Here is a 57,671-nt window from a genome sequence, read left to right as displayed (position 1 = left end):
CGAAGACCTGCGAGTAGAAGTACGGCGTGTGCGTGTAGGGCGTCTCCTCCCCCGCCATCGACCGGCCGACCGCTTCACCCATCTCGTTGGCGTTGTCGACGTGCTCGACGCGCGTGCGTCCGAGGATGGGGTCGGGGTAGGCCGCGATGTCGCCGGCGGCCCAGATCGAACGGTCACTGGTGATGAGGTGCTCGTCGACCAGGACGCCGTCGTCGAGGGCGAGTTCGGCGTCGGCGGCGAGACCGACGACGGGGTCGGCGCCCAGACCGACGACGACCGCGTCTGCGACGCGCTCCTCACCGTCGTCGAGGACCGCGTGCAGGACGTTGCCCTCGGCGCGGATCTCTTCGACCCGACGCCCGGGCACCAGCTGCACGCCCCCGTCGGTGAACATCGCCTGGTAGCGCTCGGCGAGGGCGGGCGGGAACTGCGAAGCACCGAGGGTGGCGTCGGGGAAGATCAGCTCGGTGTCGACGCCGTTCTGCGCGAGCGCTGCGGCGATCTCGGTGCCGATGTAGCCGCCGCCGACGACGAGGATGCGCCCGCCGCGGGCGGCGAGCTCGCGCAGGCGCCGGTAGTCCTCTGCGGAGCGGAAGGCCAGCACCCGGTCGTCCCCGTCCGGTGCGGGGATCGTCCGCGGGGCCGATCCCGTCGCGAGCAGCAGCCGGCGATACCCGACGACGCCGCCGTCGGCGGTCTCGACGGTCCGCCCGAAGCGATCGATGCGGGTGACGAGCGTGTCGACCCGCAGCTCGGCACCGGTGTCGGCGACGGTGTTCAGGGGCACCTGGTCCCACGTGAAGTCCGGGTCGGTCCACAGTTTCTTCGACAGCGCCGGCCGCGTGTAGGGCTCGTCGGAGTCGGCGCTGAGGATGCCGATGGTGCCGGCGGTGTCGCGCTCTCGGATGCCGCGGGCCGCGGCGTCGGCGACCATTCCGCCGCCGACGATGAGGTAATCGAACGTCGCGATGTCTTCACTCATCGAGAACCTCCTCAGATCGTGGCGACCGAGCCGGAGTCGACCCGGTAGTTCGAGCCGTTGACGAACGACGCCTGCGCGGAGCACAGGAAGGCGATGACGGCGGCGACCTCGGCCGGCTCGCCCCGGCGCTTGAGCTCCATGTAGGGCCGCTCCTCGTCGAGGAACGACGTGATGGCCTCGTCGAAGGACGTGCCGAGTTCCGCGGAGCGCTTCTCCATCATCGCGTCGGTCATGGGCGTGTGGATGAAGGCGGGCGAGACCGCGTTCACGAGCAGTCCCTCGCGGGCGTAAGAGCGGGACAGGCCCTTCGCGAGCGCCAGGATCCCCGCCTTGGCGGCGCAGTAGGGAAGCTCGTCGTCGTAGGGCTGCACGGCGTCTTCCGAGGCGAGGAGGATGAGGCGCCCCCACCCGCCGGTGCGCAGGTCGGGCAGGAATTCGCGCACAAGGCGGACAGGACCGTGCAGGTCGACGTCGATGGTCTTCACCCACCCGTCGTCGTCGATCTCGTGGAACAGACCCTGCGCGCCGGTGATGCCGGCGGACTGCACGAGGATGTCGATGGCGCCGACGGCCGCGGCGGTCTTGCGGTGCAGCTCGGCGAGGTCGGCGGTGTCGGTGACGTCGGCGGCGAACGCGAACAGGCGGCCGTCCGGGGCGTCGAGCTTCGCGGCGGCTTCGTCGAGGGCGTCCTGGTCCTTGTCGCTCAGGACGACGGTCACCCCTTCGTCGAGGAGGAGTCGTGCGGTCTCCCAGCCGATGCCGGAGTCCCCGCCGGTGATGAGGGCCTTCTTGCCGGTGATTCCGAGGTCCATGTCAGTTCCCTTCGTCAGTGGTGTGCGGTGGATGAGGGGTCGTGTCGGCGCCCGAAGGTGTGGACGGGGCGCCCCGCGGCGGTGGTGCGGATGCGCAGGATCGAGCCGCTCCGGGGCGAGTCGACGAGGTCTGCTTCGGTGAGGTTCTCGCGCGCGGTGCCGACCAGAAGGTCCTTGCGCTCGGGACCGGCGAAGGCGACGGAGGTGACATTCGGTGCCGGCATCGGCACGCGAGCGATCACGTCGCCCTCCGGAGACCAGCAGAGCACTTCGCCCCCGCCGTACACCCCGTTCCAGAACCGGCCGTCGGTGTCGCGGACGAGACCGTCGGAGGCGTGGCCGACCAGGAACGGCCGCAGCTCCCCGAGAGGCTGGGCCCCGTCACGATAGGGCGCACGGTAGACCGTCGACGTCGAGGTGTCGGTGACGAACATCTCCGAGCCGTCATCGGCCCACTCGAACCCGTTGGCGACGCCGAACCCGCCGCGGAGGATGTCGATCCGCCCCTGCTCGTCGACGAGGTACAGGCCGGCGTCGGGATCGCCGACGGTGACGTCCATCGCTCCGACGACGAACCGTCCGTACGGGTCGACCTTTCCCTCGTTGAACCGTATTCCGTCGTGCGCATGTTCCACGCGGGCGAGCTCGTCTCGAAGCTCGCCGTCGGCCCCGAGGAGCACGACGCGGTCCTTCAACGCGGCGACGTACCCGCCGTCGGCGGCGGGTTGGACGGCGCTGACGGGGGCGGGAAGCGCGACGACGCGGTCGTCGGATCCGTCGACCGCCCCGGCCAGGCGACCGCGGTGCAGCGTGCCGGCGGTGATGTCCACCCACACGACCTCGCCGGTGCGGTCATCCCAGAAGATGCTCTCCACCAGCACCGATCGCAGGTCGCGGAACACCTCCACATCGCTTTCGATCTCAGCGGTCACCGAGCACCTCCGCGGGGACCAGCTGCTCCATCGTGAGCGCGGCGTTGATGAGTGCGAGGTGGCTGAGGGCTTGCGGAAGGTTCCCCCAGAACGCTCCGTCGTGCTCGGAGATCATCTCGGCGTAGATGCCGACGTCGCTGCCGCGTGTGACGAGGTCGTCCATCGCGGCGAGCGCCTCCTCGTGACGACCGACGCACGCGAGCGCGCCGGCGCGCCAGAAGGCGCACGCGACGAAGGTGTGCTCCTCATGGTCCATGCCGGTGTAGCGATACAGCAGCGGTCCGGCACCGAGTTCTTCGGTGAGCCGATCGATGGTGCGCGACATGCGCTCGCCCCGGTCGAACCCGCTTTCGGCGTGCAGCAGCACGGAGGCGTCGAGGTCGGTGGTGCCCGGATGCATCACGTAGGCGCCTGCTTCGTCCGACCAGCCGTGCTGGTGCACCCACTCCTCGATGCGGGCCATCTCTCCCCGCCACCGCTCGGGGGTGCCGGGGATCACGCCGAGCTCGGCCAGGTGGACAGCGTCTCGGAGCGCCTGCCAGCATCCCATCTTCGAGGACGTGTAGTGCTGCAGGTCCCCCAGTTCCCACATGCCCGAGTCGGGGTTGCGCCACAGGTCGCACGTGCGGTCGGCCATGTTCGCCAGCAGGCGTCCGGTGTCGGTGTCGAGCACGTTCCCGGTGTCGACGTAGGTGCGGCAGATCGAGAAGAGGTCGCCGTAGACGCCGAGCTGCAGCTGGTCGTTCGCCGGGTTGCCGGCCACGACGGGTCCGATCCCGCGCCAGCCGTCGACGTCGAACTCCCGCGTGCCGTCGATGAGTCCGCCCCGCAGGTCGTACATGACGTGCAGATCGGGACCGTGTTCGCGGATGGTGCGCACCAGCCACGAGATCGACGCGTGGGTCTCCTCCCGAAGCCCGAACCGCACGAGCGCTCGAGCGGTGTAGGCGAGATCGCGCACCCAGGCCAGCCGATACTCCCAGTTCTTTCCGCCGCGCGGGTTCTCGGGCAGCGAGGTGGTGGCCGCTGCCGCGATCGCGCCGGTGGGGGCGTAGACGAGCAGCTTCAGGGCGAGGGCGCTGCGCTGCACGTGCGGTGCCCACGGACCGTCGTACCCGAACTCCCGCGACCACAGCCGCCACTGGTCGATGGTGCGGTCGATGCCGCGCTGGACGTTGGCGGGGACCGGGAAGTGCAGGGGCTCGGCGTCGGTGGCCGAGATCACCAGCAGGTGGCGCGAGTCCTCCGAGGTGGTGAAGCGTCCCGAGACCGACGGTCGACCGTCGATCTCGTCGGCATCGGACTCGCCGTGCTCCTCACCGTCGACGGCGAGCGAGGTGGCTCCGACGCGCAGGATGCGCCGATCGCCGACGTGCTCGATCCAGGGTCCCGCGGTCTGCAGTCGCGTGCCGGGGGTCACGGCCCACGCGAACTCGACCGTGCCGGAGACCCCCTCGATGCGTCGCGCCAGCTCCGCCCAGGGCAACCGCCCTGCGACGCCGGTGACCATCGTGTCGGTCACACGGGCCCGACCCGCCGCCGTCGTGAAGGTGGTGACGAGCACGTTGGTGTCGGCGACGTAGCGGCGGGTGACGGTGTACTCGTCGACGGGCTCGAGATCGATGCATCCGCCGGTCTCGTCATCGAGCAGTCGCGCGAAGACGGGTGTCGAGTCGAGGTTGGGCAACGGCATCCAGTCGACTCGCCCGTTGCGGCCGACCAGCGCGACGGTGCGTCCGTCGCCGATCGGCGCGTACGTGCGCAGGTCGGCGCCGGGGGCGGAGGCGTCGCGGGTCGTGGCGGGCATGGCCCCACGGTAGGAACCGTCCCTCGCCGGCGGCGGAGGGTTGCGTCCTCGTCGTCTTCGGGGTACACGCCGGCCGGCGGGCCGGACCTGACGCGACCGCGAAAAGTAGCAATGAATGGCCGTTCCGGCAACCCCGGTCACGGCGTCGGATTCGCGTCCTAGCGTCTCATCCGTCCATTCCTCACGAAAGGGAGGCTCCCATGGCCGATTCCACCCAGACGAAGAACAAGCGCCGTCCTGCCCGCGGCGGCTCGGGCGCCGGACTGACCGACGAGCAGAACGCCGAGAGCGGCTTCACCGCGTCGAAGCAGCTCAGCGAGAGCATGCAGAAGGTGATGGTCGACCTCATCGAGCTGTCGCTGCAGGGCAAGCAGGCGCACTGGAACGTCGTGGGCAAGAACTTCCGCGACACCCACCTGCAGCTGGACGAGATCATCGATGCCGCGCGGGAGTTCACCGACACGATCGCCGAGCGGATGCGGGCCCTTCACGCATTGCCCGACGGCCGCAGCGACGTGATCGCCGAGACCACCACGCTGCCGGAGTTCCCGCAGGGCGAGATCGACACCGCCGAGGTCGTCGACCTCATGACCGAGCGTCTCGAGGCCGTGACCGGCACCGTGCGCGAGGTGCACGACGGCATCGACGACGAGGACCCCACGAGCGCGGACCTGCTCCACGAGGTCCTCGAACGGCTCGAGCAGCTGGCCTGGATGGTCAGCGCCGAGAACCGCGTTCCCAAGAAGCGCTGACCGCGCCCTGCTGCTCCCCTCATCCGCACACCCACGAGGAGGACTTGCGATGACGAACATGTACACGATGCAGGACCCGACCACCCAGTTCCCCCGCCCGCCGTTCCCGCCGCAGCAGCAGAGCGCGCCGGGCACGATCCACGACATGGACCCGGCACCGGACCATGGCGAGACCAGCTACGTCGGCACGGGGCGCCTGCCCGGCCGCAAGGCGCTGGTCACCGGCGCCGACTCCGGCATCGGGCGCGCGATCGCCATCGCCTACGCCCGGGAGGGCGCGGATGTGGCGCTGAGCTATCTCCCCGAAGAGCAGACGCAGGCCGAGGAGGTCGCCGCGCTCATCGAGAAGGAGGGGCGCAAGGCCGTCCTCCTCCCCGGCGACCTCCAGGACGAGCAGACGAACGTCGACGTGGTCGCGAAAACGGTCGACGAGCTCGGCGGCATCGACATCCTCGTGATCAACGCCGGCGCGATGCCGACCGTGGACAGCATCGACGACTTCGAGACGCACACGCTCGATCACGTCATGAAGGCGAACATCTATCCGCTGTTCTGGCTGACCAAGGCCGCCAGCCCGCACCTCCCGCCCGGGGCCGCGGTGATCACGACCTCGAGCGAGCAGGGCTTCCAGCCTTCGCCGTCGCTGGCCGAGTACGCCGTGTCGAAGGCCGGGATCGCGAACTGGACCCGAGCCCTGGCCGCACAGCTGATCGAGCGGGGAATCCGTGTGAACGGCGTGGCCCCCGGTCCGATCTGGACCCCGTTGCAGCCGGCGTACGTGCCGAACGAGAAGATCGAGCACTTCGGCGAGCAGACCCCGATGGGTCGCGCCGGACAGCCGGTGGAGCTCGCCCCGGCGTTCGTCTTCCTCGCCTCGCAGGAGTCGAGTTATGTGGTGGGCGAGACGATCGCCGTCACGGGCGGCGTCCCCATCCACTGAGCCCACCCCTCAGAACGAAGGCCCCGCTGCGGCGGGGCCTTCGTCGTGCGATGCGGCCGGATCTCGGGCGGTCAGTCGATGGCGGCGAAGAACTGACGCATCGTCTCGTCGGGCCGATCGCGCTGCGGTGAGTGCCCGGCACCGGCGACCACCGACATCGACACGAGGGGGTTGGCGCACACCTCGTCGGCGAGCGCTCCGGTGAAGATCGACCACACGGCGGGATCGGCTCCGATGATGTGCGTGGGGACGTCGAGCGTGCGCGCGGGGCCCGAGACGTCCCAGCCGGGGTTCTGCGCGGCGGTCTGCTCGACCGCCCACCGGCTCACCTGTGCCGTGGACAGCGCCTTCAGCTCGACGTCGTTCTCGTGCCAGTGCGGATTGCGCGCGCGGACGGCATCCACGGTTCCGTCGGCGAATGCCTCTTCCTGGCTGGCGCGGACGGTGTCGCGCTGCTCGTCGGTCAGGCGGAGGCCGGGGTCGATCAGGACGAGGCGGCGCGCCCAGCCCGGATGCTGCGCAGCCGCCAGCGTCACGGCCGCGCCACCCAGCGAGTGCCCGACGGCCAGGTCCCACGGCGCCCCGCCCCGGCGCGATCGGGTTGCGGCGACATCGGCGGCGTACGCCTCGAGCGTGTAATCAAGAGCACGCGGCGCCGTGCCGTGTCCGCGCAGGTCGACGGCCGTCGCGCACCATCCGGCCTCGGCGAGCGCGACGCCGAAGCGCCACATGAGGGCGCCGTTGGATCCGAGCCCATGCACCAGAAGGGCGTGGCGGGGCGCGTCGGGGTCGCCCCACTCGAGTCGGGGCAGTCGGACGATCGAGGTCATGGGAGCCATCGTAGGACGCGGTCACGATCGCCCCGGCTGTCAAGCCCGGACGCTGCGAGGACCGGGTCTGGTGTCCTGGATGTCCGACACCCTCGCCGAACCGACACGAGAGGAGAACATGATGTCATCGATCGAGAAGATGTGGTCCTCCCACCCGCAGGTGGACGCGGGCGAGGCGAGCGAGCTGGTGCGCCGGTGCGCCGAAGCGGCGGCCGAGTGCGCCCAGGTGTGCACGGCGTGCGCCGATGCGTGCCTCGGTGAGGACATGGTCGCCGACCTCGTCGGGTGCATCCGCATGAACAGCGACTGCGCCGACGTCTGCGCGACGACCGCGCGGATCCTCACCCGCCAGACACAGCCCGACCTCGCGACGGTCCGCGCCGTCCTCGAGGCCTGCCGAGCAGCGTGCGGCGCCTGCGCGACGGAGTGCGAGAGCCACGCCGACATGCACGACCACTGCCGCGTGTGCGCCGAGACGTGCCGCCGCTGCGAGCAGGCCTGCGCCGAGCTCCTCGCGTCGCTGTGAGAGAACCCGCGTAACGAATCCCCCTCCCCTGCATCTCTTGAATGTCCGCCTGCGGAACACACCTTCGGCACCGACGCGTGCCGCCCGTCCGAGAAAGGATCACCATGCCCGGGACCATCGAGTTCCTGACGTTCACCACCACCGCGTCGACGGCTCTGGCCGACACCGCACTGCTCCTGGCCGCCCCCGCCCTCGTGGCCGTCGTCGCCGTTCTCGCGATCGACCGTGCCGACCTGCTGCTGCTCCCGCTGGGCGTGGTGATCGTGAGCCTGCTGATGGCGGCGGTGGGCATCGCCGCGGGCCACTGGTATCCGCTGGCGATCATCGGCGCCGGCACCGGCATCGCCGTTTTCGGCGGGCAGCTGCTCGCCGCCGCGCGCAGCGTCGTCATCGAGCGACGCGCCGGCTGACGCCGGCGGCGCCGATCCACAGACCCCGGAGGCCTCGCGGGCTCGCATGGGATAGCGTGTGTCCGCACCCGCCCGCTCGGCGATCGGGGATCCCGCAGCGAACCTGGGAGTTCGCCGCACTCGCGTAACGGTTGTGGGCACCGGTGCATCACTTCATCGTCCGCACCCGGCGGACGATGATGAATCTGGGGGCAGCATGCGGGAGGACGCCGCGAGGGTTTCGGACCTCGATCTGGTGGCGGCGACGCGGGACGGGGATCGCCGTGCGTTCGGCGAGCTCTGGCAACGCCACCGGGAGGCGGCCCTGACGGTCGCGACATCGCTGTCGTCGGGATTCGACGCCGACGACCTGGTATCGGAGTCGTTCGCGCTGGTCTACCGCAGCATCATGCGCGGCGGCGGCCCGACGACCGGCTTCCGCGCCTACCTGTTCACGACCGTCCGCAACACCGCTGCGGCGTGGGGGCGCGGGCAGCGGGAGTTCGCGGACGATCAGCTCGACGCGGTCGTCGACCCGCGCACCGAGTGGGACGAGGCCGATGCCGCGCTGGATCGCTCCACGACGATGCAGGCCTTCCGGAGCCTCCCCACCCGCTGGCAGGAGGTGCTCTGGTACACCGAGATCGAGAAGCTGAAGCCCGCCGCGGTGGCGACGCTGGTGGGCATGAAGGCCAACGCGGTCTCGCAGCTGGCTTTCCGGGCTCGGGAGGGACTGCGTGACGCCTGGATCCAGGCCCACCTGCGGACCCTGTCCGCCGATTCGGAGTGCCGCTGGACCGTCGAGCGTCTCGGCTCCTACACGCGGGCCACAGCCGGCCGGCGGGACACGATGCGCATTGATGCGCACCTCGCCACGTGCGCGCAATGCATCATCGTGGCCGAGGAGGCCCGCCACGTCGGCTCGCGTCTGGCCATCGTCGTCCTCCCGCTCGTCCTCGGCTCGACGGCGGCGGGCGGATACCTGGCCACACTGCAGGGTCTGCCCGCATCGGCGCCCCTCGCCATGTCGGCGACCGGGCTGGAGGGGATGCCCGTGATGCCCGATCCCGGCTCCGCCTCGAGCGCCGCGGCGAGCCTGGCAGGCTCGGCGGGCGGAGCGGGCGGGGGCGCGGCCGCCGCGGGCGCTGCGGGGGCGGGAGGACTTCTCGCGTCGGCGAATGTCGCCATCGTCGCCGCGGTCACCGCCGCGGTGGTCGGCGTCGGCGGGATCGCCGCGGCGACGGCATCGTCCTGGATGCCGCGGACAGCCGCATCCGAGGAGGTCGTCATCGCGGCCACCGACGAGGACCGGACCGATGCGGCAGCCCACGCCGACGACGCGGCGACCGCCCCGACCCCCCTCGACACCGCGACCCCTCTTCCGACCCCCGCCGCCACCGATCCCGCAGCGGATACCGCCGCACCGACGGCGTCCGCGGTGGGGCCGACGGACACCGCGCCGGGCGGCGCGGCCGAACCCGCGGCCCCGAACCCGGGCCCGTCGACCGAGCCGCGCACCGCGAGTCCTCGACCTTCGACCCCCGCCACCCCGTCTCCGACACCGGCCCCGACGCAGACCCCGGACCCGACGGAGCCGCCGGTTCCAGAACCCGAGCCGACATCCGCCCCGACTCCCGAGCCGGAACCGACCCCCGAACCCACGCCGTCACCGGAGCCCGAGCCGACGCCGGAACCGGAGCCCGATCCGACGCCGGAACCGACCCCCGAACCGACACCGGATCCCCCGACCTTCTCGCCCGTGCACATCGCGTCGTCGAAGGCGTACTTCCCGGCGGGGTCCACGGCCCTGCACATCGACGTCGCGGTCCACGGCACGCCCGGCGCGGAGGTCGAGCTCGTCGTCGACGGCGTCGCGCGTCGCAGCGCCACCCTCGACGACCAGGGCTCGGCGATCCTCGTGTTCCGTCCGACCGTCTTGGACTTCCTCCGCAATGCGACGGTCGTGATCGACTACCCGGGCGACGGCGGGGCGAACGCCGCGTCCACGCGGGTGCGCGCCCTCCTGTCCGGCTGAGCCGGGGATCACCTTCCACATCGGGACCCTTCCGCGCAAGGGCCCGCCGATCCGGCCCGGAGAGGGCAGGGTGGGAACGTGCTTTCCGACGTCACCCCTGCCCCTCCCCCCGCCGCCGCTCGCCCGAGTCGTGGGACGGTCGCCGCTCGGCGCGGCGCCGGCATCGTCTGGGCGCGCGTCGAAGACGGCTTCCACGTCGCCAACCGCGACGGCGTCTTCCTCGGCTACCTCGATCGCGAGGCCGACGGTACGTGGCTGGTCTTCAACGGCCGCTCGACGTGCGTCGGGCGCGAGTCGGGGCTGCGCGAGGCGATGCACGCCCTGATCGCCCACTACGAGCCCGAGCCGCAGGCGGTCGCATGAGCGCCGACCTGGTCTCGCTCGTCTACGTCAGCAACGCCCGTGCAGCCCTCGGCGACCCCGAGCTGCAGCGCATCCTGACCGGAAGCCGGGAGAACAACGACCGGCTGGGGGTGACCGGGATGCTGCTGCACCGCAACGGTCGCTTCGTGCAGATCCTCGAGGGTCCCGCCGACACGGTGCACGCGCTCGTCGAGAGGATCGCGGCCGACCCGCGCCACGCCGACCTGCGGGTGCTGCTGGACGAGCCGATCGACGAGCGCCAGTTCACCGCGTGGAGCATGGGCTTCCAGCCGATCTCGACGCCGCAGTCGGAGCTGCCCGAAGGGTTCCGAGACACGTTCGACGACCTGGATGCCGCGGCCGACCGCACCCACATCATGCGCGCGATCCGCGAGATCAGCCTGTGGTTCCGTGTGCGTTCGGCCCGCCCGACACCACCGCCGGCGGCCGCGTAGCACTCAGAAGTCGAAGACGGCGGCCGGATCGCGCCACGGCAGGAGCGCATCGAAGACCACGTCGTCGCCGGACTGTGTGACGCGCACATCCATCCCGCTCGTGCCCAGCCCCGCACGGCGGGTCGCTTCCTCCGACAGGGTCCCGCGGGAGATGGCACGCACCCGCAGTCGCCCGTCGCCGGCGACGGTGAGCCGGATGAGCGCGGCGCGGGCCCCGGAGTGTTTGACCGCGTTCACGAGCGCCTCGTTGACGATGTCGACGACCCGGTCGGCGACATCGGGATCGGCCAGGGCGACCGCGGCCTTGTCGGAGGTGCGGACGGCCACCTCCATGACGGCACCCCACGCCCCGAGGATGCGTTCGATCGGTCCCGCAGCGGGCTCGGCGTCGTGGACGTATCCCGGCATGTCGGAGAACGGGTCGACGATCGGGCCTGCCTCGCCCACGACCATCGGGTCGTCCCCGTCGGCGAGCGCCACCAGCGCATCGAAGGCCTCGTCGGTGCGGCGACGGAAGTCGGCGACGTGCTGCGTTCCGGCGTCGCCCTCGGCGACCTGCGCGGCCAGCACGACGCAGCGCCCCTGAACCCGACCGTGCAGCAGGTCGACGGCCTGCCGGAGCGGGTCGATGGCACGGGCGGTCTCTTGCGCGACCTGTCGGGCCACATCGGGGATGAGGGCCTCGGACCGTCGCGCGGCCGCGCGCGCCTCATGGACCGCGTCGACGCAGAGCGCCACCACGACGGCGATGCCGGGGACGGCGACGATCGCAACGAACCCGAGGGCTCCAAGCCCCGGCAGGAGGGCGTACGCGAGCGCGCACACGGCGCCGCCGCCGAGGACCCACACGGCGAGATACAGCGGCGCCCGCAGGCGATGGCCGCGGGGCGGGATCGCCCAGCGGACGAGCGCACCGGCGGCCAGGTCGACGGCGACCACCCCGACCGCGCCGATCACGGCCACGCGCACTCCCCCGGCGGCGAGGCAGAAGGGCAGGGTGCCGGTCATGTAGAAGACCGCGACCAGCAGCCACGGCGTTGCGACGAGGCGTTCGGACAACGACCGGCGCACGTGGGGCGACGCCTCGCGGACCTCGAGGTCGGCGACGTCCGCGGCGACGTCGTGGGCGCGAGCCTTCAGGTGATGGCTCTCGGCGCGCACCTGGTCGGAGTACGACCGGACCGCGTCGAAGTCGACCGTGCCGGCGAGCATGCGTTCGCGGGCGTCGAGCAGCCCGTGAACGGTGTCGGTCAGGAGGCGTCGGGTCTCGGCGGACTGTTGGCGCGCCCGGCCCAGGCGGGACTGCAGGGTGGCCAGCGCATCGCTCAGACGTTCGGTGATCACATGGCGCGCGGCGTACTGGTCGCGCGCGACGGCGACGACCGAGAAGAGCAGCAGGGCCGAGATCAGGTTGGTCGCCACACGCGGGCCGAACGCCCCCTCGCTCGACAGGCCCCACATCTGCACGCCGAGCCAGTCGTTCAGCGGTGTGCGGATGCCGACCACGACGACGAGCGCTCCGAGCACGGTCGCCGCCCGCGCCCCCCGGTGCGACATGCGCCGTTCGGCGATGGCCGCCGGAAGGAGCAGTATCGCGAGCACGAGCCACCCGACGGCGGCCACCGCGACGGCCTTCAGGTACCCCTCGAAGCTGCCGTCGTCGAGGGTCGGGACACTGATGAAAACGGCCAGCAGCGCCGACAGTCCGGTGCTCCACCGGTTGTAGAACCCACCCGCCGAGATTGCGAGCCACCACAGCCCCAGCGCCTGCGTCACCCGGTTGCGGGCACGACGGACACCGCGCGCGGCGGCGCGCGACGAGGACAGCTCGGGGAGAGGCATTCGGGAAGGACCTTCCAAGCGATTGGTCCTACGCTAGCGAACCCACGCCGCACCGCGGCGCGAAACCGCTGCGGCACACCGTCACGCGCCCCTACGCTGGTCTGATGACCTCTGTTCGTGCCGCGGTGATCTGGAACCCCGCGAAGACCACGCGGGAAGACCTCGAGGATCCCCTGCTGCGGGTCTTCACCGCCGACGAGATCGCCTGGTTCGACACGACGGTCGAAGACCCCGGGCAGGGCGTGGCGGCGCGGGCGCTGGAGACCTCTCCGGAGGTCGTGATCGTCGCCGGCGGCGACGGGACGGTGCGGGCCGTCGCCGAGCACCTCGCGGACGTGCGCGCGGACGTCGACCTGGGGATCGTGCCGTTCGGGACGGGCAACCTGCTCGCCCGCAACCTCGACGTGCCGCTGCGACGGACCGTGGACGCCGTGGAACGCGCGGCCTCCGGCCAGGCGCGCCCCATCGACGTGGGCTGGGTCGACGTCGAGTTCACGACCGGGACCGAGCGCCATGCCTTCGTCGTGATGATCGGCTTCGGTATCGACGCGAACATGATCGCCGAGACCGACGAGTCGCTGAAGAGCAAAGCGGGCTGGCTGGCGTACGTCGAGTCGCTCGGGCGCGCCCTGCAGGCCAGCGACCTGGTGTCGTTCACCCTCACCGTCGACGACGGGCCCGGTCGTGACGAATCCGGTCACACGTTGCTGATCGGCAACTGCGGCAGTCTGCAGGGCGGTTTCTCCCTGCTGCCGGATGCCGATCCCGGCGACGGCGACCTGGACTACCTGCTGCTGAGCGCCGAGGGCCTGACGCCGTGGCTCGGGACGCTCAAGACGATGCTGTGGGACAGCGGCCTGGGCCGCATGATCCGACGGAGTGATGCGAGCGAGTCGGCGGACACCGACGATGTGACCCACGGTCGCGCGCGCCGCATCCGCGTTTCCCTCCCCTCCCCTCGGGTGTTCGAGATCGACGGTGAAGAGGTCGGTGAGGCGACCGGATTCACCGTCTCGATCCAGCCGGCCGCGTTGCGAGTTCGCTGACCCCACCTCCCGCCGGTGTCGCTACCAGATGTCGGGGCGTTTGACGAGGCCCCCGGCGCCGTCGGGATGCGGGGGTAGCGTCGCCGACACATTCCGTCGAAAGGAGCCGTCATGGGACTTGACGACAAAATCAGGAACGCCGCGGAAGACCTCCAGGGCAAGGGCAAGGAGTCGGCCGGCAAGGCCACCGACGACGAGAGCCTCGAGCACGAGGGTCAGGCTGATCAGACCAAGGCCAACCTCAAGCAGGCCGGCGAGAACGTCAAGGACGCCTTCAAGTAATCGGCGCCCACTCTCACGCTGATGCCCCCGTCCTGGCGACGGGGGCATCAGCGTGTCGGGGCGGGTGTCGGGGATGTCAGCGGCGAGCGCGCATGTCGTGACGCACACGGGCGATGACGGTGGCGAGCACGATGAGCACCACGGCGACGATCGCGGCGATGCCGGTCTCGGGCGAGTACGGCTCGGCGGTGAAGCGCGCGATGGCGACCCACGCGATCCCCCAGCTGAGGGATGCGGCGGGGGCCAGACGCCCGCCGCCCCAGAACGCGAGGGCGATGCCGATCACGGCGGCTGCGCCGAGCACGATCGCCGACCAGATCTCGGGGGCGATCCCGAAGCCCTCGAACCCGCTGGCGTAGAGGATCGCGGTGGCGTTGGCGACGGTGGCGATGATCACCCACCCGAGGTACAGCCCGATGGCTCCGTCGGCGACGATCGTCTCGACGATGTTCTTCGGCTGCGTGCGTCGCAGGATCACGAAGATCCGGCACAGGACGATCAGCAGCAGGGCGATGACGGGAAGGCTGAGGAACAGCAGGTCGGCTTGCACGACGCCGATCCAGACGGCGTTGAGGATCAGCGACGCGGCGACCCACCAGCCGATGCGCTCCTGCCGGGCGTCGTGGCGCTGACCGGGAAGGACCTGCCAGATCGCATACGCGAGCATGCCGGTGTAGATGACGCTCCAGATGCGGAAAGCGCCGGTGCCGGGTGCGATGAGCGTCGAGTCGGAGTTGAGGAACCCGCCGGCGGCCTCCTGGATCGGGGTGCCGAAGAAGGCGCCGGATCCGATGAACGCGGCGACGATGGCCAGCACGGAGCTGACCAGGATGATCACCTGCCGCGTGATCGCCTGCGTGCGGGTGCTGTGGTCGTTGCGGGTCGTCGTCGGCGAGGACACGATTACCTCCAAGGCGTTGAACGCGGTCGATTCATGAGTGCATTCCGACGGTATGCCCCGGGTGGATGCACCCGCGCGGGGGTTGCGTGCACGGCGCACCTGGACTACATCGCCCGGGCGCGGTGGACGGGATAGCGTAGGGGCCATCCTCCGTACCCGACCGAAGGAGCTCCCCCCGTGTCCGCGTCCCGACGCCGCCGCATCACCCCCGCCCGGTTCACCGCCCCGATCGCCGTCGTCACCGCCGTGCTCCTCGTGACCGGGGTGGGCGCCTCGGTCGCCGCGGCCGACGACGTACCGACGCCGGGGCCGATCTCCACCGCGGCGCCGTCGCCCGCGCCCACGCCGGCGACCCCCTCACCCGATCCGGTGGCGGACGAACCCGACGCGAGTGTCATCACCGGCACGGTCACGACAGCCGGTGCAACGCCGCTGCCGGGCGCCCTGGTCCAGGTCGTGCCCGCCGGGCCCGGGACGGTGCGCGACGTGGTCACGAACGAGGCGGGGCACTTCCGCGTCGATCGGCTGACACCGGGCACGTACACGGTCACCGCGAGCCTTCCCGGGTTCGAGCCGGCGACCCAGCGGGTGGAGGTGCTGCTCGGGATGACCGCATCGGTCCCGCTGGAGCTGACCGCTGCGTCGGTCGATGTGACGCTCGATCGCGTGCGGTTCGTCGCCGGCGAGAGCGTGCAGCTCGACGCGCGCGGCTTCTTGGCGGGTGAGAGCGTCGCGGTGGAGCTCCACTCGACGCCGCTCACGCTGGCGACGTTCGTGGCGGATGCGGACGGCGCGCTCTCCGAGCGCGTCACCGTGCCGGCCGACGCGGAGCCCGGCACGCACGACGTCGTCGTCATCGGCGAGAGCGGGCGCTCGGCCTCGATCACCGTCACGGTCACCGCGGTCGCACCCCTCGTCGCGACCGGCTGATCCGGTCGACGGCCGCGTCGGAGGTGGCGCGCACCCGTCCGAGGCACCAGAGTGGGAGCGGGCATGTCGCGCCCATCTTTCTGGGGGAGGAACCGATCCGCATGCGCACACCGTCGCTCGCACTGACCGCCGTCGCCACCGTCGCGGTGGCGGCCCTCGCTCTCACCGGTTGCACGGCCGGCACCGACGATGCGTCGCGTGAGACGCCGGTGGCCGAGCCGACGGCGACGCCCGACGTCGAACAGACTCCGGAGGCGGAGGTCGCCTCCCTCGCGGACTGCGCGGTGGGGACGTGGCTCATCCCCGAGGCGGAGATGGTGCGCTTCTACGGCACCCTGTCCGAGCAGGTCGATCAGGTCGAGATCGCCCCGTACGGCACCGTCGAACTCACCCTCGGCGCGGACGGGGCCTCGTCGTACGACTCGGACTTCGGGTTCGACCTCACCGTCGAAGCCGGCCCGACGTCCATGGAGCCGCGTGTGAGCGTGACCGGGTCGGTCAGCGGAACGTGGGCCACCACCGACGATGACCGGATCACCCTCGACACCGACGACAGCTCGCTGGTCGTCGACGCCACCGTCGACGGCCAGCCGATGGACCTCGGCGACCTCACGAACCAGTTCCTCGAGCACACTCCGCTCGACGGTTCCGCCGGCCCGGTCACCTGTACCGACGACACCATGGTCGTCCCCTACGAAACGGCCGGTGACCCGATCGACCTGACCTGGCAGCGCATCGCGGGATAGGTCGCGCTCGATTCCCCATTGACGCCGGTCCCCGAGGGGTGCCACTCTGTTCACGTTCACAGAGTCTCCTCGCACTGCTCTGTGAACGTGCACACACCATCGTCGGTGCGTGCCGCATCGCGGCGACGTCGCCGACGCGCCGTGTCACACCGTGAATCCCACAGAGAAGTAGGAGCAAAGTGCAGAAGTCACTCCATCGACGAGCCCGCACGCTCGTCGCCGCGGGAATCGGCGTCGTCCTCGTCGCGGCGGGATTGATCCCGTCCGCTGCGAGCGCCGCAGAGAGCCCGTCCACCGTGTCCATCGATCTCGAGGGCACATGGAAGTTCGCAACGGGGGACGATCCCGCCTACGCGGATCCGTCGTTCGACGACTCGTCGTGGGCCGACCAGACCGTGCCGGAGGACGGGGCGAACTTCGCCTCGTACGACGGTTTCGGCTGGTACCGCCTGACTTTCGACCTGCCGTCCGAGGCGAGCGGCCAGAACCTCGTCGCGTCTCTGGGCTTCCTGGACGACGTCGACGAGGCGTTCTTGAACGGCGTGCGCATCGGCGGGTCGGGGACCATGCCGCCCAACGCGAGCAGCCAGTGGTTCGAGAAGCGGCTGTATCCGGTGCCCTCCACCGCGCCGGTGTTCGGCGGAGAGAACGTGCTCGCGGTGCGGGTCTACGACATGAACGGCGGCGGCGGCTGGTACCAGGGCCCGGTCGGGATCTACTCGAGGGATGCGGTGCGGGCGACCGTCTACGGCATCGACGGGGAGTATGCGTCGTCGTCCCAGACGGCAGCCGTCACGGCCGTGCTCGCGGCTCAGAAAGCGGCGCTTGCGACCGGTGACGTCGACGGGTTCCTCGCCACGCTGGACGAGGACTACTTCCACGACGGACGCACCAAGGAGCGTCGCGAACGCGAATTGCGCGCGTGGATGGCGGAGTCCGGTTCTCTGACGCTGACCGACGGCGAGGTGGAGGTGGTCGTCGGCGACGGGGGCGATCTGATCGTCGACACGAACCGCACGATCACCGGTACGCGCGAGGGCGCCGCCTTCACCTTCCAGCCGGCCGCGCAGGAGTTCCTGCACATCGACGCGGAGTCGCTCCTCGAGACCGGGAACGCGTCGCGGTTCTTCCGCGAGACGGTCGATTCCGAGCTCGAAGGCCAGCCGCGTGAGTTCGTGACATACCTTCCGCCGTCGTACCTCGACGACCCCGACCGCGACTACCCGGTCGTGTACCTGTTCCACGGGATCAACGGCGGCAGTCGCGAATGGGAGCCGCGCAACATCGACGATGTGCTCGATGGACTGTGGGCGGGCGGCCTGGCCGAGTCCATCGTGATCATGCCCGACGGCGAGTCGCTGTGGTACATCGACAACCCCGGCGGCGTGCCGTGGCGGAGCATGTTCCTCACCGAGCTGATGCCGCTCGTCGACGGCGAGTACCGCACGCTCGAGTCCGCGGACTTCCGCGGCACGACGGGCATTTCGATGGGTGGGTTCGGCGCATATTCGATCGGACTGTCGCACCCGGAGCTGTTCTCGTCGGTGGCTTCGCACATCGGCGCGTTGAGTGTCGCCCGGGGGGCCGTCCCCAGCCCGCTGACCCAGGTGGCCTCGATGAGCACCGACGAGCTGAACCACTTCAGCTTCTTCTACGACTCGTGCGAGTACGACGAGTACCGCTTCGACGAGGCGGTGCGCACACTGGACACGACCCTGACGGAGAAGGGCGTCGCATACACCTCGGCGGTGTACCCCGAGGGGCGTCACAACGACGATTGCTGGATGCCGCACCTGGTCGATTCGTTCACGGTGCACTCCGACTCGTTCCGCTCGCACGGACTGGAGGAGGACTCGACGAACCCGCCGACCGACCCCGTCGACCCGGATCCGGGGACCCCGGTGACGACGCTGACCGTCGACGATGCCGCACCGACCGCAGGCGCGTCGCTCACGGTGTCCGGCTCCGGCTTCGTCTCCGGCGAGTCGGTGACGATCGAGCTGCGCTCGGATCCGGTCGTGCTGGCCGAGGTGTCGGCCGACGACGCCGGAGCCTTCACGAGGTCGGTGACGATCCCCGCCGACACCACCCCGGGTGCGCATACCGTCGTCGCCACCGGCGAGAGCGGCCGGTCGGCGTCGATCGCGATCACCGTCGCGGCGGCGGACGACTCCGGAACGGACACCGGAAGCACCCCCGGCACGACCGATGACGGTGACAACGGCGGTGACAGCGGCGGTGACAGCGGCGGTGGCAGCAGCGCGGACGGTTCGACCGCGAGCGCGGGTTCGCTCCCGCTCACCGGAGTGGATCCGGTGCCGGCGATCCTCGCGGCGCTGATCCTGCTCAGCCTCGGCACCGCGATCGTCGTGGTTCGGGCGCGGCGCTCGTCGTGAGTCGTGCTCGGCGAGGGGGCGCCCCGGCTCCTCCTCGCCGACCATGCCGGCGTACACGGACGCGACCACCGCACACGCGCGCTGAGCTCCACCCCAGACGCGCCCGCGATCGGTCAGAACGGCGCGCGCACGTCGTCGACACCCGTCCGGCCCCGATCGGGCGGTGGGTCGGGGATGAACATCACCCGTGGTGGTGGGTCGTCGGTGTACTCCAGCCCGGAGGGTGCGGTGAAGTGCAGTCTCCCGCCCGGGTGTTGGACGACGGTCCACCCGGCGGCGTGTTTCAGGGTGTGGTGTCTCTTGCAGAACGCCCCGAGGTTGTCGACATCGGTTTTGCCGCCGAGGGCATAGTCCTCCCGGTGATCCCAGTCACAATCTCGCGCAGGTCTCCGGCATCCGGGGAACCGACACCGGACGTCCCGGGCCATCAAGTACCGTTTCTGCGCCGCCGTCGCGTGCCGCCGGTCGACCGCGAGAACAGCGCCGCCGATGGGGTCGAGGAACACCCGGTCGAACCCGGGGGCGTTTCCGGCGAGGATCTTCGCCGTCTCCGGATCGACCGCGCACGTCCCGTCCAGTTCCGCACCCCCGGCGGTTGTTCCCGCGAGGCTGGTGGCGGGAACGGTGACCTGCACGTGCGCCCGGATCGCCCCGAGCCCACCCTCGACCACCCCGCCGGTCGCATCGATCGACGGGGTAGAGGTGAGCATCATGTCCAGCAGCAGGTCGGTGCGAATCTGATCGAGGGTCCGCTGGTCGAACCACACCTCACCGGCCACCACGCTGCCGCAGCCGCCGAGGTCGCCGACCCCGGAATCCCCCGCACCGTCCGCGAGACCGTCCCTAGAAAGGCCGAAGCTCGCACCCAACCGCACCGGGTAACGCTCCACCGCCTCGCGCTCACCACGCGTCGCCGCCTCACGTTCGATCTCCCGTTCCGCGGCTTCGCGCCGCGCGACCCGATCGGCGGCCTTGATCGCCTTCCCTTGCCGGGTGATCCGGTCGTAGACCCCGTGGATCTCGACGGAAGGCCCGATCGCGCCGAGCATCGACATGCCATCGCGCAGGTCTTCGACCCACACCCGCCTGTCGAGCACGGCCGCGTCGTGGCGTTCCTGCATACTCCGCGGATTCACCGACTCGGCGACCTGCTCGGCATATGACCGCAACCGGTTCGGCGACGTCGTTTCCGCGTAATCGAGCACGTCTTGCTCGAACGCCACCCGCGCGTGCTCGTCATCGAGATCAGCCCCAGCCTCGACGACCACCCGGACGTGTGCCCGTGACACCCGCCCCTCGTGCCATGCCGCCCACGTGGTCGGGAACTGCGTCACCGTCCGGTGCGCCTCGAACAGGTGTGTCTGCATCGTCCGGTCGCTCGTCCGCGCGTCGACGGCGAACTCCGCCGCCATCGACCGCAACGGCATCTCGCGCTCTCGTGTAGAGGCCTCGCGCAAGCGGCCCGTCTGCTCTTCGGCGAGCGCGAACGCGTCCGCGTGGGTCCGTGCGAGATCGGCTTCTGCCGCCGCGATCACCTGACGAAGCCGGCGGGCCTCAGCGACGAGTTCGCGCGTGCGGAGGGCATCCGCCTCACGCTGCTCTTGGTCACCCATCGCGCCCCGATTCGTTCGTTCGATCTCCTTCGAGACTAGGGAGGGCCACCGACATTCCCGCCTCGAAAACCGCCGATCGCAGGAGAAATCACCAAGTTTCTCTCGAGCCTGCCCTTTGCCGTCGAGACACCCCTTTCCTGCACCGTCGAGGCGCCCCGCAGCACCACTGCCTGCGCCTTTCTTCCATCTCGGGCACTTTTCTTCCTTGGGAGATAGAATGTCGCAATGGCGCTCAACATCAAGGACCCCGAGGCCGACCGCCTCGCCCGGGCTCTCGCCGCCGCCACCGGTGAGAGCATCACCGTCGCCGCGCGCGCGGCGTTCGCTGAACGCCTGGCACGAGTGCAGGCGCAGGATGCCGCTCCCGGCGTCCTCGCCGAACTCGAGAGCATCATCGCGCGAGCGCGCCAACGCGAAACTCTCGACGGCCGTCCCGCAGATGAGATTCTGGGATACGACGATGCCGGATTGCCCACGTGACCATCGCGGTCGACACCTCGGCGCTCATGGCGATCGTGCTCGGCGAAGACGATGCGCCGCTGTTCGCTCGCGCGATCGCCGCGAACAGCGGTGACGTGTGCGTCAGCGCTGCCACGGTGGTCGAGGCGACGATCGTCGCCGAAGCTCGCCAGGGCGCTGCCGCCGCGCAAGACCTTGCTGCCGTCATCCGAGAGGCGGATATTCGCATCGTTGCTCTCGACGCCACGCAGGCCACGATCGCCTCGGCCGCGTGGCGCCGCTTCGGCATGGGACGACACACGGCCGCCCTGAACCTGGGCGACTGCTACGCGTACGCACTCGCCCGCCATCTGGGAGCCCCGCTGCTGTTCAAGGGCAACGACTTCGCGCAGACCGACATCGCGTCTGCGTTCTGACCGTCGGGCCCTTCACCTGCGCCTCGTACCGCGTTACGGTGGTGCTCGGTCGACGACCGCCAGCCACATCATGACATCGACCAAGCGCATCTTCCCCCTCGCCCATGCCCAGACACGTCCGGGCGCGATCGGCGCGCTGATCGGCGCCCTTCTCTGCACCATCAGCGCCGTGCACTTCTCGATGACGGGCTTCGCCCTTACGGCCGGGCGGAGCGCGGATGAGCCCACGGCCGCCACCGCGGTCGCCTTTCTCGTTGCGGGCGCCTCCCTCACTCTCGTCAGCGCCGTCGTCATTGAGAAGAAGACGAAGGAGATCCGACGCGCCCGGTCCGATCGATCAGACGCCCCGACCCTATGACGCGCACGGCCTCGACCACGACCATGTGCGTTCTGGGCGTCGGGTGGCTGCTGCTCGGCGCATGGAGCTTGTCCACCGGAGACAGGCTCGTCGGAGTCGGATTCTGCGCCCTCGGAATCACATGCTTCGGCGTCGGCTTCACACGTCGGCGACGTCGCGACGAGCGCTGACGATCCGCCGGCGCGGCACGCCGAGACATCCGGGCCAGGAGGCCCGGCCGACGCCACGCCTCCGCGTCAGAGCGACCCGAAGACGTCGTTCGCGATAGCGAGGGCGGCGTCGCCTGCGAGCTCGCTGCTCGTGAACGCCTGTGACCGACCCGCTACACCCATACCCCGTCGGCGAGGAACCGTTCCATCCGCTCGAGCCATGGCGCGAGGTCCATCCCCTGCGCCTGCACCCATGCGTCGTCGTAGTACGTGTGGGCGTAGCGCATGCCCCCGTCGCAGATGAGGGTGACGACCGACCCGGTCTCGCCCGCCTCGAGCATGCGCGCGATCAGCTGGAATGCCCCGACGAGGTTCGTTCCGGTGGATCCGCCCGCCCAGTGCTGGGTCTTCTGTCGCAGCAGCCGGATCGCGGCGATCGAGGCGGCGTCGGGCACCTGCAGCATCTCGTCGATGACGGTCGGCACGAAGGAGGGCTCCACTCGCGGCCTGCCGATCCCCTCGATGCGCGAACGCTCCGCCGTCACCACCGACCGGTCGCCGAGCCGCCACGCGTCGTAGAACACCGACCCCTCCGGGTCGACCACGGCCACGCGGGTGTCGTGGCACCGATAGCGCACGTATCGCCCGAAGGTCGCCGAGGTCCCCCCGGTTCCGGCGCTGACGACGATCCACGACGGGATCGGATGCCGCTCGAGCGACATCTGGCTGAACACACTCTCGGCGATGTTGTTGTTGCCCCGCCAGTCGGTGGCGCGCTCGGCGTACGCGAACTGGTTGAGGTAGTGCCCGCAGCAGCCTTGGGCGATGCGCTCGGCTTCGGCGTAGACCTCCATGGGTTCGTCGACGTAGTGGCATTCACCGCCGTAGAACTCGATGAGCTCGATCTTCTCCCGACTGGTCGATCGCGGCACCACGGTGACGAACCGCAAGCCCAGCATGCGCGCGAAGTACGCCTCGGACACGGCGGTCGATCCGCTGGATGCTTCCACGAGCACCGTGTCGGGTCCGACTTCTCCGTTGACCAGTCCGTAGAGGATCAGCGACCGCGCGAGCCGGTGCTTGAGCGACCCGGTCGGGTGGACCGATTCGTCTTTGAGATAGAGGTCGATCCCCCACTCGGCCGGCAGCGGGAAGACATGCAGGTGGGTGTCGGAGGTGCGATTCGCGTCGGCCTCCAGCAGATGGATGGCGTCGACGACCCACTCGCTCCGCTCGCTCACCCCTCGACGGTATCGCGAGCCCCGGACGCGCACGAGGCGAAGGGCTGACCTGCCCTCAGCCCTTGTGGTGTTCGCGGTAGGCGCGGGGGCTCACGCCGTGCATGCGGCGGAACTGCCGGGAGAAGTAGAACGCGTCGTCGAACCCTGTCGCACGACCGACGTCGGCGACGGTCATGTCCGTGGTGTCGAGCAGCACGCGTGCCCGCGCCATCTTCAGCGCGTTGTGGTGGGCGAGCACTCCCCCGCCGGTGGCGTCGCGGAACAGGGCGGCCAGGTGTGAGGGCGACAGCCCCACCATCGCGGCGAGCTCCGGGACCGACACGCGCCCGTCGATCCGCTCTTCGAGGTAGCGCATCGCGCGTTCGAGCGGCGTGCCGTCGACGGCCAGGCGTCGGTCGACGGCGAGCTGCGTGAACAGGCGCCAGGCCATGCCGGATGTCGCCACGAGTCGCGCAGGTGTGGTGTCGCGCGCAAGAGCCCGCGAGATCTCATCCAGCAGGGCGGTCGCCTTCTCCACGCTCCGCAGCGACAGGGTGACGTGCCCGCCGTCGACGCCGCACGCCTCGACGAGCTCGGCGACATCGGTTCCCCGCACGTGGCACCACCAGATGGTCCAGGGATCCTCGGGCGCCGCGCCGTAGGCGTGCGCCGTGCCCGCGGGGATGACGATCGCCGTCGAGCTGCCCACCCGCGTGCGGGCGCCCGCGACGTCGACCCATCCCGCGCCGGCGACACACACGATGACGATCGTCTCGGGTACACCGCTCGGGCGATGCCGACCGTGATGCTCCGCGCGGGGAAAGTACCCGGCGTCGGTGACCGTCATGCGGCGGGTGACTCCGCGCGCGAGCGCCGTCTCGACCTGCGGGCGGGGCACGACGCTGAGGAGCTGGTGCTCGAACCCGTCGGGCCGTTCGAGGTGTGCACCGTCCATCGCGCCATTGTCGCACCACCCCCACGAGCTCGGGACGGGTCACTGTCGAACCAGGTCCTTCGCCAGCGGATCGTCCAGGTCGGGGCGCCCTTCGACCATGGTGAGTCCGTCCGCGTGCCGGTTAGCGTTCACGGGTGACACGCAACGACGACGCCCCGAGCCGCATCCTGCTGCCCGACGCCCCCGCCGACCAGACCGAGATCCTCGCCGACGGCGGCGTCGCCTGCTGGAGCGAGCCGGTGTGGATCGACACGTACGACCCGGGTGACCCCGACCCCTACCCACTTTTCTTGGACAGGAGGGTCTACCAGGGATCGAGCGGGCGCGTGTATCCGCTGCCGATGATCGACGCGGTCTCGGCGGAGAAGAAGCCGCGACAGTGGCACGCCATACACCTCGAGAACGCCTTCGTGCGGCTGATGCTCCTCCCCGAGATCGGCGGGCGCATACACATCGGGTTCGACAAGGTCGCCGGCTACGACTTCTTCTACCGCAACAACGTCATCAAACCGGCCCTGGTGGGGCTCGCCGGCCCGTGGATTTCGGGCGGTGTGGAGTTCAACTGGCCGCAGCATCACCGCCCGGGTACGTTCCTGCCGGTGGACGCACGCGTTGAGCGAGAAGATGACGGCGCGGTCGTGGTCTGGCACAGCGACATCGACCCCCTGCAGCGGATGCGCGGAACGCACGGCATCCGCCTGCGGCCGGGCTCGTCCCTCATCGAAGCCGACGTGCACCTGCACAACCGCACCGATGCGACGCAAACCTTCCTGTGGTGGGCGAATGTCGCCGCCGCCTCGCACGAGCGCTACCAGTCCTTCTTCCCCGACGACGTGGCCTACGTCGCCGATCATGCGCGACGCGCGATCTCGGCGTTCCCGCGCGCGGATCGGCCGTACTACGGCGTCGACTATCCCGCCCTGGCCGCAGAGCGAGCCGACGCCGACCGGATCGACGTGTACAGCAACATCCCCGTGCCCACGTCGTACATGATCACCGACACCGACGACGCGTTCTTCGGCGGATACGATCACGCCGCCGACGCCGGATTCGTGCACTGGGCCGACCCGGCGATCTCTCCCGGCAAGAAGCAATGGACGTGGGGGGACGGTGAGATCGGCCGCGCCTGGGACGCGCAGCTGACCGACGGCGACGGCCCGTACGTCGAGCTGATGGCGGGCGTGTACACCGACAATCAGCCCGACTTCGCGTGGCTGCTGCCCGGGGAGACCAGGCGCTTCCGTCAGTATTGGTACCCGATCCACCGAACGGGTCCGGTGCGACAGGCGACGACGGATGCGGCGATCGCGGTGGATGCGACTCCGGGCGGCACGCGGATCGGGGTCGCGGTCACCCGGGCTTCCGACGGACTCACGGTGTCGGCTGCCGTCGGCGCAGACGATGTCTGGCAATGGACCGGTGCGCTCTCCCCCGCCGCGCCGCTGGTGCAGGTGATCGATGCCGGGTCGGGTGACGCCGCCGACGTCGATCGTGTGACGCTGCGCCACGGCGACGTCGTGCTCGTCGAGTGGCGGGCGCGTGATTCGACCAGCGGGGAGCCGTGGGTGGCGACCGAGCCCGCGGCGCCTGCTGAGATCGCCTCGACCGATGAGCTCCTGGTCACCGCGACGCACCTGCAGCAGTACCGGCACCCGACGCGCGATGCCCTCCCCTACCTGCGCGAGGCGCTGCGGCGTGATCCGGGTGACACCCGCGCCGCCACCGCTCTCGGCGCATGGCACCTCCGCCGTGGCGAGGACGCGCGTGCACGCGAGGCACTCCAGACCGCCGTCAGCCGGGCGACCGCACGCAACCTCAACCCGCGCGACGGCGAGCCGCTGTACCTCCTCGGCCTCGTGCAGGAGCGCCTCGGCGATGACGCGGCCGCCGACCGCGCGTTCGCCCGTGCCGGATGGAACGCGGCGTGGGCCGTTCCCTCTGCTCTCGCGCGGGCTCGCATCGCGCTGCGCGCCGGACGCTCCGCCGACGCGCGCACCCTCGCGGAGACGGCCGGCACGGTGCCCGAGGCGCGGCGCCTCGTCGCCCTGGCAGATCCGGATGCCGTGGGCGCCCTCGACCTCGCGACGCACCTGCACCGGGACGACCCGCTCGACGCTGCTTCTGCTGCGCTGGTGCGCGCACTCTCCGCGCCGGCGCCCGGCACCGCCGACGAGGCGCCGGAGGCCGATTCCCTCACCCCGCTCGATGAGCGCACCGCGCTCGACATCGGGGCGGAGTTCGCACGCGCGGGACGCTTCGACGTCGCCCTGGCCGCGACGGAAGCACCCGCGCCGGGTGCACCATCGGCCGGGCGGGCGGGCCCGCTGCGCCACTACCTGCGCGCGCTGTGGCTCGAACGCGCGGGGCAGCCCGAGGCCGCGCGCGCCGAGCGACGCGCGGCGGCCGTGGCCGATGCGTCGCTGGCGTTCCCCGCGGGGCTCGATCAGTACGACGCGCTGCGCGCCGCGGTGCGTGCCGATGCGGCCGATGCGACCGCCGCGGGCTTGCTCGGGATGTGGCTGCTCGATGCCGGTCGACACACCGACGCGCTCAGGGTGCTGCAGGCCGCCGCCGATGCCGGTTCCACCGACCCCGTCACCTGGCGCAACCTCGCTCTGGCGCGGGTCGCGGCAGCCGGGCATGACGAGGGCGCCGACGCGGCACTGCGTCACGCCCTGGGCCTGCGCGCCGATGCCCGTCTCGTGCTCGAGCGCGACCTGCTGGCGGAGCGGCGCGGCCTCGATGCGGGCGCCCGCCTGGCCCTGCTGGACGAGCACGCCCCTCTCATCGGCACTCGGGATGACCTCGCGCTGCGGCACGTGACGCTGCTGCTCGACCGCGACCGCATCTCCGAGGCGTGGGTGGTGCTCACCTCCCGCCCCTTCCGCCCGTTCGAGGGAGGTGAGGGACGCGTGATCGCCGCCTTCGACCGCGCGATCTGCGCCCAGGCGCGCGCGCTCCTCACCGACGGCTCCCCCGACGCGCTCGCCGAAGCGGCACGGCTGCTCGCGCTCCCGGTGCCGGCGCACCTCGGCGAGGGCCGCCATCCCGCAGAGCCCGCGCTCGAGCGCATCGTTCTTCTCGGCGATGTGCGTGCGGCCCAAGGCGACGCGGATGCGGCGCGGGAGGCGTGGGCGAGCGCGGTTGCGCCGACACCGCTCGCGGTCGCCGAGCGGCCGGCCGATGCGCTCACCTTCTGGCGAGGGGTCGCACACCTTCGCCTGCGCGAGACGGACGCGGCCGAGACTGCCTGGCGTGTGCTCGGCGAGCGCGCCGAGGCGTTGCGTGCCGCGCCAGACGCGGTGGACTACTTCGCGACCTCGTTGCCCGAGCTGACGGTGTTCGATACCGGCACCGCCGCCGCGCGTCAGCGCACCGCCGACGAGCTCGACGAGCTCGCCGCCCGTGGCCGCGCCCTCGCGCGGGCCGCCGCACACGAGTCGATCCGCCAGGAGGCAACCGCATGACCGAGCGCTATCTCGGAGCCGGAACCGTCGCCCGAGACGAGACGGCGCTGACCGGCCCCGTTCCCTCCCATCTCCCCCAACGATTGACGATCACGCTGTGGGATTTCTCCTGGTACACCCGCGCCGGTGAGGGGGAACCCTACGCCGACGTCGACGCGGCAATGGCCGACGCTGCGTCGCTGGGATACAACGCCGTGCGCATCTGTGCCGCGCCGCTGCTCCTCGCCGGCGGGCTGGGCCTCGACAGCACGGTCGCCATCGAGGGAATGGGCTCCTCACCCGCCGGCGGCTTCTTCGGACAGCGCACCCGGTGGTACGACGCGCCGGGTGGCTACGAGATCGATGTGCGCGCTCGCCTGCACGAGCTGTTCGATGCGGCCGAGCGCCACGGCCTGGTGGTGATCCTCGCGAGCTGGGAGTACCAGCAGTCCCCGGCGTTCGCGGCGTCGTCGGCGTGGTTCGACGCGATCGATGCCGTGCCCCTCGCCGACCGCTACCGCGTGCTCGCCGACGCATGGGATCGCCTGCTGCGGGAGCTCACCGACGCCGGACACCGCGACCGCATCGCGCTGGTCGAGCTGCACAACGAGGTGGATTTCTCGATCCTCCCGGCGCTCGAAGACGGTGGCGCCGCCGAGGTCGCGCGTCTGCGCGCGGCGCATCCCGAACTGCTTGTGACGGCCAGCTACGGCAAGCCTCCTCACCTGGCGATGCACCGCGTGCCCGACGGGCTCGCTGCGGCGCAGTTCCACGTGTACAGCTACGGTGTGCTCGACGAGCTGCAGAAGCTCGTCGACATCCGGTCCGAGGGCAGTGCGGTCTTCCCGAACGAGGCGTTCGAGCGGATGCTGCGCTCCGACGCCCCCTCGGTCGCCGCGTACGGCCGGGCGGCGGAGTGGAAGTACCGGGCGACGGTCGTGACCGACCAGATGTTCTACGGCTACGACCACCTCGATCCCGCGCTCTGGGACGCGTGGCTCGTGGAGCACTACCCGCCCTTCGAGCAGGTGATGCGACGCGAGATCGAATCCCGCACGATCGCGATCGCGGCCTGGGCCCGCTGGAAGGGCGTGCCCGCGGTCGTGGGCGAAGGGTGGGTGGGCTACACCCCGCTCCACGGCACGTTCGAAGAGGGTCCGATCGGTCGCGCTCTCGCCGAGCACGGCATCGACACGGCCCTCGAGCACGGAGTGTGGGGCGTGGTGCTCTGCTCGAACGCGGCGCCGCACCATCCGATGTGGCAGCTGCGGGATTGGCAGCGCGAGGTGAACGAGCGCATTCTCGCGGCCTGAAACCGGGGACCTCCCCCGAGCCGCCCGCTGGCCGTCGATGACCCCTCGATACCGGGCGACCTCATCGCGAACCTCCCCTTGACCGCGCACTCCGAAACTGCCAGAGGCCGTTACCGCGAGGCGGACGCAGCCCCCACGTGCTCGCCGAGCTCGCCGCGCGACAGCGCGCCGACCTTGCTGCGCGCCTGGTAGATATGCGACTCGACGGTCCGGACCGAAAGAAACAGCTTCTCCGCGATGTCCCGATTCGACAGCCCTGCCGCGATCAGGCCGGCGATCTCGATCTCACGACGTGTCAGGGACGCCTCGCTCCCGCGCACGGCGGCGCGAGTGGATTCGGGCGGCACGTGCCGTGGCGCCGCGACGAGAGTGCGCGTGACCACTGCACGGATGTCTGCGGCACGAGGTACCCGGGGCAACCGAGGAGGCGGATCGGTAAGCGATGCGTGTAGCGGAATGTTCGTGTCTGCGAGAAGTCCCTCGATGTCGACGACCGCGTCGTCGTCGACGACACCCAGCGCGAGTCCGCGGTACAGATCGCGCACCCTCTTCATCGGCGACGTCCGCGTCGCCGTCAGCGCCAGCGCCTCGCCGAGGGCGCGTGCGGCGTCGTCGAGCCGCTGATCCATCAGCTCGACCACGGCACGCGCGGAGGCACAGGCGTGGAGAAGAAGCGGCGGCGCCTCGGGCCACACCGTCTCGACACGTTCGACGATGTGCGGGCCGCCCGTGTGGCGCCGTCTCGCGCGAGGAACTGGGAGATCCAGAGTTCGACGGTCGCCGCTGTCATATCCTTCCGCAAAGGCGAGAACCGGGTTCGCGCGTGGTCCAGGCCGGCCACGGCCCCTGCGACGTCTCCAGACACCGCCGCCGACAACGCCACCGCCAAACCTGCCGTCCCGAGTGCGCGATCATCGCCCTCGCGCACCGCCCGACGACACTCGCGCGCGATGTGGTCGCGAACCCCCGGGGCGTCTTCGCCCATGACCAGATGGGTCACCAGGCCGGTCATCAGGAAGCGGAGTCGGTCGGCCGTGCTGAGACCGGGCACCCCCACCTCGTACACCAACGATTCGATGCGTGCGAGCGCCCTCTTCGCCCCGCGCGGATCTCCCAGCTGGGCGCGCGCGTGCGCCTCCACCAACCACGCGGCGGCGCGCCACCGCCCCGAGGCCCGCGCCGCAAGATCCTGCGCCACCTCCTGCGCCCGCGGCCAGTCGAGGGACGCGAAGTACGACACCGCATCTGCAAGCAGCAGGTGGGGTTCCTCCGCCCCGGGCCTGCAACGCTCCAGCTCGGCGCGCAGCTCACGAGCGTTTGCGGAATCACCCCGGTTCGACCACAGGGTGAGCATCTGCGCAGCGCGAGCCCGATCGAGGCCACCCTCGATGCCGACCGGGTACGGCACCGCATCGGTTTCTCCCGCGCCGACTCGCGCATGCGCGAGTTCGAGCCCGAGGCCGATGTCGTCGGGCGCGCTGTTGAGCCCCGTGGTCGCATACGCCTCGGCCAGCGCGAAATCCCCGTGATCGTTGTTCTGCGCCGCGGCGTCGCGCAGAGCTCTCCGGCCGATCGTTTCCGGCACGGCGACAGCAAGCGGCTCACCGCGCAGCATCTTGTCGGCCAAGACAGCGGCGATCGGGGGGCTCCACCACCCGCCGTCCTCCGCAAGCATGCGGACGACAGCGTCCATGAGCATCCGCTCGACGTGCTCTGTTCCGAGCATCCGCTCCGCTTCCCGCCCGAGGAGGGGGTTCGCCCAGAGGGCATGTGCCACTGCCTCGTCGCGGTGGAGGTAGCCGGCGGCGCACAGAGCATCGAGCTCGGCGACGGGGCGGATGCGGGAGGCATGGGCGGATGCGATTCCGGGAAGATGGTGGATGAGAGCGAGAGTGCCCAGATGACCGGCGTCGAGCGCGGCGAGGTGCGCGCCTGCGGCATCGGCCAATCGCGTCAGCCCTGGCAGCTCCGAGACCTCGGCGATCGGGTCTCGCCCCTCCCTGGAGGCGTCGCACGCGAGGGCCGCGAACTCGTCGAGCAGCGCACGCGAACCGTTGGACCACCAGATGATCGCGTCGCGTGTCACCTCGTCGGCCACGGCGTTCCCGCACGGCCGCAGAAAATCCCACGCCTGCCGTTCGCTGAGGGGTTCGATGTCCACGCGATGAGCGATCCCGCGCGCGACGAGCCCGGTGAGGGCGGCGCCCGAGTCGGACGGGGGACGAACGGTGTCGGCCGCTCGTACGACGAACAACGCAACCAGGTGTTGACGGCAGACCGCGTCCATCAGCAGCGACGTGCTCGCGGTGTCGAGGTCGTCCGCGTCGTCGACGAGGGCGACCGACGCGTGAGCGCCGTCGTGCGCCGACAGGTGCGGGACGAGCTGTCCTACCCCATCGAGCGCAGACAGTGTCCCGCCCGCCATCGAGGCGGTTCCACGCACCACGACCGTGGCGATCTCGCGCCGCGCGAGCTCTTCCACCACCCGGTTCACGGTCACGGTCTTGCCTGCACCCACGGGACCGACAAGGACGACCGGCGTCCCCGCCGCCAACCGATCTGCGATGTCGCTTGGGTCTGCTGCGCGACGAACATCGCGCCTGTATTCGCCCCCCACGAGGGAGTCCTCTGCCGTCCGCATGATCCCCCCGCGACGTCATCGACTCGGTGTGGATGTCACGATAGCGAGCACTACCGCCTTTGTCTGCCCCCACACCCCGGTAGGTAGTGGTCGGCATCCACCCGTGGTGCGAGGAGCACTACGGATTCCGGTGCCCCTTTCACGGCGCGCCGCTACCGGGATTCACGGTTCTTCCCGCTGGTTCTCCGCCGTGCACCTGTCTCGCCCTCGGGGTGGTTCGCCAGGCTCCCACACACGGGGCATCGCGCCCGGCCGCTCGACCTCGGTCACGGCGGCTCGCAGATGATTGGGGTTTTCATGGAGCAGCAGCAGCGCCGGACCGTCCGGCGCCGGATCTTTGCCATCACCGCCGGTGGGGCGGCCCTCGGGCTGGGGGTCGCGGCCACTCTCGCGGCGTGGACCGACACCGAATGGGTCTTCGGTGGTGACGGCAGCGGCGGTCCCGGTATCGGGACATCGACGTTCGCCATCGAGCAGAACACCGACGCTCCCGGCTATGACGCGGGCAGCTGGGTAGACGAACCCGACAACCCCGGCGGCGAGATGGTCTTCGAGGCCACCAGCCTCCTCGGCACCGAGCTCGCGCCGGGTGACAGTGTCTACGCCGCCGTCGCGTTGCGCACGAAGTCGACGTCGATCGCGGGCGATGTGCAGCTCGAGGCCGCTGTTCCGGCGACGGGGATCACGACGAACGACACCGGAGGCCTGCTGTTCGCCGCGCTCGATGTGCGGGTGGCCACCAGCGCCACGACGTTCGATTGCGACGCCACGGCCTTCTCCGGCGACCCGGGTAGCCCCACGGTCATCGCCAACGGAGACCTCGCCTCCACGGGCGGGTCCGCGACGCAGTCGCTGTCGGCGGCGGCCGGCTCGGTGCAGTACTACTGCTTCGAGGTGACCCTCCCCGCATCCATCAACAGCGACCCGGACCCCGCGTCGTACATGGGTCGCACGGTCGCTCCGGCGTGGGAGTTCGTGGCCACCTCGTGAGCGACTCGGTCACGGCATCTCGCCCGCTCGCCGCGCATGCGGCGCCGTCGTCCCCCCGATCGACCCGCCGGTCGGCGGGCGATGCGACGGTGCCGCCGATCGAGCGTGTGCGGGATGCCGTGACCACCGTGTTCGGGTGCATCGGCATCCTCACCGTCACCTGGCTCGCGGCGAGCGCGATATGGGGTCTGGGGATCATCGTCTTCGTCACCGGGTCGATGGCCCCCGCTCTTCCCACCGGCGCGGCCGCGGTCACCCAGACGGTGGCGGCCGGGGACCTGAGCGTAGGCGATATCGTCACCGTCCGCCGGCCCGACGCGAACATGCAGGTGACGCACCGCATCGTCGAGATCGCGCCGGTCGCGGCCAACCCGGACGCCCGCAGTCTGACGCTCCGCGGCGATGCGAACGCGAACGCCGATCTGGAACCGTATGTGGTCACCGAGGCGGCGCGGGTGCTGGCCGGTGCCCCCGGCGTGGGTTGGGTCGTCATCTGGGCGAAGTCGCCCGCGGTGATGCTCGGCGGCGCCATCCTTCTCGCCTTCGTCGTGGCGTGGGCGTTGTGGCCCTCGCCCGTGCGTGCGACATCCGATGACGACTCGGACGCTGCGCCGGAGACCACCGGCTGACCCGGATCAGGAGAACCATGTTCCACTCCCGCCGTTCGCGCGGCCGGCGCGGCAGCGCCCTTGTGGTCGCGACGCTCTCCGTCGCGGCGCTCGGTGTCGGAAGCGTCCTGGTCGCCGACGCCGCCGGCGCCGCCTTCATCGACGTCCCCGAGACGTGTGCCCCGGGGCATCTGGTGCTGTCGTCAGACCCGTACCCGGCGCAGTTCCTCGACCTGAGCCCGGGTGATCCCGCCTTCTGGCAGATCCGTGCGCGGCTGGAGGATGCGTCGCGCGCGACCCTCTCGCTCGAGTTGCGCAAGGACGGCGCCCTCGCGTCGTACCCCCGGGGCCTGGTCATGCAGGTCGACGTGTGCGACGCCCCCTGGTCCGGCAGCCCGACCGCGCCGGAGTGTTCTCGTGGAGCCCGCGCGGTGACGGTGGCCACCCCAGCCGATGACTACACGACCTCGTCGCCGACGTTCGAGTTGCGCCCTCTCTCACCCTCGGCGCCGCAGTATCTGCTGGTCACACTCTCGATTGAAGACTCCGCCACGGCACGGTCGGACGAGTCGCTCATGGGGCTTCGCGGTCAGATGGGGATCGGCCTCACGGCGACAGCCATCGACGATGTCCCCGTCACACCGCCCGGGCCGTTGCCGTCCACCGGGGTCGACGTCGGAACGCTCGTCGGGGTCGGCGCGCTCGCGCTCGGATTGGTGGGGCTCGGCGCATCGATGCGCCTCGCACGGCAGGGAGGACGCCCATGACGCGTGGGACGCGCGCGGCTCTCGCGGCTGCCCTGGGCGCGGTGCTCGTGGTTCCGCTGAGCGTGACGGCGACCACGGCGAGCTGGAACGATCGTGAGTGGGCTCACGGCGCACCCCTGGGTACCGGGTCGATCGCCTGCGACGGCACGACCGCGTTCGACACCGTCTCCCGCGGGACGTTCCTCGCCGGTGAGCTGCTGGGGGTCGACCTCGACGCGATCGCCGCGCTGGAGGAGATGCGGCTGACCGTGGACGCCGACGGCACGGCGACGCCGTCACCGGGCGGCGCGATCGACCTCGGCTCGACACCCCCGACGTACACGTATGCGAATCCGTTCGATGTCACCGCGCTGGGGATCGTCGGTGTCGACCTCACAGGTCTTGCGGTTCCCATCGGAGCGGCGACCCTCGGCGGCGTGAGCCAGTGGACGCAGGGTTCGACCAGCGGCGACACGGCCGGTGCGGCGGGTTTGATCAACGACTCCGGTGCCGTGCTGGTGTCGGATTCCACGCCGTCCGATGAGCTGCCTGCTCCGGGGACGATCGACATCACCGCCCTCCTCCCCCCGGTGGCCGGCCTTGACGATGCCACGCTCGAGGTCGGTGCGGTGGCGGCGAGCTCGCAGCTCGACGGGTGCGCCGCGCTTCGGGAGCAGATCTGGGGCATCGCTCCGGCGACACCGGCCGTGACACGTGACTACGGCATCGCCAGCCTGGGTCTTGTGATCGATGCGCCGGTCATCGGTGCGCTCACCGGGGGTGTGACCACCGGCGTGGGCGAGCTGGAAGCGGCGGTGGCGGCGCTCGTCGGCCAGGACGGTCTGATCTCCCAGACCCTTCGGACCAATCTCGACCTGGTCGTGCCGGGGGTCACCGCCGCGAGCCTCACGGGCACGGTGGAGATCACGGGGCTCGATCTCAACGCGGTCGTCGCGCCGTTCCTCGGCATCACCCTCGACGGCAACGGGTTCACGATCGATCTCGCGAACGGCCGCATCCTCGTCGACGTCGAGCATCTCACCGGCTCTTTGAACAATGCCGGCCCGAATACCGAGCTCGTGCTCAACGCCGCGGTGATCAACGACATCATCGCCGAAGCCGGCGTCCTTCTCGACGCGTGGGTTCAGGACGTCACCGACGCGCTGCGGGATGCCATCCGCGACGCACAGCTGACGATCGATCTGAGTACGACCGTGTCAGCGATCGGCCTCGAACTGGCGAGCGTGACGCTCGTCCTCGATGCGACGATCGGCGAGGTGCTGGACGGCACCGCGACGATCGCGGTCACGGCGACCGCGCTGGGCGGGTTGCCTGCGACCATCGACATCCTGCTCGGCGCGGCGGGGCTCCCCACGCTGAGCGACATCCTCTCGGCCCTGACCGGGTCGGGGGGTGCGCTCACGTCCGCGTTGGCGAACCTGCTGACGTCGGAGCTGCTGGACCGGGTCACGACGCTCGGCGCGACCCTGTCAACATTGTCGACGCCGGTGGTGAACGTTGTCGCGGGGGTTCTGAATGCCCTCCCGACGGTCGTGTCGGTGATGGTGAACGTGCAGCCGGATCAGGCGGGTGCTCCTCCGGGGTCGTCGTTCATCGCGGCGGGGCCGCAGTCGACGGCGGAGTACGCCGTGACCGCCCTCCGACTGGGTCTGGCGGACTTCGCGGTTCCCGGCGATGTCGCCCATGTCCGCTTCGGCACGGGTTCAGCGGGTCCGGTGACGTTGCCGTAGCTGTCGCCGCTGTGCTCGCAGGCCGGGTGGCCTTCTCCGCGATGATCGACGCCGTGGTGCTGGGCTCTGCGATCGATGCCGCTTCCCCGGCCCCGCTGTGGCGACCGACCCCCGCTCCCGATTCGTCCGAGGCCCTCACGGCGTATCCCCTGTCCGAACTCGTGGGCGTCGCCGCACCGGGCGACGATCGGTCGCGGGTGCAGAAGGGGCTCGATCTTGCCGTCGAGACGGTCGTCGCGGCCATCGCGTCCGCGGGCCGCGCGGAGGATCGCTGAGACGGTCCTCCGGCTCAGAACGGCGCGTCGAGTTCAGCGAATCGATCGAGATCCGGTGGTGACGGGTCGGGGATGAACATCACCCGGGGTGGCGGGTCGTCGGTGTACTCCAGCCCGGAGGGTGCGGTGAACTGCAACCTCCCGCCGGGGTGTTGCACCACGGTCCACCCGGCGGCGTGTTTCAGGGTGTGGTGTCTCTTGCAGAAGGCCCCGAGGTTCTCGACATCGGTTTTGCCGCCGAGGGCATAGTCCTCCCGGTGATCCCACTCACAATCTCGCGTCGGTCTCCGGCATCCGGGGAACCGACACCGCACATCCCGCGCCATCAAGTACCGTTTCTGCGCCGCCGTCGCATGCCGCCGATCCACCGCGAGAACAGACCCACCGATGGGGTCGAGGAACACCCGGTCGAACCCGGGAGCGTTGCCGGCGAGGATTCTCGCCGTCTCCGGATCGACCGCGCACTTCCCGTCCAGTTCCGCACCCCCGGCGGTCGTCCCGGCGAGGCTGGTGGCCGGCACGGTGACCTGCACGTGCGCCCGGATCGCCCCCAACCCACCCTCGACCACCCCGCGGGCCCCATCGACCGAGGGCGTGGAGGTGAGCATCATGTCCAGCAGAAGGTCGGTGCGAATCTGGTCGAGGGTCCGCTGGTCGAACCACACCGCCGCCTCGGCCACGTCGTCGGCGAACCCATCGGCGACTTCGGGATCCCCCGCACCGTCCGCGGTGCCGTACTCAGGAAGGCCGAAACCCGCGCCCGATCCCGTGGAGTGACTCTCCACCACCTCGCGCTCACCACGCCTAGCCGCCTCGCGTTCGATCTCCCGTTCCGCGGCCTCGCGCCGCGCGACCCGGTCGGCGGCCTTGATCGCCTTCCCCTGCCGAGTCAACCGGTCGTAGACCCCGTGCACCTCGACCGAGGGCCCGATCGCGCCGAGCATCGACATGCCGTCGCTGAGGTCTTCCAGCCACACCCGCCGGCTCTGCACCGCCTGATCGTGGCGCTCCTGCATCGTCACCGGATTGTGCTTCTCGGCCACCTGCTCGGCGTAAGACCGAAGACGCGCCGCAGACGTCGCCTCCGCATACGCCAGCACGTCGTGCTCGTACGCGGCACGCGCGTCACCGTCGGGCAGCCCGGCACCACCGTCGACGATCACCCGCACATGCGCACGAGACAACCGCCCGTCGCGCCACGCCTCCCACGTCGCCGAGTACTGCGTCACCGTCCGGTGCGCCTCGAACAGTCGCGACTGCACCGTGCGATCGCTCACCCGTGCGTCGACCGCGAGCTCGGCCGCCATCGACCGCAACGGCATCTCCCGCTCCCGCGTCGACGCATCACGCAACCGGTCGGTCTGCTCCTGCACCAGCTCGTACGCATCGGCATGGGTGCGCTCGAGCTCGGCTTCAGCGGCCGCGATCACCTCTCGGAGTCGGCGAGCCTCAGCGACGATGTCGCGCGTGCGAAGGGCATCCGCCTCGCGCTGTTCGTCGCCTGTCATGACGCCTCCGGTTCGATCTCTGATCTCCCTCGACACTACGACGAACCACCGACATTACGCCCCCGAAAATCCCCGATCCAACGAAGAAACTCAGCCCCATATCCTCCCGACCCCCCGGAGGTTGAGTAGCCGCCGACAGGCGGCGTACCGAAACCCCGCAACCCGCCCCACCCAAGCCCCCACCCCGGAACCGACGCGCCCCACCAACCCGACGCAACCCGCCCCAGAACGCCTCGTATCCCCCAAAGAGGGGACAGACAGCAACGAAACGATCGCGTTACAGTCAGGTTCCGCAACCCTCCCTGGTCGTGGATGCACCCGTGTATCCCCCTATGATGATCGAGTTGCCGCTTGATGAGGGGGATCTCATCTGGGGGGCACTTCTTTCTGTTGGGGAGATCAGAAGTGAAAGGCAATCGTGTCGACCATTGAATCCGACACGACAACGACGTCGAATAATGCAGCACCAATGAGCGCGCCCGCGAGCGCGCAACCTGTCGTACCCACGCCGAAGCAGTCCAACTGGCGCCGACGCTACGCGCGACGACTCCTGCTTACGGACCTCCTGGTTCTCGTGTGGGTGGTCTTTGGGGCACAGATCGTCTGGTTCGGAACCGGCAACGTCGATCTGGCCATCCATGACGATGCGCGCATCAGCGCGGTCTCGTACTGGATCTTCTCCGCCGCGCTGATCCTGCTATGGATGTGGGCGCTCAGCCTCATCGACTCCCGCAGCGACCGGGTGATCGGCACGGGCACCACCGAGTACGTGCGTGTCGCGAGCGCAAGCATCACCCTCTTCGGCTTCATCGCCATCGGCGCCTTCCTCCTCAAGGTGGAAGTCGCTCGCGGATACCTCTTGATAAGTCTCCCCGCCGGGATCCTCGTCCTGGTCTTCGCCAGATGGATGTGGCGGCAGTGGCTCATCGCCCACCGCTCGATGAGCGAGTACTCTGCCCGAGTCCTTCTCGTGGGTTCGCCCGACTCCGTCGCGCAGATCGCTCGCGAACTGGATCGCACCCCCTCTGCCGGGTACCGCGTTGTTGGCGCGTGCACCACCTCGAACGGGCGCTCACTATCGGTCCGTGGATCCGAACTGCCAATCCTCGGCGGCATCGACGACGTGGATGCCGCGATCGCCGCAACCGGCGCCGACACCGTCGCCGTCACCAGCACGGACGAGCTCCCGCCGGATAAGGTGAAGCAGATTTCGTGGCGGCTGGAAGCCGGCAAGCAGCACCTCGTTCTGGCACCAAGCATCGTCGACATCGCGGGCCCCCGGCTTCACACTCGGCCGGTCGCAGGTCTCCCCCTTATACACGTCGAGACTCCGCGCTTCAGCAAAGGACAGCTGTTCCTCAAGCGAATGGTCGACCTGTTGGCCAGTGTGCTCGGCGTGATCGTCCTGAGTCCACTTCTTGCGTTCCTCGCCATCTCGGTTCGCCTGTCGAGCGAGGGCCCGGTGTTCTTCCGCCAGACCAGGATCGGTCTCCGCGGCAAGGAGTTCACGATGATCAAATTCCGGTCGATGGTCGTTAACGCCGAAGAACTCCTTGAGAAACTGGCCAAGCAGGAGCGCGATGCCGGCAACGAGGTGCTCTTCAAGATGTTGCACGACCCTCGCGTCACCCCGATCGGGCGGATCATGCGCAAGTTCAGTCTCGATGAGCTTCCGCAGTTGTTCAACGTCATCGGCGGGTCTATGTCCCTGGTCGGCCCGCGTCCGCCTCTCCCGTCAGAGGTCGCGCAGTATGCCGACCACGTGCATCGCCGCTTCATCGTGAAGCCGGGAATCACGGGGCTGTGGCAAGTCAGTGGGCGCTCAAGCCTGTCGTGGGAGGACACAGTTCGGCTTGACCTCTCATACGTTGAGAATTGGACCCTTCTTGGAGACGTCGTGATCCTTGGTCGAACCGCCAAGGCCGCGGTGGCGCCTGGCGGGACCGCCGCGTGACGTGGTCGACACGGCCCACTGAGTCGAAACTTGAGATCAGGAGCAGTTCTCTGTGAAAAAGTCTGTTGCGATCATTGGCACTCGCGGATATCCCAGCTACTACGGTGGCTTCGAGACCGCAGTCCGAAAAATCGCCCCCTATCTGGCAGACGCTGGTTGGGACGTCACTGTGTATGGTCGCCCAGAGTCGATACGAATGGATGATCCCGAACGTGACCCGAGAGTCCACAGCCGCAGTACTCGCGGGATAGAGTCTAAGTCGCTCAGCACCCTCTCCTACGGCTTGACCGCGTCGTGGGATGCGATGCGCCGGAAGCCGGACGTAGTGATCGTCATGAATGTTGCGAATGGTTATTTTTTGCCTCTCCTGAAACTGCGCGGGATCCGAACGCTCGTGAATGTGGACGGCATTGAGTGGCATCGCGAAAAGTGGGGGCGCGCGGCGAAGAAGGTTTTCCGCATAGGAGCACGTATGACCAAATGGTTTGCGGATGCTCTCGTCATGGATTCCCACGAGATTGGGCAAAGGTGGAAGCAGACCTTCAGCCGGTCAGGCGCGTTCATCCCATACGGTGGCGATTCGGTCGATCGCCTTCCGGTTGAGCCGGGACTCGAGCACCGCGGGTACGTGTTGGTGGTTGCCAGATTTGTTCCTGAGAACACGATTCCACAATTCCTGGAAGCCGCCCGGACTATCTCACAAGCGATTCCGGTGGTCATCGTCGGCACTACCGGCTACGGAGGAGAGCTCGATTCTAGAGCCGCACAGCTCACCAAAGAGATAGACGAAGTACATTGGCTCGGACACATCAGCGACGACGCTCGACTACTCGCGCTATGGCAGCACGCGGCGGTTTACTTTCATGGGCACAGTGTCGGGGGAACTAACCCCACTCTCGTACAGGCGATGGCCGCCGGGTCCCCGGTCGTCGCGCGCGACACCCCCTACAACCGCGAGGTCCTTGGAGAAGGTGGCTTCTTCTGCGACCCGAACCCGACCGCGATCGCGACGACAATCCTCACGCTTGCAGGAGACGCGAACGCGCAGCGGGAGGCATCAACATCGAATCTCGAGCGGGCAAAAAGCAAGTACACCTGGGATGCTGTGTGCGAAGCGTATGAGGCCGCGATTACCGATCTTCTTACGAAGGGAGAGCTGACGTGAATGCCGCTCTCCTTGCGTTTCCTATGCACGGCCAACACAAGCTCAGCAACGAAGGATACAGAACGCGCGATGGCCACCTGATTGAGTGGTTCGGTAAGAAGTTGTCGGGGGTTGGTCCGGTCTCTGTTGTGTCGAGACCGGAGCCGCGAATCTTGGCACCTCTCCGACGCTATCCCCTTCACTCCATCGCATATAACACCCGACCTGTCAGGAACGACTCGTGGCGCATACCGGTGCTGCGTGATCGGCAGAGATGGTGGATTGAATCGTTGGGCGCCTACGCCCGGGCGGTGCCGGCGGTTTCACAACCCATCGTGACATGGAACCCATTTGTCTCTATCTCGGATGCGTGGCGCCGTATCGTCGAATCTCGCGAGCTGATTGCGTTCGATCTTCTTGATGACTGGACCATTCATTACGCGTTTCAAGGCGTGCAGAAGGAAGTACGTACCGCATACGCGAAGCTATTCGACCGCGCAGACATCATCACAGCGAACGCAGAAGGTACCGTCGATCTTGCGAAGCGTTTCGGCCGGGACGATGTGGTCTTGTTGCCGAACGGATGCGACCCGGACCGTTTCCTCACCGAATCGCGTGCGACGGGGCCACTCACGGTCGGGTATGTCGGAAAGATCGGGCGACGGCTGAACCTGGAGCTTATTCTTCACTGCGCGAACGCGCTCCCTCGGGCGAAGTTTGTTTTCGCGGGGCCCATACTCGACTCCGAGTACAAGGCTCCACTCGAGAGCACGCCCAACATCGACCTTCTGGGCGATGTCCACTACACGGACGTGCCCCAACTACTCACGCACTTCGACGTCGGGTGGGTGCCCCATCGCGTGGGTAGCGGCGAAGTTGGCGGAGACGTCATCAAGACTTACGAATACCGCGCCGCTGGCCTCCCGGTTCTGAGCACCCCAGTGGGCGGTGTGAAGGAGCGGGGACTGGACGCCGTGTACGCGCTCGATCCGAGCGAACACGCAGATTGGCTTACGGGGGCCCAGGCAAAGAGCGGCCGCGTCAATCGCATAGTCACGCCATTGCCGACATCGGTCAAATGGAGTGCTAAAGCTGACCTGATCCTTAACAAGCTCGGCCTTGCCGGCGCGCTTTAGCCTACATAGTAGGCACCTCACAGCTTTCGTCTAAGGCGGCGAACAGCACTAGCGAAGCCAACGACCTGGATTGACAGAACGACAACTTCCGCGACTATCTCTCCTACAAGGGCCCCCACTGCCCCACCTACGGAGGCGAAGGCCGCGACTGCTGGCACGCCAACTGCTGCACCTCCGATAGCAGAGGCGCTTACGTCCCTTGTGCGGCGCAGCGAGATCAATCCAACCCCTCCAACTGCTCGAGAGATACAGGTCAGGAGGACAACCACGGCTGACCCCACGCACAATTCAATGGGAAGCGTGATCTCTCCCGCGAAGACCAACGAAGATAGAACTGGGGCAGCAGCAATCCACACCCCGGCGGCGACTGCCCCGATAAGTGCGTTGGCTGCAATGACCCGAGTCGCGCGTCGCGTCCTGTCGTAATCCGTTGGGGCACCAGCTACCCACTTCATAGAGAAGTTAGGGATGGGCTGGAGCATCATGAGGAACATCCTCTGGAGCCGCTCAACCGACGCGAAGACCGGCACGGCGAGGGGTGCGGTCGCTCCCACTATCGCCACCGGTAAAGAGATGTAGAGAGCGCTTGCCGTCCGACCGGAAAGCGCTGTTCTTTGCGCAACCAGGGCAACGCGCACGCGCCTCCAAGTGAGGCCGACAAAATCGGCGCGACTACCGCCAACCAAAGCAAGAGCGATCAGAGGGCCCGCGACAGCTGCGATCGCGAAACAGACCGGGTAGAGGCCAAGCGGGGCACCGAGACGTATACCGATAGCTGCCGCGGACGCACAAACGACCTTCGGCAACGTATCGGATAACAAGATCGCAAGAGGGTCGCCTCGACCGATGAAGAACCATGTCATGGTCAAGCCCAGCATCGAAGTCGCCCCCGCCATGAGAGCAGAGTCCAGGCGGTACTCGACGGCAAGGGCCGAAGCGGCGAGGACTGCCGCAACTAGCGTGATGGGCAGAACAACCACTTTCGTGGTCAGCGCCAGGGCGAAGATACGTCTACCAGAGCGGTCCGCGGAGACCGCTGCCCTCCGCGGACCGTCAAGTGCCCAGCCTAGCTCTCCCAGCACGGAGGCGCCCGTCCCAACAGAAAGACCGATGGCGATTGCGGCCCAGCCGTCTGGGCCGAATCGCGACGTGATGGCGGGCAACGCCACGAGGGACGACAACGCCCCCACGATCGGGATAGCCAAGAAAAGGGCGAGCTGGCGTACGTTGCTCATTTCACGGGCCGAGCGAAGAGATCGGCAATAGCGGTCTCAAGCGATGCACGCACTCGGTCGAGCGCCAGCTCATTCGCCCAGGACTTCCGCGAAGCCGAGCCGAGTCGGTTCAATTCACCGCTCAAGAACGCAGCTTCAAGTCGCGCACCGAGGCGATTCCAATTAGCAACCTGGAGCATCCCGCCACTGAAGTACTCGTCAAGCACCGGCGTCGATGCAGCCGCAATCGGGATCCCCATCACGGCCGCATCGACCGCCTTCGCGGGAAGCTGCCTCTGTGCCCCGTCGCTGGCGGCATTCATCGGCAGCACCGCGACATCGACCTCTCTGTAGGCATCAGCCAGCGGCGTGTCTGGTGGCAACTCGTGCCAACGACCCGCGAAAGTATACGGCCGCACGACCTGCGACTGGCCAAAAGTAATGAACTCGAGCCGGGCGTCACCGGTAAGGGCCTGACAAATCTCATTAAGGCCCTTATGGGGACGGACGGTGCCGAGGAAGCCGATCCGCCGAAAGCCGGTCACCGGCTTTGCTCCCCCGCCGAAATCTTCTCGAGCGTGCGGCACTCGCACCCACTTGCCGTGCGGGTCGATCGACGACCCAAGCGCGAAACTGCTCGACGTGAGCATTTGAGCTCGCTCCCGTACCCACAGTTGGGATCGGGCTAGGCGCCCCGGCGAGCCGGAACGCAATGGGTTGAGCTTTATGCGATTCGGAATCGAGGCCGACACAAACTCGCGCGCCAACGCAATGTCGTCATCATCGAAGTCGGCAACCACTGGGATGTCCCGTCGAAGCAGCCGAAGCAGCGACACTGCGCTTGGGTAGCCCTTCGAGATCCAGACCACCGCTGACCTGCCATCCGCCGCGCGCACGTTCAAGTCGTCAGCGAGGCGATGCAAGCGATGTCGTGTCAGTTCCAGAACCGGCTCCCCGACGGCGCCCACCCAGAGGCGATCGGACGGCGGCGCGTAGACCTCGACATCTTCGAACAGACCAGTCCCGATGTCCCGCATCACGAGCGCCCTGCCGAGCGCATTGGTCTTAAGGGACGCCGATAGAACTACAAGCTTGCGCGGGAACGATGCACTCAACTGAACTCCTAATTCACCGCGTCGAACTAACGAGTTGGACACTATCCGGCACCCGGGAGGTCGACGAGACTGACAACGCCACCGCGTAAGCGAAACTCACTGCGTCTGCCGCGGCGCGTTGCGTCGCCGCGCGCCGCCCGCGGTCCTTCTACCGGGCGGGCCAACCACAAGAGCACCACCCGGCATACTCTGGATCACCACGGTGATCGCGGCGGCGACCACAACGGCGCAGCACATCAACACCGCTGCATACAAGAGTGGCCCGAGGGCTCCGAGCAAGGGCTCCGCGAAACTATCCATCACTGCGATGGCGAAGAAGTGAAGTAGGTATATCCCAAAGGAATACTCGGCTACCCGCTCAACCAACCAACCTGGCGAATTGCCTCGCCGCCCGAGGGCGAAAAAGCACAGAAAAACGAGCGGAGCAAGAACCAGCATGTCAAGCCGCTTCGAGCTATCCAAGGGGGCGACACGGGTGTAGTGAAGCAAGACGATTCCTGCCGCAACTCCCAAGGTCGACGCGTACAGGAATACTTGATGCTTCGACAACTGTTCTCGAACTTTGGGATAATTCATGCCGAAATATACCGCAATCAAGAAGTATAGGATCCACCCAGGAAACGGCAGCCACGAAATTCGCTCCCACAGCGCTTCCCAACCACTTTGCGCCGGAACTAAGTTGAAGAAACCAAGCCAAGCAACATTTGCTAGGGCGCCGCAAACGAACACCACCGGCCAGCCAAAACGGCGCACAAGGCGCATGCAGAATGGGAAGATGGCGACGAATTGCAGCACGATCAGGATGAAGTACCCGTGATAGGACGCGAGGAACACATTGGCCAGCACTTGGCCTACGAAACCGGCCCAACTTAGTTCGTCGATGTACCAAGAGAGAAGACCGTAGAACACTGCCATCGCAACGAACGGTGGCAAGAGCACTGCGCACCGTCGACGGAAGGTTCCCGTGGGAAGAGGCCGCGACACGCCGTACGCGTAGCCTAGGAGGAACGCGGTGACCATCACGAACACCGGCGTGCCGACCGAAAAGATGATAGCGACGCTGTCCCACAGTTCACCTGTCATGTCCGGGTGAAGCCGCGCCACAGCCTGCATCGAGTGGAGCCACACTATAGAAAGGCACGCGAGCGCTCGCACGGTGTACATCTCGCGGACTTCGGCGCGAGGTTTCGCACCCACTTCGCTCTGCGACAAATTTCCCCCCTGAGTCCAGCGGCTAAGTCGTGGGCCCAGCGCAGATTAGCACCTTCATGTTTCACACCTATGTCTCACCGAGGATGCCCGCCCCACGGGCCCCGTGGCGCACCGAAGACTGGCATGACCTGGCGGGGCGCCTCTCGTCTTCGTGGGTCAGCTCCCCTGGCTCACGGCCGCGAAACACGCCGTTCACACACCAGGCGACCTTCACTGCTAGCTTGAAGTATCGCAGCACGGGCACCGGCAGATGTCGTTGGCGGCACTCGCACGACCTGCACGGCCGGGGAGAAGACGCAGCCCCATCACCAGCACCCAGGGGCCAGGTGACGGCGGCTAGAAGAGAGGGCGCTCGCAGCTCGCAATGAGTAGCAAGACAGCAGTCAACAGATTCAGGCGGGTTGCAGCACCGCTAGCGGTAGCGATCGTCATCGGTGTGCCGAATGTGACGGTCATCGCTCTTGGTATCGAGGACTACCCGTTCACTGCCGCCCCGATGTTTGCACACTACGTCGATCTCGACAGTGAGCTTTATTCGTTTCGACTTGAAAGCCACTTCGAGGGCGTTTCCGAGGAATTTCCGCTAGCTGAAACAAACAGAGGGAATCGTGAGGTAATGCGCCAGCTAGTCGCGAAGTTCTATCGGCCCCTCTCGCCCACCTCACCTCTCCGAGACCCCAGAGGCACCATGGACGCTGAGATGCTCGAGAACGCAATGGTGCAATTCTTCAAACCCCTGGTTGATCACCTGGCGGAGCGCGGAATCCATTATGACAGCATCGACCTGCTGGTTGACAAAAGAACAGCTTCTGGCGAGGTGGAAGAAACTCGACGCGTCGGATATTATCTCCCGTGCAAAGAGATCTACGTTCACACCTATGGTGAGGCGCAATAGCCGTGCGCAAGATCTCTGACGAGATGATTCCTTCGACGTCTGCAGAGTGGCTCGCTCGCTGGCCTATCCCGTTGATTTGGCAAGGTCGCTTGAGCTGGATGCGAATCACCCTCGGGGTCGTGTACGGGTATGGCGTCTATAAATCGATTACTCCGTGGAAGAATGACACCCCCGAGAGGGTATTCAGCGGGTGGCTATTGGCTCAGCTTCCCCGCGATCTCATCGTCACTGCAATCGCGAACGCCGACCTGGTCGCCCTCGCCTTACTCATCTTGGTCGGACTTGTGGTGGTCGGGCTGGCCACGCGATTCGCATTATTCTCCTTGGCCACTCTCGGACTGTTTGTGGAAGCGGTCGGAGCCAGCCAGGGGATATTCGACCATGAATCTTCTCTTACGACACAGGTATTGTTCGTCCTGGCATTTTGCCCAGGCGTCAAAGCAATCTCGCTTGACAACACAATCTCTTGGCTTCGCGCCGGTAGACCGCCGCTCTGGCAGTACTTTATGCGTCCGTATCGATCCTGGGGGATATACATCATCCTCGGGATCCTCGCCATCACGTACACCACATCCGGAATCTCAAAACTTCGGTTCGGTGGGCTGCAATGGCTGAACGGCGAAACGCTCGGCTACTACCTGAGCAACACGAACACCGACGACACCGTGCTACTTGTCGGAGGCGGGCCCGACAGCTGGCGAGACGACCTCGGTATCGAGATGTATGTGTACGGCAACTTTCGAGAGGCGAGCGGCACGCCGCTAGATGGCGTGATCGAATGGGTCGCGGGCTCGCCCGTTCTCCTCGCAGGCATCGCAGTTGCGACGGTCGTGCTGGAACTCGCTGGCTTGCTTCTCTTCGTCCCGAAAGTCCGAAGTTTGCTATTGATCAGCTACATCGCGATGCACACGACCATTGGGATAATGATGGGATTGTGGTTCACCGAGTATCGACTGATCTGCTTCTTCCTTATCGAGTGGGAGCTCGTCGGGTTACTGCTTCTTCGAGCATCGAGGCGGAGCGCGCGCGAAGTGATGCACACCGAGATTCGTGCGCGCGACGGTCAAGCCAAACCATCCTCAGGAGACTCACTTGGATGACGCAGTCATTATCGGGAGCGGACCAAACGGGCTGGCAGCCGCAGTTACTCTTGCTCGAGCGGGTCTACGCGTTCGAGTGCTCGAAGCGGCCCCATCAATCGGCGGCGCCGCAAGAACGCTCCCTCTGACAATCGACGGGTACCGGCACGATGTCGGGGCAGCAGTGCACCCGCTCGCGCTCGCCTCCTCATTCTTCAGGGCTTTCCAGCTGGACCGCAGAGTAAGTTTCGCCATTCCCGAAGTTTCTTACGCTCACCCTCTTGCTGGTTCTCGCGGGGGCTTGGCGTACCGTTCATTACAACGGACCGCAGCGCAACTGGGGAAAGACGGAACAGCGTGGCGACATCTCCTTGGCCCGTTAGCAGCACATATCGACGAGATCTCCGACTTCACGGCTAAGCAGATGCTCCGGGTTCCTCGCTACCCCGTCTCTGCCATTAGATTCGCGCTGCGCGCACTTGAGCAAGGTGGCCCGGCTTGGGACCTTAGGTTTCGCGAAGATACTGCGCCAGCACTTCTAACCGGCGTGATGGCTCACAATATTGGTCGGCTTCCCTCCCTGCCGTCAGCCGCGGTCGGATTGGTTCTTGCAGGGCACGCCCATGCACGTGGGTGGCCTGTCCCAATCGGTGGGACCCAATCAATCATTGACGCGATGGCAGACGACGTTCGCGCTCACGGCGGAATCATTGAGGCCGGTGTCGAAGTCCAGAGCCTAAGAGAACTCGCAGGCGCAAGCGTGGTCATCGCGAACACTTCGGCGAAAGGCTTAGCAAGAATCGGTGCTGGCCTGTTGCCCGATCAATATGTGCGCCGGCTCGGCCGTTTCCGATATGGCAACGGGGTCGCGAAAGTTGACTATGCACTATCGGAGCAAGTCCCTTGGTCGTTCCCGGGGGCCCGCTTAAGTCCAACGGTTCATCTGGGCGGGACGAGGCGCAACATGCAATTGGCCGAACGGGCCGTAGCAAGTAGCGACCGATCCAAGACTCCCTACATCCTCGTTAGCCAGCCGACCATAGTTGACCCGACTCGAGCTCCTAGGGGACGTCACACGCTGTGGGCATATATGCACGTCCCCGCCTCCTCACCGCATGACCCGACGGATATCATCACGAGGGCGATAGAGAGTCACGCCCCTGGGTTTAGGGACACCATCCTGGCGTCGCGGTCACACTCAGCGACGCAGCTCGAAACCATCGACGCGAACCTGGTCGGTGGCGACATTTCCTCCGGTGAGATATCGATGACGCAACTCTTGTCCCGCCCGGTTCTCTCTCCTCGACCTTGGGCAACTCCCGTCCGCGGCGTCTACCTCGCCTCATCATCAACCCCCCCCGCGAGCGGAGTACACGGCCTTGCCGGCTACTACGCAGCCGTACTCGCTCTAAAGCAGGTACATGGCCTCGACAGTCCGCCGCTCGGCCTAGGTACCGAGCGCTAAGTCTCGCCGGCTAGCTGTGATGTCCAGGCAGGTTGTTGAGTCTGGTGGGGGGCGGGGCTCCGATTGCGGAGTGGCGCCTGTGGTGATTGTAGAAGTGGACCCAGCCTGGTAGCGCTTCGCGTCGCTCAGAGTCGGATCGGTAGAACCGGGCGTATGCCCAGCCATCGGCGAGGGTGCGGTGGAACCGCTCGATCTTGCCGTTCGTCTTCGGTCGCCGCTTGTGCGTGATGCCCAGCCCAGCGCAGGCGTCTCGCCAGGCGAACGACTTGTAGGCCGACCCGTTGTCCGAGAGCACCCGTTCAACGGTCACGCCGCGGTCGGCGAACCACGCGACGGCGCGCTCGAGCACTCCGATCGCGGTGACTGCCTTCTCGTCGGTGCAGATCTCAACGTAGGCAACACGCGAGTGGTCATCAACGACGGCGTGGAGGAACGCGGTCCCCACGTTGGGCTCGTAGCCCCTCCGTTTTCCGGTGCGCTTCGCCGTGGTCTCCCGGTTCCGGTCGCCCTGCTGCTTGCCGACGTATCGCCATCCGCCGCGGTCCGGAATGTTGCCGAACTTCGTGACGTCCACGTGAAGCAGCGAACCGGGATGGTCGTGCTCGTAGCGGCGGATCGGCTCGCCCGTGACCCGGTCGATATGGCTGAGCCGACTGATCCGGCACCGGACCAGCACCGCGTGGACCGTCGAGGCCGGGACCCCGAGCTCCTCCGAGATCTGCGCTGAACCCAGACGACGCCGCCACCGCAACCGCACGATCTGCTTGACCGTCCGCGCTGGTGTCTTGCTCGGCATCGACCGGGGCCGGCCGGGCCGATCGGTCATCCCGGCGGCCCCCTCGGCACGAAACCGGGCCGCCCACTTACGGGCGGTGATCGGCGACACCATGAACATCTCCGCCGCGACCGTCGCCGGCCACCGATCCTCGACGATCAATCGCGCGAGCCTGAGCCGTGCGCGGGGCGTGAGAGCAGCATTAGCGTGGGACCCGAGGGCCTCCTGTTGCATGAAGCGGTTCCTAGACAGCTCCACTTCACAAGGGGAGGCCCTCGCCCGTCAGCAAATCACTCGCGATTCACGTAGCAACGTCCCTGGACATCACACCAGAGCGAAGAACGGACACCTCGTGGGAGGATGCTCGCTATGTTGATCGCCCGTTGGGTACTGCCGGTCGTAGCTGCCGCTGCGCTATTGATCGTGGCGGTTGTCACAGTGCTTTACCTCGGACAGACGGACCCCACGCTCGGCATCATGGGACTGGGGGCGATACTCGTCATCCTATGGCTGATACTGCCAGCTCGTGCCGGCGCGGCACCTCGCTTGCTCACGCTTCTGATTCTCGCGTTTGCATTCTCAAGCGTCCTACCATCATCGATCAGTGCCATCGTCCAGCTAATCACCCTCGCCGTTGGATACCTGCTATGGCTTACGCAGCCCGCCAGCACGCGAAGAGGAGTGGGGGCGGTGGCTCTATCATTCACGATCGTGCTTGTCTGGGTCGCCCTGATCCTCCACCCGAACGTACCTTCGCTCGAAGTCGGCATCCTCGGTTTTCGTAAGTCCGCACTCGCAGTAGCTGGTGTTGCACTCGGTGCTGGTATCCCCGTGCACATGGTTCCGGCTGTGGAGCGGATGATCGTCAAAGTGGTACTGCTCGCAGTTTCCGTCAGCGTCGTCCTCCACCTGCTCTTTCCTGGGCTTGAGCAATCCGTCAGCCGACAGGCTGATCAGTACACGGCGCTATACGAGGGTCAGACTCGTCTACAGGGCGTCTTCGCAGGGCCGTTCCACGTGGCCCTCGCTGCTCTGATCCTCTTGGGGTGGGGCCTCGTCAGGTTCACCACCTCGCGCGCGCTTGCGTTCACTGCCATCGCTGTCGGCGGCGTTGCTCTGGCGCTCGCTCTCGTACGCACAGCCTTCGTCGCGCTTGCACTCGTGGCGCTCGTCGCCGCACTGGTTGCACCTTCGCTAGGTAAGGCATTGCGTCGGACGATCATGGTCCTGAGCCTGGGAGTGATAGCCGTCACGATCTGGGTAACAGTGAACCCGGGCGCGTCCGAGATACTCGGGAGCATCCTCAACGTCTCCGAAGACACGCGATACCAGGGGCGGCTACCCGGATACTCCCGAGGGATCGGCTATTTCCTGGATTCGCCGATCATCGGGTGGGGGTCTGGCGCTGCCGGTGACGCGCTCGGGGACTCTTTCGGGACGGGGATCCACATCACCTCCCACAATGTCGCCCTCAAGATCGCAGTTGAGGCGGGGCTGATCGGAATCGGCCTTTGGGTAGCTCTGATCGTGGTGATCGTTCGAAGTACCGCGTCGCGTACTGCTGGTCGCACGCTGGCGGCAACTATGCTTGCCGCCCTCTTCGGGCTCGGACTCACTGTCGCATCGACTGAGACTCTTCCGATCAGCTACCTCGTCTTCGTGATCATTGGACTTCAGCTGCAGACGCCCGCTGCCACGCTGTCGAGCGAACGACAGGACCTTCGGTCCCGACGTACCTATACTGTTTCCTCATGACCAAGGCGACGCCTCTCACCCGGCGAACTGATTGGGTCTACGCCCGCCAGAACACGCTGGACGGAGCCGGATGCACCGGTCGACGAGTTGTCCGAATGTGAGCCCGCGGAGGTCCTCCCGGAGATCGACGGGTGCGGTGACGATGAGTGCCTTGAGCACGTTGATCGGGGCGACGCGGGCGAGTTTCGCGGAATCCCGGGCCACGATGAGCGTTCGCAAACCCTCGCGAAGTCCTCGAGATCGTGGCGTTGCCCAGGTTTTGCGGCCGAGTGTCTCGCGTGCCGCGCGCACCGTGTCAAGCGAGTCAGACTTCGCTCCGTCCTTCGATGCGTGGGTGCTCGGGTGGTCGAACTCGATCACGAACTCGCCCTTCTCTGTCAAGGTCGCGGCGAGGCCGGCGCCGTAGCTGCCGGTCGACTCGATCGCCCAGGCGCGGCGCTCGTCGACGGTGAGGGTCCTCGCCCATCGGAGCGCCTGGCCGTACCCTCGTCGCGTCGCAGGGAATGTCGCTGCTGCCAGTTCTCCTTGCGTGGTGACGCTCACGACGGCTGCGGTGACGCGATCACGGTCAGGGTCGACCCCGATCACGTGGTCTACCAGTTCTGCGAGATCAGTCATGTCCGTTTCCTCCTTCTTCTTCGATGGAATCCACCGACGGAAGGGATCGAGGCAGGACCGTGATGAGTCACCCGAAGGGACAGGCTCCTAATCAAGCCATCTAGAGTCGGCGGTGCGGCTGGCGGACATATCTCCAAATGAGGACACCGGAGGGTCGGTCATTCTGCGGGTCACGTCAGCCGACACCACCTTGCCGCGCAGCATGGTCCGAGTGTCACAATCGTTCTTCAGCCTGCTGCAGAAGAACGTCCTCAACCGGCGCACCTGGGCCACCCGCGACGAGCTCCGCATCGCCATCGTGACCTGGATCGAACGCACCTACTACCGACGCCGCCGGCAGAAACGGCTCCACGGTTTGACCCCCGTCGAGTACGAAGCAATCATGAACACCGACGTCGCCCTCGCGGCGTGACTAAGAGCCGTCACCTATCCGTACGGCAGACCCGAGTTCTGATAGTGATAGGTACAGCGAGGGACCGCGTCGGCCGACGCGCGAAGAGAGGTGCGTAGATCGTGAAGGGCATTGTGCTTGCTGGTGGTTCGGGGACGCGGTTGCATCCGATCACGTTAGGCGTGTCGAAGCAGCTGGTGCCGGTGTATGACAAGCCGATGGTGTACTACCCGTTGTCGACGCTGATGCTGGCGGGGATCGATGAGATTCTCGTAATCACGACGCCGCATGATGCGGAGGCGTTTGAGCGGTTGTTGGGTGATGGGTCGCAGTTCGGGGTGTCGATTTCGTTTGCGGTGCAGCCGTCGCCGGATGGGTTGGCTCAGGCGTTCACGATCGGTGCGGACTTCATCGGCGATGACTCAGTCGCGTTGGTGTTGGGTGACAACCTGTTGTATGGGCCGGGGTTGGGGTCGCAGTTGTCCCGGTTCGCGGACATTGATGGTGGGGCGGTGTTCGCGTACTGGGTCGCGGAGCCGTCGGCGTATGGGGTGGTGGAGTTCGATGACTCCGGGCGTGCGGTGAGTCTTGAGGAGAAGCCCGCGCAGCCACGGTCGAATTATGCGATCCCGGGCCTGTATTTCTATGACAACGATGTGGTGGAGATCGCGCGGAACCTGACGCCGTCGGCGCGGGGTGAGTTGGAGATCACGGATGTGAACCGTGCGTACCTGGAGCGGGGGAAGCTGCAGGTGCAGGTCCTCCCCCGGGGGACGGCGTGGTTGGACACCGGGACGGTCAACGACATGCTCGACGCGGCAGAGTATGTGCGGACGATCGAGCGGCGCACGGGGTTGAAGATCGGGTGTCCGGAGGAGATCGCGTGGCGGCAGGGGTTCCTCACTGACGATCAGCTCGCTGAGCGTGGAGTGGCGTTGAAGAAGTCCGGGTACGGGGCGTACTTGTTGGGGTTGTTGGAGCGGGGAGAACGCTGATGCGGTTGCTGGTCACCGGGGGTGCCGGGTTCATCGGGTCGAATTTCGTCCACCACGTCCTTTCGCACACCGACCATGAGGTGACGGTGCTGGACAAGCTCACCTACGCCGGGAACCTCGCCTCCCTGGAGGGGTTGCCGGCGGACCGGTTCCGGTTCGTGAAGGGTGACATCGCCGACGCCGGCCTGGTGGATGAGTTGTTCGCCGGGGTGGATGCGGTGGTGCATTACGCGGCGGAGTCCCACAACGACAACAGTCTGGATGATCCGCGCCCGTTCCTGGACACCAACATCATCGGCACCTACACGCTGCTGGAAGCGGCCCGGAAGCACGAGGTGCGGTTCCACCACATCTCCACCGACGAGGTCTACGGAGACCTGGAACTGGACGACCCGGAACGGTTCACCGAAACCACGCCCTACAACCCCTCCTCCCCCTACAGCAGCACCAAAGCCGGCAGCGACCTGCTCGTGCGGGCATGGGTGCGGTCCTTCGGGGTGCAGGCGACCATCAGCAACTGTTCGAACAACTACGGCCCGTACCAGCATGTGGAGAAGTTCATCCCCCGACAGATCACGAACGTGATCCGCGGGATCCGCCCCAAACTGTATGGGAAGGGCGAGAACGTGCGGGACTGGATCCACGCCGACGACCACTCCTCCGCCGTCCTCACCATCCTCGACAAAGGCCAGATCGGGCAGACGTATTTGATCGGTGCCGACGGGGAGAAAGACAACAAGACCGTCGTCGAACTCATCCTCACCCTCATGGGCCAGGCACCTGACGCGTACGATCACGTCACCGACCGGACCGGCCACGACCTCCGCTACGCGATCGACTCCACCCGCCTCCGCGAAGAACTCGGCTGGACCCCGCAGTACGCCGACTTCGAAGCAGGACTTGCCGCGACCATCGACTGGTACCGGAACAACGAGCCCTGGTGGGCCCCCACCAAAGACGGCGTCGAAGCCTTCTACGCCACCAAAGGCCACTAGGCCGACAACGGTCGCCAGACTTCCGCACGCCTCCCGACGACCACTCTCGCTTCGAAGGATCACCCGGTTTCCATGACGCAGTTCGGTAAACCCCTCACCCGTACCGAGACCCCCATCCCGGGGCTGGTCGTGTTCGACCTTCCCGTCCACGGCGATTCCCGCGGCTGGTTCAAGGAGAACTGGCAGCGGGAGAAGATGACCGAAGCCGGCCTGCCCGACTTCGGTCCGGTGCAGAACAACGTCTCCTTCAACGACAAAGAAGGCACCACCCGAGGTATCCACGCGGAGCCCTGGGACAAGTTCGTCTCCGTCGCGACCGGCCGCATCTTCGGCGCCTGGGTCGACCTGCGCGAAGGCCCCACCTACGGCGCCGTCTTCACCGCCGAACTCGACCCCTCGAAAGCGATCTTCGTCCCCAGGGGCGTCGGGAACTCCTACCAAACCCTCGAACCGAACACCGCCTACACATATCTCGTCAACGACCACTGGTCCCCCGAAGCCGAGTACGCGTTCCTCAACCTCGCCGACCCGACCATCGCCATCGCCTGGCCGATCCCCCTCGAACAGGCGGAGCTGTCCGAGAAGGACAAGAAGCACCCCCCGCTTTCTGAGGTCACCCCCATCCCGCCGAAGAAGACCCTCGTGCTCGGCGCCAACGGGCAGGTCGGCCGCGCACTGCGCGAGATCTGGCGCGACCGACCCGACGTCGAATTCGCCACCCGCGCCGACATCGACCTCAGCAACCCCGGCTCTCTCACCGAAGCTCGGCGGTGGCGGGACTACGACACCATCGTCAACGCCGCTGCCTACACCGCCGTCGACAAAGCCGAAACCCCCGAAGGCCGCACCCTCGCGTGGACCATCAACGCCACCGCCGTCGCCACCCTCGCCCGCATCGCCACCGACAACAACATCACCCTCGTCCACATCTCCAGCGACTACGTCTACGACGGCACCAAAGAAGGCGAATACACGGAGGACGAACTCCTCGCCCCCCTAGGTGTGTATGCGCAGAGTAAGGCGGCAGGCGACGTCGCGGCAGCAACCGCACACAAGCACTACGTTCTGCGAACGAGCTGGGTGATCGGCGATGGCAACAACTTCGTTCGCACCATGGCGTCCTTGGCGGGGCGAGGGGTCGATCCGTCAGTCGTCGAGGATCAAACGGGCCGGCTGACGTTCACGTCGACCATCGCCGAAGCCATTCAGCACGTCCTTGAGGTTCGACCGGAGTACGGCGTCTACCACGTCACCAATACAGGCGAACCGACTACCTGGTTCGACATTGCACGCCACGTCTTCGAGCTGACGGGCCACGACGCCGACCGCGTTACGTCGACGACAACGAGCGCCTACTTCGCGAACGCCACCTCGCCGGTGGCGCCACGTCCGGCGAACAGCGCGCTGTCACTGGATCGGCTTACGGCGACGGGCTTCGAACCCGAAGACGCTGCGGAGGCGCTTGCCCGCTATCTGAGTGCCTGACAACCCTCACTTCACACTCCCGCGCATCAGCTCGCCGATGAGCCACTTCTGCAGGAACGGCGCCGATGACGGCGATCGTGGCCACCCCACGTGGTCAGGTGAAGAGCCTGTACGGGGGCCTGGCACCACACAAGACGAGCCCGCGGACATCGAGACGACGTCCGCGGGCCGTGTCGATACAGCTCAGAGACTGAAGGTCCGAACCGGCTGCAGATCGATCGCGTGGCCTGTGCCGCTCTCGATCACGATCTTGAGCGTCGGGTTGGTCTCGAGGTAATAGAACTCGATCGATTCACCGATCTTGCCGCCCATCAGGCGGGGCGCGTCGACGTCGGCGATAAGCGCGTCGGAGTCTTCGGCGCTGTGCTTCATAACCGCGATGTGTTGGACGCCCTCGCCCTTCTCGTCGAGGAACTCCTGGTAGATGTTCTTGCCGCCGGTGGGCTGAATCAATTCGAACCCGATGCCGCCGACGGTGGTCTCCGCCCCCAGCATGGAGAACTCGGTCGGCTCACCGCGCAGGTAGGTGTCGTGCAGCATCGGCGCGGAGTGGTCGTAGACCTTCCACGGGCCCCAGCCGAGACGCTTGGAGTACTCGTACATCGTCCTGTCGATGTCGTAGCAGACGATGCAAATCTGGCTGATGGCGTGCTTGGGGGTCTGCAGTGAAGTCATGTTCTCTCCTTCGAGATCGTTCGGGTGTGGGTGATGAGTGTGGGTGGGGCGGTCAGACCATGAGCGAGACGACGTCCTCCTCTCGCGCCGGACTGTCGGGGGTCGAAGCGACTTCGCCCACGATCTCACCGTCGTGCATGACGAGAATCCGGTCGGAGAGACCGATCAGCTCCGACAGGTCGTCGCTGACCAACAGCACCGACGCGCCCTCCGCGGTGAGGTCGCGCATGATCGCGTAGATCTCCTCCTTGGCTCCCGCGTCGACGCCGCGCGTGGGATTGTCGGCGATGATGACCTCCGCACCCTGACTGAGCCACTTGGCGAAGACGACCTTCTGCTGGTTGCCGCCGGAGAGTGTGCGCACGGTCTGTTCCGGAGACCGCGTGCGCACCCGGAGCTTGTCGACCCATTCCTTCGCGCGCACGCGCTCACGGCGGGGCGAACGCACTCCGACATCCGACCCGCGACCGAGTCGCACCTCGTTGATGTTCTGCGACACCGAGAGGCCGAGGCTCGCGCCCTCGGCATGCCGGTGCAGAGGGATGTACCCCGCACCGGCGGCGACACGATCGCCGAGCCGGCCGCTCATGACGGCACCATCGATCTCGACCGTGCCGCGGTAGCCGGCGGCCCCGAACAACGCGGCGGCAAGCTGGTTCTTGCCCGACCCGAGCAACCCGCCGACGCCGACGACCTCACCGCGGCGCACGGCCAAGGTCGTCGGTTTGAGGCCGTCCGAACTGACATCAGTCGCACGCAGACGAACGTCGGGGCCGGGCCCGCACTGGCGACCCTTCTGGTACATGTCCTCGGCGCGCTCCCGGCCCACCATGAGGCGGTGCAACTCCGACTCAGAGGTGCTCGCAGGGACCTCAGCGACGACCGCGCCGTCTTTCATGACGTAGAGCCGGTCCGAATACTCGAGCAGCTCGTTCAAGCGGTGCGAGACGAAGAGGAACCCGGTCCCGGCATCCCTCAGGCGGGTGACCAGCGCGAAGAACAACTCCAGCTCGCCACCCGACAGCGCGGCTGTCGGCTCGTCGAGCAAGATCACCGGGTCTCGGGTCTCGTAGATGCGAGACAGGCTGACCGCTCGTGCGAGCTCGAGCAGCTGACGCTGACCGAACGAGTACGCCGACACTGGCTTGTCAACGTCGTAGGACAGCCCGAGGTCGGCGAGCAGGTCTCGCGCATGCTGCTGGGCGGCACGCTTTCGGAAAACGCCCGCAATGGTGAAGTGATCCTCCGCGCCGAGGCAGAGATTCACGAAGACCGGAAGGCGCGGAATGACGCTCTGCTCCTGGAACACCCGGTAGACGCCGCGCCGGGCGGCGTCTACCGGGGTGTGCAGTTC

At 67.6% G+C, this 57,671-nt stretch carries 51 protein-coding genes and 1 pseudogene (2 of these 52 only partly in view); 33 read left to right on the top strand and 19 right to left on the bottom strand.

Features of this window, described 5'->3' with window-relative positions; all coding sequences use genetic code 11:
• The 4 genes in view from RZO50_RS07250 to RZO50_RS07235 are tightly spaced (at most 14 nt apart) and all read right to left on the bottom strand, a layout consistent with a single transcriptional unit that may run on beyond the window.
• Positions 1-982, bottom strand: partial view of an NAD(P)/FAD-dependent oxidoreductase gene (locus RZO50_RS07250; RefSeq protein WP_322599044.1) — the 5' portion only. Its footprint begins 215 nt before the window's first position; 982 of the gene's 1,197 nt are visible here — the first part of the coding sequence; the start codon lies at positions 980-982; the stop codon falls past the left edge of the window.
• A gap of 11 nt (positions 983-993) precedes the next feature.
• Positions 994-1,794, bottom strand: coding sequence for an SDR family NAD(P)-dependent oxidoreductase (locus RZO50_RS07245; RefSeq protein ID WP_322599043.1), 801 nt, complete (start codon positions 1,792-1,794; stop codon positions 994-996).
• A 14-nt stretch (positions 1,795-1,808) separates the two neighbouring features.
• Complete coding sequence (locus RZO50_RS07240; RefSeq protein WP_322599042.1) at positions 1,809-2,726, bottom strand: SMP-30/gluconolactonase/LRE family protein; 918 nt, start codon at positions 2,724-2,726, stop codon at positions 1,809-1,811.
• On the bottom strand, positions 2,716-4,533 hold the full coding sequence (locus RZO50_RS07235) for a glycoside hydrolase family 15 protein (RefSeq protein WP_322599041.1): 1,818 nt from the start codon (positions 4,531-4,533) through the stop codon (positions 2,716-2,718). The genes RZO50_RS07240 and RZO50_RS07235 overlap by 11 nt, the downstream gene beginning before the upstream one ends.
• 200 nt (positions 4,534-4,733) lie before the next feature.
• On the opposite strand from RZO50_RS07235, the gene RZO50_RS07230 reads away from it, so the two are divergent.
• Both RZO50_RS07230 and RZO50_RS07225 read left to right on the top strand, forming a co-directional pair.
• Positions 4,734-5,285: a Dps family protein gene (locus tag RZO50_RS07230; protein ID WP_322599040.1), complete on the top strand. Its 552-nt coding sequence runs from the start codon at positions 4,734-4,736 to the stop codon at positions 5,283-5,285.
• A 49-nt stretch (positions 5,286-5,334) separates the two neighbouring features.
• Positions 5,335-6,225 carry an SDR family oxidoreductase gene (locus RZO50_RS07225; RefSeq protein WP_322599039.1) on the top strand — a complete coding sequence of 297 codons (891 nt, stop codon included), beginning with the start codon at positions 5,335-5,337 and terminating at the stop codon, positions 6,223-6,225.
• Between the two features lie 71 nt (positions 6,226-6,296).
• Here the strand turns inward: RZO50_RS07225 and RZO50_RS07220 are convergent, their stop codons facing one another.
• Positions 6,297-7,055: an alpha/beta fold hydrolase gene (locus RZO50_RS07220; protein WP_322599038.1), complete on the bottom strand. Its 759-nt coding sequence runs from the start codon at positions 7,053-7,055 to the stop codon at positions 6,297-6,299.
• A 139-nt stretch (positions 7,056-7,194) separates the two neighbouring features.
• On the opposite strand from RZO50_RS07220, the gene RZO50_RS07215 reads away from it, so the two are divergent.
• From RZO50_RS07215 to RZO50_RS07195, 5 genes are all read left to right on the top strand, one after another.
• A complete protein-coding gene (locus RZO50_RS07215; protein WP_322599567.1) occupies positions 7,195-7,581 on the top strand; it encodes a four-helix bundle copper-binding protein in 387 nt (128 codons plus the stop codon).
• 104 nt (positions 7,582-7,685) lie between these two features.
• Complete coding sequence (locus tag RZO50_RS07210) at positions 7,686-7,991, top strand: hypothetical protein (protein ID WP_322599037.1); 306 nt, start codon at positions 7,686-7,688, stop codon at positions 7,989-7,991.
• Between the two features lie 196 nt (positions 7,992-8,187).
• Positions 8,188-10,005: a sigma-70 family RNA polymerase sigma factor gene (locus tag RZO50_RS07205; RefSeq protein WP_322599036.1), complete on the top strand. Its 1,818-nt coding sequence runs from the start codon at positions 8,188-8,190 to the stop codon at positions 10,003-10,005.
• Positions 10,006-10,083: 78 nt separating this feature from the next.
• On the top strand, positions 10,084-10,368 hold the full coding sequence (locus tag RZO50_RS07200; protein WP_322599035.1) for a hypothetical protein: 285 nt from the start codon (positions 10,084-10,086) through the stop codon (positions 10,366-10,368).
• Positions 10,365-10,823, top strand: coding sequence for a BLUF domain-containing protein (locus RZO50_RS07195; protein WP_322599034.1), 459 nt, complete (start codon positions 10,365-10,367; stop codon positions 10,821-10,823). The genes RZO50_RS07200 and RZO50_RS07195 overlap by 4 nt, the downstream gene beginning before the upstream one ends.
• Before the next feature lie 3 nt (positions 10,824-10,826).
• Here the strand turns inward: RZO50_RS07195 and RZO50_RS07190 are convergent, their stop codons facing one another.
• Positions 10,827-12,665: a hypothetical protein gene (locus tag RZO50_RS07190; RefSeq protein WP_322599033.1), complete on the bottom strand. Its 1,839-nt coding sequence runs from the start codon at positions 12,663-12,665 to the stop codon at positions 10,827-10,829.
• Between the two features lie 104 nt (positions 12,666-12,769).
• Between RZO50_RS07190 and RZO50_RS07185 the strand changes: the two genes are divergently transcribed.
• Both RZO50_RS07185 and RZO50_RS07180 read left to right on the top strand, forming a co-directional pair.
• Positions 12,770-13,711, top strand: a complete 942-nt coding sequence (locus RZO50_RS07185) for a diacylglycerol/lipid kinase family protein (protein ID WP_322599032.1) — start codon at positions 12,770-12,772, stop codon at positions 13,709-13,711.
• Positions 13,712-13,822: 111 nt separating this feature from the next.
• Positions 13,823-13,993, top strand: a complete 171-nt coding sequence (locus RZO50_RS07180; protein ID WP_322599031.1) for a CsbD family protein — start codon at positions 13,823-13,825, stop codon at positions 13,991-13,993.
• A gap of 76 nt (positions 13,994-14,069) precedes the next feature.
• Here the strand turns inward: RZO50_RS07180 and RZO50_RS07175 are convergent, their stop codons facing one another.
• Positions 14,070-14,894: a TspO/MBR family protein gene (locus RZO50_RS07175; RefSeq protein ID WP_322599030.1), complete on the bottom strand. Its 825-nt coding sequence runs from the start codon at positions 14,892-14,894 to the stop codon at positions 14,070-14,072.
• Between the two features lie 177 nt (positions 14,895-15,071).
• Here RZO50_RS07175 and RZO50_RS07170 point away from each other — a divergent pair, with 177 nt between their 5' ends.
• The 3 genes from RZO50_RS07170 (at position 15,072) to RZO50_RS07160 (ending at position 18,966) form a co-directional block, all read left to right on the top strand.
• Positions 15,072-15,824: a carboxypeptidase-like regulatory domain-containing protein gene (locus tag RZO50_RS07170; RefSeq protein WP_322599029.1), complete on the top strand. Its 753-nt coding sequence runs from the start codon at positions 15,072-15,074 to the stop codon at positions 15,822-15,824.
• Between the two features lie 101 nt (positions 15,825-15,925).
• On the top strand, positions 15,926-16,570 hold the full coding sequence (locus RZO50_RS07165) for a hypothetical protein (RefSeq protein ID WP_322599028.1): 645 nt from the start codon (positions 15,926-15,928) through the stop codon (positions 16,568-16,570).
• A 179-nt stretch (positions 16,571-16,749) separates the two neighbouring features.
• A complete protein-coding gene (locus tag RZO50_RS07160; RefSeq protein ID WP_322599027.1) occupies positions 16,750-18,966 on the top strand; it encodes an alpha/beta hydrolase in 2,217 nt (738 codons plus the stop codon).
• A 113-nt stretch (positions 18,967-19,079) separates the two neighbouring features.
• On the opposite strand, the gene RZO50_RS07155 is transcribed toward RZO50_RS07160, so the two are convergent.
• Positions 19,080-20,579 (bottom strand): HNH endonuclease signature motif containing protein, encoded by a 1,500-nt coding sequence (locus RZO50_RS07155; RefSeq protein ID WP_322599026.1) that lies wholly within the window; start codon positions 20,577-20,579, stop codon positions 19,080-19,082.
• Between the two features lie 225 nt (positions 20,580-20,804).
• Here RZO50_RS07155 and RZO50_RS07150 point away from each other — a divergent pair, with 225 nt between their 5' ends.
• The 3 genes from RZO50_RS07150 (at position 20,805) to RZO50_RS07140 (ending at position 21,812) form a co-directional block, all read left to right on the top strand.
• Complete coding sequence (locus tag RZO50_RS07150) at positions 20,805-21,059, top strand: type II toxin-antitoxin system VapB family antitoxin (RefSeq protein WP_322599025.1); 255 nt, start codon at positions 20,805-20,807, stop codon at positions 21,057-21,059.
• The gene (locus RZO50_RS07145; protein ID WP_322599024.1) at positions 21,056-21,454 is read left to right on the top strand and encodes a type II toxin-antitoxin system VapC family toxin; all 399 of its coding nucleotides are present in this window, start codon (positions 21,056-21,058) and stop codon (positions 21,452-21,454) included. The genes RZO50_RS07150 and RZO50_RS07145 overlap by 4 nt, the downstream gene beginning before the upstream one ends.
• A gap of 70 nt (positions 21,455-21,524) precedes the next feature.
• Positions 21,525-21,812 carry a hypothetical protein gene (locus RZO50_RS07140; RefSeq protein ID WP_322599023.1) on the top strand — a complete coding sequence of 96 codons (288 nt, stop codon included), beginning with the start codon at positions 21,525-21,527 and terminating at the stop codon, positions 21,810-21,812.
• Positions 21,813-22,134: 322 nt separating this feature from the next.
• Here the strand turns inward: RZO50_RS07140 and RZO50_RS07135 are convergent, their stop codons facing one another.
• Positions 22,135-23,202 (bottom strand): PLP-dependent cysteine synthase family protein, encoded by a 1,068-nt coding sequence (locus RZO50_RS07135; protein ID WP_322599022.1) that lies wholly within the window; start codon positions 23,200-23,202, stop codon positions 22,135-22,137.
• A gap of 55 nt (positions 23,203-23,257) precedes the next feature.
• Positions 23,258-24,136, bottom strand: coding sequence for an AraC family transcriptional regulator (locus tag RZO50_RS07130; RefSeq protein ID WP_322599021.1), 879 nt, complete (start codon positions 24,134-24,136; stop codon positions 23,258-23,260).
• A gap of 134 nt (positions 24,137-24,270) precedes the next feature.
• Between RZO50_RS07130 and RZO50_RS07125 the strand changes: the two genes are divergently transcribed.
• Positions 24,271-27,603 carry a DUF5107 domain-containing protein gene (locus RZO50_RS07125; RefSeq protein WP_322599020.1) on the top strand — a complete coding sequence of 1,111 codons (3,333 nt, stop codon included), beginning with the start codon at positions 24,271-24,273 and terminating at the stop codon, positions 27,601-27,603.
• Positions 27,600-28,895, top strand: coding sequence for a cellulase-like family protein (locus RZO50_RS07120; RefSeq protein WP_322599019.1), 1,296 nt, complete (start codon positions 27,600-27,602; stop codon positions 28,893-28,895). The genes RZO50_RS07125 and RZO50_RS07120 overlap by 4 nt, the downstream gene beginning before the upstream one ends.
• A gap of 110 nt (positions 28,896-29,005) precedes the next feature.
• Here the strand turns inward: RZO50_RS07120 and RZO50_RS07115 are convergent, their stop codons facing one another.
• Positions 29,006-29,524 (bottom strand): helix-turn-helix transcriptional regulator, encoded by a 519-nt coding sequence (locus tag RZO50_RS07115; RefSeq protein WP_322599018.1) that lies wholly within the window; start codon positions 29,522-29,524, stop codon positions 29,006-29,008.
• Positions 29,524-31,395, bottom strand: coding sequence for a hypothetical protein (locus RZO50_RS07110; protein ID WP_322599017.1), 1,872 nt, complete (start codon positions 31,393-31,395; stop codon positions 29,524-29,526). Before RZO50_RS07110 ends, RZO50_RS07115 begins: the two co-directional genes overlap by 1 nt.
• Before the next feature lie 438 nt (positions 31,396-31,833).
• Here RZO50_RS07110 and RZO50_RS07105 point away from each other — a divergent pair, with 438 nt between their 5' ends.
• From RZO50_RS07105 to RZO50_RS07085, 5 genes are read left to right on the top strand one after another with little or no spacing between them, the layout of a single operon-like run.
• On the top strand, positions 31,834-32,526 hold the full coding sequence (locus RZO50_RS07105; protein ID WP_322599016.1) for a SipW-dependent-type signal peptide-containing protein: 693 nt from the start codon (positions 31,834-31,836) through the stop codon (positions 32,524-32,526).
• Complete coding sequence (locus RZO50_RS07100; RefSeq protein WP_322599015.1) at positions 32,523-33,155, top strand: signal peptidase I; 633 nt, start codon at positions 32,523-32,525, stop codon at positions 33,153-33,155. Before RZO50_RS07105 ends, RZO50_RS07100 begins: the two co-directional genes overlap by 4 nt.
• 17 nt (positions 33,156-33,172) lie before the next feature.
• Positions 33,173-33,901 (top strand): hypothetical protein, encoded by a 729-nt coding sequence (locus tag RZO50_RS07095; RefSeq protein WP_322599014.1) that lies wholly within the window; start codon positions 33,173-33,175, stop codon positions 33,899-33,901.
• A complete protein-coding gene (locus RZO50_RS07090; RefSeq protein ID WP_322599013.1) occupies positions 33,898-35,631 on the top strand; it encodes a choice-of-anchor G family protein in 1,734 nt (577 codons plus the stop codon). Before RZO50_RS07095 ends, RZO50_RS07090 begins: the two co-directional genes overlap by 4 nt.
• A 26-nt stretch (positions 35,632-35,657) precedes the next feature.
• Positions 35,658-35,906 carry a hypothetical protein gene (locus RZO50_RS07085; RefSeq protein WP_322599012.1) on the top strand — a complete coding sequence of 83 codons (249 nt, stop codon included), beginning with the start codon at positions 35,658-35,660 and terminating at the stop codon, positions 35,904-35,906.
• A gap of 14 nt (positions 35,907-35,920) precedes the next feature.
• Here the strand turns inward: RZO50_RS07085 and RZO50_RS07080 are convergent, their stop codons facing one another.
• Positions 35,921-37,414 carry an HNH endonuclease signature motif containing protein gene (locus tag RZO50_RS07080; protein ID WP_322599011.1) on the bottom strand — a complete coding sequence of 498 codons (1,494 nt, stop codon included), beginning with the start codon at positions 37,412-37,414 and terminating at the stop codon, positions 35,921-35,923.
• A 469-nt stretch (positions 37,415-37,883) separates the two neighbouring features.
• Here RZO50_RS07080 and RZO50_RS07075 point away from each other — a divergent pair, with 469 nt between their 5' ends.
• The 3 genes from RZO50_RS07075 (at position 37,884) to RZO50_RS07065 (ending at position 41,648) form a co-directional block, all read left to right on the top strand.
• On the top strand, positions 37,884-39,368 hold the full coding sequence (locus tag RZO50_RS07075; RefSeq protein WP_322599566.1) for a sugar transferase: 1,485 nt from the start codon (positions 37,884-37,886) through the stop codon (positions 39,366-39,368).
• 52 nt (positions 39,369-39,420) lie between these two features.
• Positions 39,421-40,533, top strand: coding sequence for a glycosyltransferase (locus RZO50_RS07070; RefSeq protein WP_322599010.1), 1,113 nt, complete (start codon positions 39,421-39,423; stop codon positions 40,531-40,533).
• Positions 40,534-40,802: 269 nt separating this feature from the next.
• A complete protein-coding gene (locus RZO50_RS07065) occupies positions 40,803-41,648 on the top strand; it encodes a glycosyltransferase (protein WP_322599009.1) in 846 nt (281 codons plus the stop codon).
• 1,231 nt (positions 41,649-42,879) lie between these two features.
• Here the strand turns inward: RZO50_RS07065 and RZO50_RS07060 are convergent.
• Positions 42,880-43,977, bottom strand: a complete 1,098-nt coding sequence (locus RZO50_RS07060; protein ID WP_322599008.1) for a glycosyltransferase family protein — start codon at positions 43,975-43,977, stop codon at positions 42,880-42,882.
• 96 nt (positions 43,978-44,073) lie between these two features.
• Positions 44,074-45,141: an acyltransferase family protein gene (locus tag RZO50_RS07055; protein WP_322599565.1), complete on the bottom strand. Its 1,068-nt coding sequence runs from the start codon at positions 45,139-45,141 to the stop codon at positions 44,074-44,076.
• 412 nt (positions 45,142-45,553) lie between these two features.
• Here RZO50_RS07055 and RZO50_RS07050 point away from each other — a divergent pair, with 412 nt between their 5' ends.
• The 3 genes from RZO50_RS07050 to RZO50_RS07040 are packed head-to-tail and all read left to right on the top strand — an operon-like array spanning position 45,554 to position 48,628.
• Positions 45,554-46,084 (top strand): hypothetical protein, encoded by a 531-nt coding sequence (locus tag RZO50_RS07050; protein WP_322599007.1) that lies wholly within the window; start codon positions 45,554-45,556, stop codon positions 46,082-46,084.
• 2 nt (positions 46,085-46,086) lie between these two features.
• The gene (locus tag RZO50_RS07045; RefSeq protein WP_322599006.1) at positions 46,087-47,184 is read left to right on the top strand and encodes a hypothetical protein; all 1,098 of its coding nucleotides are present in this window, start codon (positions 46,087-46,089) and stop codon (positions 47,182-47,184) included.
• Positions 47,135-48,628, top strand: a complete 1,494-nt coding sequence (locus tag RZO50_RS07040; protein WP_322599005.1) for a phytoene desaturase family protein — start codon at positions 47,135-47,137, stop codon at positions 48,626-48,628. The genes RZO50_RS07045 and RZO50_RS07040 overlap by 50 nt, the downstream gene beginning before the upstream one ends.
• Positions 48,629-48,638: 10 nt before the next feature.
• Here RZO50_RS07040 and RZO50_RS07035 read toward each other — a convergent pair whose 3' ends face one another.
• Positions 48,639-49,637 carry an IS481 family transposase gene (locus RZO50_RS07035; protein ID WP_322599004.1) on the bottom strand — a complete coding sequence of 333 codons (999 nt, stop codon included), beginning with the start codon at positions 49,635-49,637 and terminating at the stop codon, positions 48,639-48,641.
• A gap of 135 nt (positions 49,638-49,772) precedes the next feature.
• On the opposite strand from RZO50_RS07035, the gene RZO50_RS07030 reads away from it, so the two are divergent.
• Positions 49,773-51,158, top strand: a complete 1,386-nt coding sequence (locus RZO50_RS07030) for an O-antigen ligase family protein (RefSeq protein ID WP_322599003.1) — start codon at positions 49,773-49,775, stop codon at positions 51,156-51,158.
• Between the two features lie 15 nt (positions 51,159-51,173).
• Here RZO50_RS07030 and RZO50_RS07025 read toward each other — a convergent pair whose 3' ends face one another.
• Complete coding sequence (locus RZO50_RS07025) at positions 51,174-51,776, bottom strand: IS110 family transposase (protein WP_322599002.1); 603 nt, start codon at positions 51,774-51,776, stop codon at positions 51,174-51,176.
• A 217-nt stretch (positions 51,777-51,993) separates the two neighbouring features.
• Here RZO50_RS07025 and RZO50_RS07020 point away from each other — a divergent pair.
• The 4 genes and pseudogenes from RZO50_RS07020 to rfbD form a co-directional block, all read left to right on the top strand.
• Positions 51,994-52,188, top strand: a pseudogene (locus RZO50_RS07020) (IS3 family transposase); the annotation flags it as partial.
• 101 nt (positions 52,189-52,289) lie between these two features.
• Positions 52,290-53,162 carry a glucose-1-phosphate thymidylyltransferase RfbA gene (gene rfbA / locus RZO50_RS07015; protein ID WP_322599001.1) on the top strand — a complete coding sequence of 291 codons (873 nt, stop codon included), beginning with the start codon at positions 52,290-52,292 and terminating at the stop codon, positions 53,160-53,162.
• Complete coding sequence (gene rfbB, locus RZO50_RS07010) at positions 53,159-54,157, top strand: dTDP-glucose 4,6-dehydratase (RefSeq protein ID WP_322599564.1); 999 nt, start codon at positions 53,159-53,161, stop codon at positions 54,155-54,157. The genes rfbA and rfbB overlap by 4 nt, the downstream gene beginning before the upstream one ends.
• A 72-nt stretch (positions 54,158-54,229) precedes the next feature.
• Positions 54,230-55,642, top strand: coding sequence for a dTDP-4-dehydrorhamnose reductase (gene rfbD, locus RZO50_RS07005; RefSeq protein ID WP_322599000.1), 1,413 nt, complete (start codon positions 54,230-54,232; stop codon positions 55,640-55,642).
• 183 nt (positions 55,643-55,825) lie between these two features.
• Here rfbD and RZO50_RS07000 read toward each other — a convergent pair whose 3' ends face one another.
• Together RZO50_RS07000 and RZO50_RS06995 are read right to left on the bottom strand one after the other, a co-directional pair.
• A complete protein-coding gene (locus RZO50_RS07000; protein WP_322598999.1) occupies positions 55,826-56,317 on the bottom strand; it encodes a VOC family protein in 492 nt (163 codons plus the stop codon).
• A 52-nt stretch (positions 56,318-56,369) separates the two neighbouring features.
• Positions 56,370-57,671, bottom strand: partial view of a sugar ABC transporter ATP-binding protein gene (locus RZO50_RS06995; RefSeq protein WP_322598998.1) — the 3' portion only. 234 nt of this gene lie beyond the right edge of the window; the window shows 1,302 of its 1,536 coding nt (coding positions 235-1,536); its start codon lies off the right edge, out of view; its stop codon occupies positions 56,370-56,372.

The organism is Microbacterium xanthum, assembly GCF_034531355.1.
Taxonomy (GTDB): Bacteria; Actinomycetota; Actinomycetes; order Actinomycetales; family Microbacteriaceae; genus Microbacterium; species Microbacterium xanthum.
Note: the sequence above shows the minus strand (reverse complement) of the source record. Positions and strands in the feature narration are given on the sequence as shown.

Excerpts from the sequence above, each read along its gene's own strand:
- RZO50_RS07230 (WP_322599040.1), top strand. The coding sequence starts at position 4,734 with ATGGCCGATTCCACCCAGACGAAGAACAAGCGCCGTCCTGCCCGCGGC.
- RZO50_RS07165 (WP_322599028.1), top strand. The coding sequence starts at position 15,926 with ATGCGCACACCGTCGCTCGCACTGACCGCCGTCGCCACCGTCGCGGTG.
- RZO50_RS07150 (WP_322599025.1), top strand. The coding sequence starts at position 20,805 with ATGGCGCTCAACATCAAGGACCCCGAGGCCGACCGCCTCGCCCGGGCT.
- RZO50_RS07055 (WP_322599565.1), bottom strand. The coding sequence starts at position 45,141 with ATGTACACCGTGCGAGCGCTCGCGTGCCTTTCTATAGTGTGGCTCCAC.
- RZO50_RS07025 (WP_322599002.1), bottom strand. The coding sequence starts at position 51,776 with ATGACTGATCTCGCAGAACTGGTAGACCACGTGATCGGGGTCGACCCT.
- RZO50_RS07245 (WP_322599043.1), bottom strand. The coding sequence starts at position 1,794 with ATGGACCTCGGAATCACCGGCAAGAAGGCCCTCATCACCGGCGGGGAC.
- RZO50_RS07035 (WP_322599004.1), bottom strand. The coding sequence starts at position 49,637 with ATGCAACAGGAGGCCCTCGGGTCCCACGCTAATGCTGCTCTCACGCCC.
- RZO50_RS07115 (WP_322599018.1), bottom strand. The coding sequence starts at position 29,524 with ATGGATCAGCGGCTCGACGACGCCGCACGCGCCCTCGGCGAGGCGCTG.
- RZO50_RS07225 (WP_322599039.1), top strand. The coding sequence starts at position 5,335 with ATGACGAACATGTACACGATGCAGGACCCGACCACCCAGTTCCCCCGC.
- RZO50_RS07075 (WP_322599566.1), top strand. The coding sequence starts at position 37,884 with ATGAGCGCGCCCGCGAGCGCGCAACCTGTCGTACCCACGCCGAAGCAG.
- RZO50_RS07000 (WP_322598999.1), bottom strand. The coding sequence starts at position 56,317 with ATGACTTCACTGCAGACCCCCAAGCACGCCATCAGCCAGATTTGCATC.
- RZO50_RS07140 (WP_322599023.1), top strand. The coding sequence starts at position 21,525 with ATGACATCGACCAAGCGCATCTTCCCCCTCGCCCATGCCCAGACACGT.
- RZO50_RS07195 (WP_322599034.1), top strand. The coding sequence starts at position 10,365 with ATGAGCGCCGACCTGGTCTCGCTCGTCTACGTCAGCAACGCCCGTGCA.
- RZO50_RS07050 (WP_322599007.1), top strand. The coding sequence starts at position 45,554 with ATGAGTAGCAAGACAGCAGTCAACAGATTCAGGCGGGTTGCAGCACCG.
- RZO50_RS07095 (WP_322599014.1), top strand. The coding sequence starts at position 33,173 with ATGTTCCACTCCCGCCGTTCGCGCGGCCGGCGCGGCAGCGCCCTTGTG.
- RZO50_RS07190 (WP_322599033.1), bottom strand. The coding sequence starts at position 12,665 with ATGCCTCTCCCCGAGCTGTCCTCGTCGCGCGCCGCCGCGCGCGGTGTC.
- RZO50_RS07215 (WP_322599567.1), top strand. The coding sequence starts at position 7,195 with ATGTGGTCCTCCCACCCGCAGGTGGACGCGGGCGAGGCGAGCGAGCTG.
- RZO50_RS07235 (WP_322599041.1), bottom strand. The coding sequence starts at position 4,533 with ATGCCCGCCACGACCCGCGACGCCTCCGCCCCCGGCGCCGACCTGCGC.
- RZO50_RS07080 (WP_322599011.1), bottom strand. The coding sequence starts at position 37,414 with ATGACAGGCGACGAACAGCGCGAGGCGGATGCCCTTCGCACGCGCGAC.
- RZO50_RS07185 (WP_322599032.1), top strand. The coding sequence starts at position 12,770 with ATGACCTCTGTTCGTGCCGCGGTGATCTGGAACCCCGCGAAGACCACG.
- RZO50_RS07120 (WP_322599019.1), top strand. The coding sequence starts at position 27,600 with ATGACCGAGCGCTATCTCGGAGCCGGAACCGTCGCCCGAGACGAGACG.
- RZO50_RS07030 (WP_322599003.1), top strand. The coding sequence starts at position 49,773 with ATGTTGATCGCCCGTTGGGTACTGCCGGTCGTAGCTGCCGCTGCGCTA.
- RZO50_RS07210 (WP_322599037.1), top strand. The coding sequence starts at position 7,686 with ATGCCCGGGACCATCGAGTTCCTGACGTTCACCACCACCGCGTCGACG.
- rfbD (WP_322599000.1), top strand. The coding sequence starts at position 54,230 with ATGACGCAGTTCGGTAAACCCCTCACCCGTACCGAGACCCCCATCCCG.
- RZO50_RS07205 (WP_322599036.1), top strand. The coding sequence starts at position 8,188 with ATGCGGGAGGACGCCGCGAGGGTTTCGGACCTCGATCTGGTGGCGGCG.
- RZO50_RS07220 (WP_322599038.1), bottom strand. The coding sequence starts at position 7,055 with ATGACCTCGATCGTCCGACTGCCCCGACTCGAGTGGGGCGACCCCGAC.
- RZO50_RS07105 (WP_322599016.1), top strand. The coding sequence starts at position 31,834 with ATGGAGCAGCAGCAGCGCCGGACCGTCCGGCGCCGGATCTTTGCCATC.
- RZO50_RS07180 (WP_322599031.1), top strand. The coding sequence starts at position 13,823 with ATGGGACTTGACGACAAAATCAGGAACGCCGCGGAAGACCTCCAGGGC.
- RZO50_RS07155 (WP_322599026.1), bottom strand. The coding sequence starts at position 20,579 with ATGGGTGACCAAGAGCAGCGTGAGGCGGATGCCCTCCGCACGCGCGAA.
- RZO50_RS07090 (WP_322599013.1), top strand. The coding sequence starts at position 33,898 with ATGACGCGTGGGACGCGCGCGGCTCTCGCGGCTGCCCTGGGCGCGGTG.
- RZO50_RS07130 (WP_322599021.1), bottom strand. The coding sequence starts at position 24,136 with ATGGACGGTGCACACCTCGAACGGCCCGACGGGTTCGAGCACCAGCTC.